This window comes from Zoogloea dura (assembly GCF_012927165.1).
GTDB lineage: Bacteria > Pseudomonadota > Gammaproteobacteria > Burkholderiales > Rhodocyclaceae > Zoogloea > Zoogloea dura.
Window position 1 is genome coordinate 56504 of record NZ_JABBGA010000018.1, and the last position, 53125, is coordinate 109628.

Below are 53125 nucleotides of genomic sequence, written 5' to 3' on the forward strand. Positions count from 1 at the left end.
ACCCCGGCCCGCGAGCACTACCAGGGGGTGCTGATCGGCAACATGGGCTACACCTCGCAGGAAGCCGCCACCGCCATCGAAACCGGCCTGCTCGACGCGGTAGCCTTCGGCGTGCCCTTCCTGGCCAATCCCGACCTGCCTGCCCGTTTCAAGGTCGGCGCCGGCCTCAACCCGCCCAACCCCGCCACCTTCTACTCCCCCGGTGCCGAGGGCTACACCGACTATCCCTTCATGCAGTGAGCGCCGCCTTGCCGCCCACTTGAAACCCGGCGGGCCACTCCCATATCGGTGGGGAGGGCGGCCACTGGCCTCCCCACCCTGTCCGACAAGGAGGAGTCCGCATGTTCTATCGATCCCTTTTCCCCCGCGACGTGCTGGCCGAGCTGGACCGCCTGCAGCGCGGCATGCAGCAGCAGGGCGACGTGTCGCCGAGCATCCGCGGAACCGGCCGCGGCGGCTACCCGGCCATGAACGTCGGCAGCACCGCCCAGTCTGTCGAGATCCATGCCTTTGCCCCGGGCCTCGACCCGGCCAGCCTCGACGTCCAGCTGGACAAGGGCGTGCTGACCATTGCCGGCGAACGCCCCGGCGTGCTGCCGCCCAAGGAGGCGCCGGCCACCGTGCATATCGACGAGCGCTTCTCCGGACGCTTCCGGCGGGTGGTGACCCTGCCCGACGACGTGGATCCCAACGCAGTCAGCGCCCGCTACACCGATGGTGTGCTGCATGTCAGCGTGCAGCGCCGGGCCGCCGCCCAGCCCCGCCGCATCAACGTGGTTTAAGGAGAGCCCGACCATGACCGACGTGAACTCCGTTCGCCCGCAGGCCCGGGCCGAAACCTCCGTACGCCCCGAGGAAGTGCTGCTGCCGCCGGTGGATGTCATCGAGGATGCGGCCGGCATCACCCTCTTTGCCGACCTCCCCGGCGTCTCCCGGGACAGGCTGGGTGTGCACATAGAGGGAGACAGCCTGACCATCGAAGGCCGGATCCTGCTGCCCGCGCCGGAAGGGCTCGAGCCCATCCACACCGAAGTCGGCCTGGCCGTCTACCGGCGGGTGTTCACCCTCTCCAAGGAGCTCGACCCGGACCGGGTCGCCGCGGAGTTCAACCAGGGCGTGCTGAAGCTGCGGATCCCCAAGGTCGAACACGCCCAGCCCCGCCGCATCGCCGTCCAGGTGGCCTGACCCAGCCTGCGCTCAAGCCCCCGCTGCGCGGCGCTCCAGGCCGCGCAGCACGGCGCGGAAGAGCTGGGCCGGCTCGACCGGCTTGGGCACGAAGTCATCCATGCCGGCGGCAAAGCAGCGGGCCCTGTCTTCGGCGAAGGCATTCGCCGTCATCGCCACGATGGGCGTGCCGGCCAGCCCGGGAATGGCGCGGATCCGGCGGGTCGCCTCCAGGCCATCCATGCGCGGCATCTGCATGTCCATCAGGATCAGGCTGTAGTCCGTCTCGGCCACCCGCTCCAGAGCCTCCACCCCGTCCCGCGCCATGTCGATGAGGAGGCCCGTCTCGGCCAGCATCTCCACCGCGATGTCACGGTTGATCTCCTCGTCCTCCACCAGCAGGATGCGCTGCCCGGCATGGCGTTCGGCCAGGCTGCGCTCGGCCTCCTCTCCGCTCATCCCGGCGGTGGGCAGTTCCGTACCGACCCCACGGACCAGCCGGGCGGTGAACCAGAAGGTGCTGCCCCGGCCGGGCTCGCTGCGCACCCCCGTCATGCCGCCCATCAGGTCGGCCAGCTTGCGGGTGATCGCCAGGCCCAGGCCGGTGCCGCCGTATTCCCGGGTGGTCGAGGTATCCGCCTGCTCGAAGGCCCGGAAGATCTGCCCCAGTTTGTCGGGCGGGATGCCGATCCCCGTGTCCTCCACCTCGAAACGCACCAGCACACTGTCGTCCCGCGACTCGACGACGCGGGTGCGCAGGGTCACCCGCCCGCCCACGGCGGTGAACTTGATGGCATTGGTCCCGAAATTCAGCAGGGCCTGCTGGATGCGGGTCGGGTCGCCGCACAGGGACGCCGGCAGCTCCGCCAGGTCGACCTGCAGCGCCAAGCCCTTGGCCAGCGCCCGGTCGTGCAGCATGCCCACCACGTTGTGCAGCAGCCCATCCACGTTGACGGCGGTCTGCTCGAGCGTCAGCTTGCCCGCCTCGATCTTCGACAGGTCGAGCACCGCGTTGATGATCTCGAGCAGGTGTTGCCCTGCGGTCTCGATCTTGTCCAGGCGCTCGCCCTGCTCGCTGCTCACCCCCGAGCGGCGCAGCAGATGGGCCGTACCGGTGATGGCGTTGAGCGGCGTGCGGATCTCGTGGCTCATGTTGGCCAGGAAGGCAGTCTTGGCCCGGCTGGCCGCCTCGGCGGCTTCCTTGGCGTGGGCCAGCTCCTCGGTGCGGGCCGCCACCTGGGTCTCGAGGAGCTGGCGGTGGGCCGCCAGCTCCTGTTCCATCAGGCGCCGGGCGGTGATGTCCTGGCCGACACCCAGCACGCCGAGCAGCTCGCCCCCGCTCCCCCGGATCGCCCGGTTGGCCCAGCGCACGAAGACCCGCCGACCATCGCGGGTGATGTTCTCGTGCTCGCAGAGCTCTCCGCTGCCCGGATCCGCCAGCAGGCCCGCCACCATCGCCGCCAGATCCCGCCCGGAGCCCGACTCCACGGGCGGGACGATGGTCCCCACCAGGTTGCGCCCGATGATCTCCGAAGCGGTGAAGCCGAAGAAGGCCTCCGCCCGCTCGTTGAAATACGTCACCGTGCCGTCGGGGGCGACGCGCAGGATCAGCGCATTGGCGTTGTCCACCAGCTCCCGGTATTCGGCCTCGCTGGCCTTCAGGGCCCGGTTGAGCGAGCGCACCTTGGCCACCACGCCCAGCGCCCCCAGCAGCGCCACCAGGGATGCGGCCAGTGCCCCGAACAGCCAGGCCGGCGTCTGCCGCGGGGCCGGGTCGTAGAGGAAGCCCTCCAGGCTGAAATGCGCGGGCAGCGCACCCTGGCCGGCGTAGACGTCGACCACATGCCGCCAGCGCCCCGGGCTCATGTAGCCGGGCTCGACGATGTCGGGGCGGGTCAGCTCGCGGATCTGCGCGGCCTCGAACAGCAGATGCGCGCGGGACTTTCCCTGGGGGTTGTATTTCTCGAGGATCAGCTCGACCAGCTCCTCGGGGTGATCCAGGGCATACACCATGCCCTTGAGGGTGGCCTGGCGGAAGGCCTCGACCGTGCGCGGCCGCAACGCCAGCGTGGTCTCGGTGGTGAACAGCATGTTGCCGAACAGATCGACCCCCGCCGAGCGGGGCGTCAGCAGCAGGAAGGCATGCTCCCGGCCACGGATCAGGAAGGGCTCGTTGGAGGCATACACCGACTTGGCCGCAATGTCGCCCCGCTCCAGGGTGGCCAGCGTCCAATCGTCCTGGTCCACCAGGCGGATGCCGTCCGGCGGCAGGCCGGAGGCCCGCAGGAAGGCCGCGACCTCGTCCCGGGTGTGCGGGTCCACCGACACAGGCTTGCCGACCAGGTCGAGCACGCTCTGCACGCCCTGGGCCCGGCTGGCCAGCAGGGCCACCGGCGAGTGCTGCATCAGGGTGGCCAGCGCCACCACCGGCGCACCGCGGGCCCGGTTCACCACCAGCGCCGAGGTGCCCACCCCGAAATCGCAACGTCCCTGGACCACCTCGCGCACCACGTCGATGCCCGGCCCGCCCTCGACGAGGCGCACATCCAGGCCGGCCTCCTGGTAGAAGCCCCGGTGCACGGCCGCATAGAAAGCCGCAAACTCGAACTGATGCTTCCAGTTGAGCTGCACACAGACCGCTTCGACCGCCTGCGCCTCCCGCCCCGGCGCAAACGCCAGGCCCAGGCAGCCCAGGCCTCCCAACAAGACTTCCCTTCGACTCGGCAACTCGATCCCCCCTGCGCACCCGGCCCCGGGCGGCAGTCTCCATCATTCTGGCCGGCACGCCGGCGTCCAAGGCGCGAGCATGCCAGATTCCCCACCGGCTGGTTCAGGCGGCGCGGCTGTCGCGGTGCCCTGGAAAGGCCACGATGGCCTCGATCAGGGCCAGCGTGAAGGCCGGCAGAGAGTCGCCGCGGCGCGTCAGCAGGTAACGTTCGCGCAGGGCCCAGGGCTCGTCCAGGGGGCGCGTCACGATCTTCATGGTATGGCTGTGGCGGCGCGCCGCCGAGGCCGGCACGATGCCTATCCCCACCCCGGCCTCGACCATCCGGCACACCGACTCGAAGTTGCTCACCTGCACCCGGATGTGCAGCTTGTGCCGGCTTTTCTGCATCAGCCCGTCCATGAAGGTGGCCAGCGTGCTGCCCTCGTGCAGGCCGATGTAGTCGTAGTCCATGGCCTCGGCAAAGCGCAGCCGCTCCCGCTGCGCCAGCGGATGGCCGGGCGGCAGGGCGAGGATCAGCTGGTCGGTGCTGAAGTGCAGCTTGTCCAGCCCGTCCACATCCACCGGGCCGGAGACGATGCCCAGGTCGGTAGTGCCGTCGAGCACACCACGGATGATCTCGCCGGTCAGGCGCTCCTGCAGGTCCACGTCCACCTGGGGATGGGCGGCCAGGAAGGTGGCCAGCACCTCAGGCAGGAATTCGGTGATCGCCGTGGTGTTGGCGAACAGGCGGATATGCCCCTGCACGCCCTCGCCGTAGCGCTGCAGGTCGCTCTTCATGTGCTCGACCTGGGCCAGGATGCTGCGCGCGTGCTGCAGCAGGGTCTGCCCGGCCGGCGTCAGGGCCACGCCCCGCGGTGCCCGGTAGAGCAGGCGCACGCCGGCCTGGGCCTCCAGCTCCTTGACCCGCGCGCTCACCGCCGGCAGCGACAGGTGGCTGCGCTCGGCGGCGCGGGTCAGGCTCTTGCTCTCGGCAATGTGGATGAACAGGCGCAGATCGCGCAGATCGATGTGCATGGCGGGCCCGCCGGGGGAGTCGGAGCGTCATGTTACAAACAACACGCCACGCCAGGTGCCGGTGATTGTCATGATCGCGACAGCGCCCCGCCGGCCCTCCCCCGCCCCGGGCCTTGCCGGACGCGGCCTGCGCCGGCTGCGGGCCGGCCAGCACGGATCTTGCATCGCAGCATCCGCCACATCCACGGAGTCAGCAGCGATGAAGTTGCAGATCGAACGGCCGTTCGTCGAGGCGCTGGTGGGCGCCCATCCCCGCCTGGGCTGGCTGCAGGAGCAGATGCGTTTCGGCAACCGGGCCGAATGCAGTTTCAATCAGCTCGAGCAGGACGAACTGCAGAGCCTGGAGCGCCTGTTCGCCAGCGGCGGGCCGGCCCTGCGCAACCGCGCCGCGCAGATCGCCACCCTGCGCAAGGCCCTCGGCGGCGAAGGGCTGCGCTTCGAGGCGGAAGACCTGGAGATGCTGGTCCCGGCGCTCGCCCGCTACCTCGCCGAGGACACCGAGCGCGGCTGGCTGTTTGCCATCGCCAGCCCCGAGCAGCCCACCGCCTGGGTCGTCACCCGGCTCGACTACACGCCGTCGTCCCAGGAGGAGACGGGCAAGGTCTTCCTCGAGCTCAAGGCCAACTCCCGCGGCAAGGTCGCCAACCAGACGCTGCGCCTGATCGCCGGCGACATTGCCGGCCGCACGCTGGGCGAGATCCTCGCCGCCAAGGGCTATGTGAAGGAAACCGCCGCCCTCGTCGCCAGCTACGACGACATGGAAGCCCGTTACTTCGACTGGCGGGCCCGCTATGGCGAGCAGTTCTCCGGCCGCGGCACCGGCCTCTACGCCGAGAACCCCACCGCCAGCCACCGGGACACCGACTGGTCGCGCAAGGACGTGGTGATCCTCTCCTCCAGCGGCGGCGAAGCCCGCCTGGTGAACGACGAAGGCATCCTGTCCGACCGGGTGCTGACCCTCGACGCCCCCGGCGAGATCCTCGGCACCTACCTGCGCAAGGCCGCCAAGGGCTCCCGCTACATCGACGAGGATGCCGCCGCCGACGCCCGCGAAGCCCTGCCCAAGGGGCACTTCACGCGCATGCCGGTGCATTTCCACATCCTCATGTTCCACCTCGACCTGCACCACTACCTGTGGGTGCACGTGGCCGACCTCCATCCCTACGAATACAAGCCAGCCCTGCGCGACAAGCTGGTGCTGCCCGAAGAGCAGACCGACCTGATCGACATCCTCACCGCCGAGATGGACCTGCTGATGGACGACATCGTGGAGGGCAAGTCCGGCGGCACCACGGTGCTGTGCGCCGGCCCCCCGGGCGTCGGCAAGACCCTCACCGCCGAAGTCTATTCGGAGATCATCCGCCGGCCGCTCTACCGGGTGCATTCCGGCCAGCTCGGCCTCAACGTGGCGGCCATGGAGACCACCCTCAAGGACGTATTGACCCGCGCCCAGCGCTGGGGCGCGGTGATGCTGATCGACGAGGCCGACGTGTACATCAAGCGCCGCGACGACAACATCACCATGAACGCGGTGGTCGGTGTCTTCCTGCGCGTGCTGGAGTACTTCAACGGCCTGCTCTTCCTCACCACCAACCGCATCGACGACATCGACGAGGCCATCGTGTCGCGCTGCATCGCCCTGATCAAGTACGCCCCGCCCGACGACGCCGGCCGCCTGCGCATCTGGCAGGTGATGGCCGAACAGTTCGGCCTGGCCCTGCCGGCCGGGCTGGCGGAGAGCCTGGTGGCGACCTTCCCCGAGGCCACCGGCCGCGACATCAAGGGCCTCGCCAAGCTGGTGGCCAAGTACTGCAAGCAGAAGCAATGCCCGGCCGACCTGGACGCCTTCAAGCGCTGCGCCACCTTCAGGGGGCTGGAGGTGGCCCACCCGGGCTGAAACGGCCCCTCGCTCACGGCACGATCGCTGTTGAATTTGCAACAAGAGCCCGAGGGCTCGGTATCCTGCACGTCCATCCGCCTCCAGAACACCTGGCAATGAGCACGCGCATGCCCCCGCTGCGGCTTAACAAGCTGCTCGACCTGTTCCATACCGGGCAATTCGGCCAGCTCGAACGCGCCGCCCGCGACCTGTCCCGCCGCCACCCCGCAGAAGCCGTGGTGTGGCAGATGCTGGGCGTGTCCTACCTGGCCCGCCAGCGGGCGCATGACGCCCTGCCCCATCTGGCCCATGCGGCACGACTGGCGCCCGATGACGCCTCGATCCGCGACAACCTCGGCCTGGTCTACGCCCGCCTGGGCGAGGTTGCCGCCGCCGAGCGCCAGTTCGAGCAGGCAACCCGGCTTGCCCCCGAGGTCGTCCCGGCCTGGGTCAACCGTTCCCAGAATGCCCTGCAGGGCGGCGATGCGGAGCAGGCTGAAGCGTACGCACGCCAGGCCCTGGCCCTGGCGCCGCGTTCGGCCGAAGCCCTGCTGAACCTGGGCAACGCCCTGGCCGAGCAAAGCCGCTGGGATGAAGCCGAGGGCAGCTACCGCAAGGCGGCGCTGTGCGCCCCGCCCGACTGGATCGAGGCCACGCTGAACCTCGGCAACCTGTTCGACCGCCAGAGCCGCTTTGCCGATGCCGTCGCCTGCCTCGACGGGCTGGCGCGCACACCGGCGGCCGACTGGCGCATCTTCAATGCCCTCGGCCGGGCCTGCTCGATGCTCGGTGACACCCGCGCCGCCCGCGACCACTACGCCCGCGCCATCCAGCTCAACCCGCAGGCCCACGCGGCCCACAGCGGCTACCTCTACCACCTGATGCACGACGCGGACGCCAGCGCCGAGGAGGTGTTTGCCGCCCATCAACGTTTTGGCGCGCAATTCGCGTCAGCATCCCGGAACCGCCCGCTCCGCCATGGCAACGACCGCGATCCCGAACGCCCGCTGCGCATCGGCTTCGTGTCCGGCGACCTGCGCCGGCACGCCGTGGCCTACTTCATGGAGCCCATGTTCGAAGCCCTGCGCCAACGCGGCCTGAGCCTCGTGGCCTATTCCAACCTGGCCCGCGAGGATGAGGTCAGCGCCCGCCTGCGCGGCCTGGTGGACGGCTGGCAGGCGGTGGCAGGCGCGGACGACGCCCGGCTGGCCGCGATGATCCGGGCCGACCGCATCGACATCCTGGTGGATCTGTCCGGCCATACCGCCGACAACCGCCTGCCCCTGTTCGCCCACCGTGCGGCCCCGGTGCAGGTCACCTGGCTGGGCTATTCCGGCACCACCGGCATGGACTGCATCGACTACCGCTTCGTCTTCCGGCTCACCGCCCCGCCCGGCCGGCTGGACGACCAGTTCACCGAGAGGCTGGTCTACCTGCCCTACGCCATGAGCTTCAAGACCGAGCAGAACGCCCCCGACGTAGCCCCCCTGCCGGCCCTGGAGCGCGGCCACCTCACCTTCGGCAGCCTCAACCGCCCCAGCAAGATCAACGCCCGCAGCGTCGCCCTGTGGGCGAGGGTGTTGCGTGCCCTGCCCACGGCCCGGTTGCTGATCGGCGCGGTGTCCGAAGCCGGCATCGGCGAGCGCCTGCTGGCCGGCTTCGACGCCGAGGGCATCGACCGCGCCCGGATCAGCCTGCACCCGCGCCTGCCCACCCGCGAGTATCTCGAACTGCACAACCGCATTGATGTGCTGCTGGACACCTTTCCTTACGCCGGCGGCACCACCTCCAACCACGCCCTGTGGATGGGCGTGCCGACCCTCACCCTGGCCGGACGCACCCTGCCCCAGCGCCTGGGCGCCGGCATCATGGGCAAGGTGGGGCTCAGCGACTGGGTGGCCGAGAATGAGGACGAGTTCGTCGCCATCGCCCAACACAAGGCGGCCGACCTCGAAGGCCTCGCCAGCCTGCGCCAGTCACTGCGCCAGCGCCTCGAAACCTCGCCCACCCTCAGCACCGCCAAGGTGGCCGACAGCATCGCCCTGGCCTTCCGCCTGATGTGGCGCAACTGGTGTGCCGGCCAGCCGCCCCAGGCCATCGAACTCCCCGCCTGAACCCGGCCCCCTTCAATCCCGCTCAAAGACCCTGCCATGGACACCACCAGCCGCGCCATTGCCGAATACGCCGTCTCGATGCAGCGGGCCCCGCTGCCCGCCGGCTCGGCCGACGCCGTGACCCGCCACCTGATCGACTCGGTCGCCTGTGCCTTCGGCGCCCTGGAGTCCCGCCCGGCGCAGGTCGCCCGCGCCATTGCCGGCACCGCCACCAGCAGTGCCGGCGCCTCCGTGTTCGGGCTGGCCCAACCCACCACGCCGGAATATGCCGCCTTCGCCAACACGGTGATGATCCGCTACCTGGACTACAACGACACCGGCAACGGCGGCCACCCCAGCGACATGATGTCGGCCGTGCTGGCCCTGGGCGAAGCCCGCGGCGCCGGCGGCAGCCAGGTGATCCGGGCCGTGCATGCCGCCTACGAAACCTATGCGGCGGTGCGCCGCGGCGGCCTCTACGGCAACCTGCTGCGCGACAAGCACGTGGACCAGATCTACGCCATTCTCGGTGCAGTGGCCGGCGCCGGCGTGATGCTGGAGCTGAGCCTGGAGCAGATGGGCCATGCCATCGCCCTGGCCCTCACCCCCAGCATCCCGATGCGCGTCACCCGCACCGGGCTCATCTCCGACTGGAAGGGCTGCGCCACCGCCCACGGCACCATGAACGCGGTGTTCGCCGCACGCCTCGCCGGGCAGGGCCTGACCGGCCCCGACCGCCCCTTCGAAGGCCTCGCCGGCTTCTACGAGATGTTCGGGCTGGCCCCCCTCGACCTCACTACCCTCGGCCAGCCCCGCAACGGGCGCTCGGCCCTGCAGAGCACCGGCCTCAAGTACTACCCCGCCGACTACAACGGCCAGGGGCCCATCGCCCTGACCCTGGCCCTGCGCAACGAAGCCCGGCTGGACGAGATCGATCAGATCGTCGTGTCGGTGCACTGGGGCGGCTGGCATGCCATCGGCGGCGGTGCCGGCGACCGTGACCAGAAATGGGACCCGCAGACCCGCGAGGTGGCCGACCACAGCATGGCCTACCTCGTTGCCGCCGCGCTGGTGGATGGCGACCTGAACGTGGACAGCTTCAGCGAGAGCCGCCTCGCCGACCCGGCCCTGCGCCCCCTGATGCAGAAGATCGTGGTGCGCGACGACCCGGAGCTGACCCGCGAACATGCCGGCGAGTTGCCGCGCTGGCCCTCCCGCGTGGAGTTCGTCCTGAAGGATGGCCGCCGCCTCGGCCGCAGCGCCGGCCCTCCCAAGGGCCACCCCCTCAACCCCATGGACGACCGGGAGCTGAAGGCCAAGTTCTGGCGCATGAGCGACCGCGTCCTGAACCGCGAACAGGGCCAGGCCTGGCTCGACACCCTGTGGGCGCTGCCCGCCCTGGCCGACATCCGCAGCCTCACCAACCTGTACCGCAGCCTCCCCGTGGCGGCCTGACATCCGGAGCACCCGATGACATCTCCTCCTGCGGCCCGCCGCCCCTGCGTGCTCTTCCTCTCCGGCGCCAGCCTGGTCGGGCAGAACGTGCTCGCCAGCCTGGACGGACGGCGCAACGGGCTGCACCTGGCGGCCATCAACAGCGTGGCGGCCGAGCCAGCCCTGTTCGACTTCGACGAAGCCTTCCTTTGCGGCAACCTGCGCGACGACCCCGACGCCTTCACCCGGCGCTTCGAGGCCATCCTGGACGCCCTCCGGCCCCACCTCGTCATCCCCTGCCGCGATGACGACGTCGCCTACCTGGCCGCCCACGCGGAGGCCCACCCCGCGCACGCCCCGCGCTTTCTGTGCGGCGCCCGCCGGCCCGCCGAAGCCATGCTCGACAAGGCCGCCAGTGCGGCCCTAGCCCAGGACCACGGCCTGCCCTTCGCCCCCACCCTGGCCACCGACACGGACGCCGACCCGTCCCGCCTCACCGCCTTTGCCGCCCACCACGGCTATCCGCTGATCGCCAAGCCGCGCCAGGGCTTCGCCTCCCGCGGAGTTTTCCTGGTCCTGAACGAAGCCCAGCTGCTACGCCTGGCCGGCCGGCCGGACTACATCCTGCAGGCCTACCTGGGCGACCCGGACGCCGTGCGCAACTACGTGGAGGCCTGCGCCCGCGACGGCGTGCCCCTGTTCCACAGCTTCGAGATGGACAAGTATTCGATCCAGGCCTTCATCGCCCCGGACGGCCAGCAGGCCGGCCTGCTCGCCACCCGCCACGCCATGCGCCAGGGCCGCAGCGAAAGAGTCGCCCACGAGAACGACCCGGCCCTGCTCGCACTCGGCCGGCGCTGCGCCAGCGCCTTTGCCGCCGAAGGCTGGCGCGGCCCCCTCAACATCCAGTGCCAGCGCAGCCCAGCCGGCGATTACGGCATCTACGAATTCAACGGCCGCTACACCGGCGCCACCAGCGCACGCCGCCTGCTGGGCTACGACGAGGTGGGCATGGGCCTGGCGCACTTCGCCGGCATCCAGCTGGACACCGCGCCGTCGCCCACCGCCTGGCCGGTCGATGTGCTGCGCCTGCCGGTCAGCCGGGCCCTCGAAACAAGCCGGATCGAGCAGCTCAAGCGCGACGGCCACTGGCGTGCGGAGGGCTGATATCAGCCTTTCGCCCTGCGCACGCGGCGCACCAGGAACAGCCCGATGCCGACCAGCGACACCGCCACCCCACCGGCAGCCCCCGTCACCACGGTCTGACGCCCCCGGGCCGCAGCAAACAGCTCGGTGGAATTGGTCAGCTCACACACGTGGCTGGTGCTCAGCCCGTCCTTCTTCTGGACAACGCGCATCGCCCACTGTGGCGCCACCGGCAGATTGGCCTCGCCATGCAGGCCGGCATGGCTGACGCGGCACACATCCGGCCAATAGGTCGCCGGATTCACGGCATAAGGCTGCAGATTGCGAAAGCCGTTGTAGCTGTGCTCGGTGCATTTGAAAGCCGGCGCGCAACCATCAAAGAACTTCTCGTACGGCGTATCGGCCCGGAACAACCCGCCAAAGCGTTCCCGCGCCGTCTTGATCGCCACCTCGCGGAACAGCTTGATTGAAGCCTCCGGTGTTTTGGCCGTGTTGTAGCTGGGATAGAAGATCGGATAACGCTCGAACGGCGTATTCGGCGAAAAACGCCCCATCACACTGCTGTAGCCCCACCAGGCCGCCGCGCAGCACAGCCCCAGCACGAACAACTGCGCCAGATTCAACCCGCCCCCGCTGCCACTGCCACTGCCCCCACCGTAATACACCGGACTCGTCGTGGTCTGCCCAAAGGTGTTGCCGGTGGAAGACGTGCCCGGATCACCAAAGCTGTAAGTCTCATTGCGCATGCCATCCGCGATGGCCTGTGCATTCGCCTGCTGCGCCTTCGCATCCCAATAGGCAATCGACCCCGTTCCCCCATTTGAAGCAATGTGATTGGCGTCGTTGCCATACTGACTGGCCTTGTCATCGAAATAGTTGTTGCTCATACGTTCTCCCTGGAGCCGGTACACATTCTGACCGAGTCCAGGTGACGGACGCATGCGGGATCGCACGGAGGGGAGAATCAGCGTATGCAGACAGAAAGGAACGCTTCGGCGAAAAGGCGTGCCGCAGAAGCAGCCAGGGGATGTTCTGAAGGAAACAGGCTGGGAATGCACCCAGCCGCGTCGGTGACGGTGAAAACACGCCACAAAGGGTCGTTCTAACGCCGGCGCAGAGAACGGGGAAGTGGCCGCAGAACCGCCCCCAACACCAGGGACACGAATGGAGAGATCAGGCACAGGCCAATACAGCCCCAAAGAAAGAGGCTACCGGTGGCCAAGGCCAGTGGAAGCAATAGAAAACCGAAAATCAACAAGTCCATATGCGGAGTGTAGTTCTAGGGCGACTGACCTACATGGACGACTGTGGCAAAGAAACAGAGACCCCATGTGGGCACGGCTGAGCATGCTGGAGGGCTTGAGGTAAGGCGCAGAATCAGGACGCGGAGGCAGTTTCGCGGGAATTGCCTGACATTGAGGCTTTCTGAGCTGCCTATCCGGCAGTGACGGCGGTATCTCCCGCCGTGGCGTTGGTGTCCTCTTTCTGAGCTGCCTATCCGGCAGTGACGGTGGATACGCCGGAGTTCGACCCGGTCACCCGTTTCTGAGCTGCCTATCCGGCAGTGACGCCGGCTCCCGTACAGCTGAACGGTGTGCTGCTTTTCTGAGCTGCCTATCCGGCAGTGACGAAGATCTACCGCCGGCTGGAGCGCGACGCCAATTTCTGAGCTGCCTATCCGGCAGTGACGAAGCCGAGCGCCTGTCCCAGGTTTTCGACTCTTTTCTGAGCTGCCTATCCGGCAGTGACGACGCTGCCCAAGTCATGGAGGCCGCATTGTCATTTCTGAGCTGCCTATCCGGCAGTGACGCGCTGAAGCGCGCTATCGGCGAGCAGATCGGTTTTCTGAGCTGCCTATCCGGCAGTGACGACTGGCGCATCCCGATGCCCACGTGATCTACCTTTCTGAGCTGCCTATCCGGCAGTGACGCATGTCCGCGTATTTGGCGGCCTCGGCATCCATTTCTGAGCTGCCTATCCGGCAGTGACGAGGCGGGCCTGCGGGCTCATGGCCTCCCCATTTTTCTGAGCTGCCTATCCGGCAGTGACGTGGCGGCTGAAGGGAATGACGTGGCGGGGGTTTTTCTGAGCTGCCTATCCGGCAGTGACGCCGCCGTCGGCCCGTGCAAGGATCACGTGGATTTTCTGAGCTGCCTATCCGGCAGTGACGCCCGACATTATCAAAGCCATGTCATTTGCCATTTTCTGAGCTGCCTATCCGGCAGTGACGGCATTTCGGCCATCGTGCTCCAAAGCATACTTTTTCTGAGCTGCCTATCCGGCAGTGACGGGTCAAGCTGATCCTCGCCGCAGCCGAACAGCTTTCTGAGCTGCCTATCCGGCAGTGACGCGAGAAGAAGCGCGGCAATGAGTACGTGTATTTTTCTGAGCTGCCTATCCGGCAGTGACGTTCGGGCTCATCCGGGGGCGAGCCCGATTTCGTTTCTGAGCTGCCTATCCGGCAGTGACGTGGTTCTTCACCCGGGCCAGCTCGGCCGGGCTTTCTGAGCTGCCTATCCGGCAGTGACGCCCGGTAATGGCCAGGTTCATCAGTTGAGACTTTTCTGAGCTGCCTATCCGGCAGTGACGCACAAGCAGGCCCGCTTTGATCAGCTTCTTGATTTCTGAGCTGCCTATCCGGCAGTGACGCTAAAGCACAGGCCCAGTGAGGCCTACTGGTTTTTCTGAGCTGCCTATCCGGCAGTGACGACCAACGGTGCGGCCCCCACCTACGACCATCTTTTCTGAGCTGCCTATCCGGCAGTGACGCAGCACGCCGCTTATGTGGGTTCCTGGATCAATTTCTGAGCTGCCTATCCGGCAGTGACGATGCTTGCTGATCTCATCACCATCGGTCTGATTTTCTGAGCTGCCTATCCGGCAGTGACGCGCTGCATGCCGGCCCGTCCGTCACCGTGTCGTTTCTGAGCTGCCTATCCGGCAGTGACGATGTCGTTGCGGGCCTGCTGGGCTTGCTGGAGTTTCTGAGCTGCCTATCCGGCAGTGACGTGGGTGACGTTTTGCGTAGCCGGGTCCGGCTTTTTCTGAGCTGCCTATCCGGCAGTGACGCGTCCTTGACGGCCTGGCTCGCCTTGCGGGACTTTCTGAGCTGCCTATCCGGCAGTGACGGTTGAGCACATACAGCCCGCGCTGCAGCTTGATTTCTGAGCTGCCTATCCGGCAGTGACGGCAGCCATGGCCGGTGGAATGTCGGGCGCCTTTTTCTGAGCTGCCTATCCGGCAGTGACGGTCAGCGATGCGGCTTGGGGCTTTGTCGTCGATTTCTGAGCTGCCTATCCGGCAGTGACGTTCGAGGAAAGTCGATCCTTTCTTGATCTGGACTTTCTGAGCTGCCTATCCGGCAGTGACGATGCCCTGGTCGGTGGAGGCGCGCATCACTGCTTTCTGAGCTGCCTATCCGGCAGTGACGGGGGGCTGGATCGCTTCGGGGAATTCCAGTTTTTTCTGAGCTGCCTATCCGGCAGTGACGTCCAGGCTCTGGAGCCCCACGAAGCCCTGCGCTTTCTGAGCTGCCTATCCGGCAGTGACGGGCGTGCGGCGCGGGAATGATTTCTACGTGTTTTTCTGAGCTGCCTATCCGGCAGTGACGTTAAAGCCGTCGCCGAACGGCCAGAGGCAGCGTTTCTGAGCTGCCTATCCGGCAGTGACGTTCTTGGCCGAGGTGCCAAAGGCAGTGGTGAATTTCTGAGCTGCCTATCCGGCAGTGACGGTCGATCCGATCTTCCGTTCCAGCGCGGTTGTTTTCTGAGCTGCCTATCCGGCAGTGACGTCCGGCACTCCCAATTTTCCGCCGGTATCGCCTTTCTGAGCTGCCTATCCGGCAGTGACGGCCCCTGCCCTCCTCCACCAGGCCCTTGACCATTTCTGAGCTGCCTATCCGGCAGTGACGGATCGGCGTGACCAGGGCGTCAATTTCCGACTTTTCTGAGCTGCCTATCCGGCAGTGACGTGGTATCCGCTGACTGAGCATCCTGTTCAGACTTTCTGAGCTGCCTATCCGGCAGTGACGTGGAGCGCTGCTTGTTGCGGCGCGGAAGGAATTTTCTGAGCTGCCTATCCGGCAGTGACGGCTCGGACTACTGGCAATCGGCTGTTGCAAAATTTCTGAGCTGCCTATCCGGCAGTGACGACGCCGCGCTGGTCAATATCGCCCGCTATCTGTTTCTGAGCTGCCTATCCGGCAGTGACGCATCGGCTTCTGTTGCGCCGTGAGCTTCTTCCTTTCTGAGCTGCCTATCCGGCAGTGACGGGCATCCCGGACAAGCAGGCGCGGTCATTCCTTTTCTGAGCTGCCTATCCGGCAGTGACGCCGCAGAGCTACACCAAGGCCCCGGACATTCCTTTCTGAGCTGCCTATCCGGCAGTGACGCCGAGATTACGGTCGAAGCAATCCTGCGCCGTTTTTCTGAGCTGCCTATCCGGCAGTGACGGACCCTGACGCGATTGATCGCGTTTCAGGCTTTTTCTGAGCTGCCTATCCGGCAGTGACGTCGAGGAAAGTCGATCCTTTCTTGATCTGGACTTTCTGAGCTGCCTATCCGGCAGTGACGAGAAACAGCCATAACTTGATCGACTTCAGCCTTTTCTGAGCTGCCTATCCGGCAGTGACGTCAATCCACTTGCCATCTTGCTTACGGCAGATTTTCTGAGCTGCCTATCCGGCAGTGACGGCCAAGGTCGAAATCCCAGACCTTCACCTCCTTTTCTGAGCTGCCTATCCGGCAGTGACGAAACACGGCCACGCCAGCGACTACACGGAAATTTTCTGAGCTGCCTATCCGGCAGTGACGAGGCGCTGCAGCTAGTGGCGGAGGGTTCGGTATTTCTGAGCTGCCTATCCGGCAGTGACGCTGCGCGGGCTTGCTCGATGTCGTTGGCCGTGTTTCTGAGCTGCCTATCCGGCAGTGACGGACACGCTGTAGGCATCCAGGCCCTTTGCACTTTTCTGAGCTGCCTATCCGGCAGTGACGTTGCTCGGGCCGCTCTTGAGCTTCTGGCGGCATTTCTGAGCTGCCTATCCGGCAGTGACGCGAAGAGCCTGAAAGCCAAGTTCGGCGATGCATTTCTGAGCTGCCTATCCGGCAGTGACGAATACTCGGTCGTCTATAAACTCATTGAATTCTTTCTGAGCTGCCTATCCGGCAGTGACGTCGTCGTGAATCCGATTCAGGCGCTCTTCTTTTTTCTGAGCTGCCTATCCGGCAGTGACGATCCGCACAAACGCATTGTTGTTGAATGTGATTTTCTGAGCTGCCTATCCGGCAGTGACGATCGAGCCACACACTCACTCCGGCCCGCTCAATTTCTGAGCTGCCTATCCGGCAGTGACGCTGGCAGCATGGACGCAAAGGACAGGCGCTTCTTTCTGAGCTGCCTATCCGGCAGTGACGGGCCCCGAATTCGTGAAGGTCATCGACATGCTTTTCTGAGCTGCCTATCCGGCAGTGACGCTACAGGGTCGGAGGTAGTCGGAGGTTCGCCATTTCTGAGCTGCCTATCCGGCAGTGACGGCGCAGCTTCGACAACTAAACCAAGAGTTTCGTTTCTGAGCTGCCTATCCGGCAGTGACGCGGACCCTTCGTCGGAAACCATAGAGGCGCTATTTCTGAGCTGCCTATCCGGCAGTGACGCTATTTTTGCGGTGGAGCAGGTGCGCCGTTGCTTTCTGAGCTGCCTATCCGGCAGTGACGTTCCGGTATCTATACTGAGTCGAAGGCTCGCATTTCTGAGCTGCCTATCCGGCAGTGACGAACGGCACTACGTTTTTCGTCCCGCTCTACCTTTTCTGAGCTGCCTATCCGGCAGTGACGACGAGGTGACGGGCCTGAATGGCTTGCAGACGTTTCTGAGCTGCCTATCCGGCAGTGACGATGCCTTCGAAGGAAACCCAACCGATACCCAATTTCTGAGCTGCCTATCCGGCAGTGACGGATCAGAAAGCTCAAATGTTCCAAAACGGAATTTTCTGAGCTGCCTATCCGGCAGTGACGACCGGGACGCGGCGACCTGGAAAATCCGGGGCTTTCTGAGCTGCCTATCCGGCAGTGACGGCCTTCCGCGCCAAGGTCCTCGCCAGCCTGCATTTCTGAGCTGCCTATCCGGCAGTGACGCCGTGCCTGTACCGCCGGGAAGTCCGCCGGATTTTCTGAGCTGCCTATCCGGCAGTGACGCTGGCGCTCGGGGCCGGCGTACATCGGTGATATTTCTGAGCTGCCTATCCGGCAGTGACGTACCAGTCCGCCCGGGCCGATCGCCGGATTGTTTTCTGAGCTGCCTATCCGGCAGTGACGTGAGGTGAGCGCACACAAGCGCGGTAGGCGGTTTTCTGAGCTGCCTATCCGGCAGTGACGATCCTTGGCTATGCCTACGCCGCAACGCCACTTTTCTGAGCTGCCTATCCGGCAGTGACGTTCAGCGGCGCTCAGCGCAAGTGGGTCGCTCTTTTCTGAGCTGCCTATCCGGCAGTGACGACCGCCCGCTTTCCCTGGCGCTGCGCCACGATTTTCTGAGCTGCCTATCCGGCAGTGACGGGCCCAGGTGGTTACCAGCACGGGTTCCGCTGTTTCTGAGCTGCCTATCCGGCAGTGACGCCTGGCTCTTCCCGTATGTGGCAGCCATCTCCTTTCTGAGCTGCCTATCCGGCAGTGACGTAGAGCCTAACAGGCTTGAGTTCCTGATTGTTAAAGAGAAACTGTACTTTCCAGCGCTTTGACCAAAAAAACGACGCCCCTGCCGAAGCCCCTGAAATCAAGGCCTCGGCGAGAGCGACGAAAAAAGGGTCAGAACCAGGGGATGGTCGTGTTTGCGCTGAGTCCGTAGCTGCTGAAGGCCCCGGCACAGGCTTGCTCCGTGATGGGCAGGTGCTCGACGAAGAGCAGGAACTGCTGGCCGGTGCTGCGGCTTGCCAGCATCAGGAAAGGCAGCTTGAGCTGCTCGGCCCGGCTGTCAGGAATCGCCTTGCGGGCTGCCTCGGGCGAAATCCCCTTCCTCGCGATCAGCCTTCGGCGCTCCCGCTCAGGGCTGCTGTGGGCCTGGACACGCCGGACAACGCGATGACGAGCGCCTGCAGGCACGGGTGTCGGGCCATCGATGGCAACGTGATCGCGCATACCGGTCAGCCAGCCCTCTGCCATGAAGCCGCGCAGATCGGCCCCCTCTCCGTGCAGGCGCAAGCGGCTCCCCAGGCTGCGAGAGCCCTCCCTGACATCTGGAAAGCTCACGCCGATGGCTCCCTCTCCATGCCCCACCAGCCCCCGGTGAAACTTGCTGAACAAGGCATTCATCAGCGTGGTGGCCGGGAATTCCGGATCGGGAAGAATACGGATCTCCAGGTAGTGGTCCATGGCTCAGCCCGCCTCGCCAAAGACCCCGCCACGGATCAGGGTGGCGATGACGAAGTGTTGTTGTTCCGTAGCCGGCACCTTGTCCTTGATGATCCAGTTGTCGAGCAGAGAGTAGAAGTCGTCACCTTTCTTGGGCTGCCGGTAGGCCTTGCCGCGGGTGGTGACGGAGCCATAGGGCTCAACCGCAATCGGGCCTAGCTCCTCCACCTCCGGATACCAGGTGTCGATTGTCCGGATGGCGTTACCGACCTTCTGGGAGTGGAGCCCGGCGATTCCATCCACTTCGTAGAGTGTCCTGCTCTTGTCACTCCGCCCCTTGTCAAGGATGAGTTCCTGTGAGGGAAAGACTTCCTGCCCCGCACCGACGCGCACGTAGGCCGTGACCTGCAGCAGCACGTGGCCTTGCCCGGCCAGCCCGTCGCCGATCAGCTTGCTCAGTTCATCGAGTGCAGCCGAGCTCTGCGAGGGCACCGCAAAATCTCGCAGCGAGAAGGACAGCGCATCGAAGGTCCAGGTACTGCGGGCTTGCCCACCGACCAGATGCGCCACCTGGACTTCCACCCTCTCGGCGCCGACACGGTTGCGCCACAGGAAGCGCGCGTTGGCGAGGTTGGAGGCATAGCGACGGGCCAGCTCACCAAAGCCGTTGCTGCCCACATAGCCGCCCACCGTCTCCATGAGCTTCTTCTGGTAATCGGCGTCGTTGCAGGCAGAAGGTTGCCCCGTGCCGGAGAGAACCCGCAGGGTGAAAACAAGCTTGAGGGTATCGGCCTGGCTGGGCAGCGCGGCCACATCGACGGTTTGCAGGTTGGGGTTCTCGATGGCGGCGTCGAGCTTGGCAGCGTCCTGATCCTTGGTCTTGAGGCGGTTGGAGATGGTGCCGCGCACGGATTTGACCTTGATCTTCACCGGCGGCCAGGCATCGCTGGCGTTCCTGCTGTCCCAGCTACCCGCAAAGAAAAGGGCGTCGGAAGGGTCGAGCTTGCGTTCGAAGGCAAGGACGGAAGCGGTCTTGAGCGTCATGATCTATTTCCTTTCAAAAGGGAATTCAGGCGTGGGGCGCAGCAGCAAAGTCGTTCCGGCAGCGGTAGAGGCCGCTCTCGACGTCGCTGTGGCCATACCAAAGCAGTTCGCGAACACCACCAAGCCGATGCGGACTGATCCACTGGCCGATGGAATAAAGGCTTTCAACAAAACGAAAATCGGTGTGTGAATCACGGGCGTTCTTCACGCTGCCAGCGGGGTGGATGCCGGATAGGGCGCCATACCCCACCGGGATGGGCACGATCCAGCCGGCCCTGGGCTCCGGTTTCCACTCCACCCCCTTGCGCTCGGAATCGGACGCTGCGGCAGGCTCCGGCCTCCAGTTGATACGGGACAGATCAAGGAGGGCATCAAGTGCCGTGGCCGTCGGCTCGATGGCGCGCAGGCTTGCAAGGCGCTGGGCGAGCAAGTCGTCGCGGCAGACCAGTGCGAAGCCAGGCAACCAGCGGCGGCGCAGGCGCCGGAACTGCTTGCCGGCTTCCGTGGAATCTTCCGCCAGGCGGATCAATTCCGCGCCTTGCTTCGCATCGGCGCCACGCGTCGGCACAATGCTGCCACCTGCCACCCGCATGCCGGCCAGCGTTTCCGCAACCGTATCGGCAAGGGTCTGGCGGGCCTCGGCTTTCTCCAGGACCGTTTCGCTGCTCACACCGAAAACGAGGGTGATATCCAGGTGGATGCGCCCCTCCTCCACGATGGCTGCGGTGCTGCCATCCCTGTCCACCGGGTTGCGGGTAAGCCGGAAGGCCTTGGTGTAACCCCCTTCGGTGACCTGCTCGTCAAAGTCGTGGCAGATCACGCCCACGCTGTTGAACGCCATTCCAGTACCGTTGGCACAGAGCTTTCGCTCCAGCGCCCACATCAGGCCAAGGAACGCGGTCATGGACGGCAGGCCGTGGGTGAGCGGGCTGGAGATGGCGTTGGCGTTCTGGATGCGCAGGTGGGGCAGCATCAGCAAACCCTGGCTCTCGGGGAGTGTCGTGCTCATGCCCCCTCCCTGGTCGGAATGTAGCGAGGCGCATCGAGACCTCCGCGCAGCTCGTGCAAGCGTTGTGCCCAGTCCTGCTGCAAGAGCAGTTCGGTCTGCCACTGACGCGCTTCGACATCGCCGAGGGGCAGCTCGGGCCCCATCTGCTTGTTGAGCCAGTTGCCAAAACGCTTCCCGATCTCCGCTGGCCAGTCCATCTTGTGCCACTTCCCGCAGAAGACAGCGTCGTCTTCCGCGTCCTCCAGAACTCGGCCGGGGTCCAGCCACAACTGTTCAGCCTCGTGAAGACGGCAGCGAGGATCATGAGTCCATCCCGCGGGGAGCATCACCTGGAAGCGCTGGGCGAAATCAACGAGGCCATCGACCAGGCTGTCGATCAGCGCATCGCGCCGATCCCGGGTTTCCATCGTTGGGGGTGGCCCCGAGAGCAAAAACTCGCGCAGTTCGCGCAGCATTTGCCAGGCGTCGTCGCTGCGCCCGAAGCGGGAGAGCACCGAATCCACATACCAGGGCGCCTGAACCTCACGGCTTTTCCAGCGCGGCGGGAGCGAGGCGAGCAGGTAGTTGCTGCCACCCCGCTCGCTGTTGAGCTGGCTGATGTTCTGCGGTTTGGTGCCACCGAACTTCTGGACTGCCAGGCTGGGATATTCGCGGCTCACACCCTCGTGATCACGGCGTTCCCACCGGGCTTTCTGCGCCGCCTTGGCGGGATCGCTGAAGCGGTCTTCATTGATCGTGCGAAATACGGCGTGGGCAAACGAGCTGGCGTAGAGGGGCGCCAGGAGATGGAAGTCCCCGTCGTTGGCTGGATCTTCCCCGGTCAACCAGTACAGCTGCTTGGCCAGGCCATGGGAAGCAGGAATCTCGCTGGCAGGCTCTGTCACGCTCCTGAACGCCGCAGCCCAGGATTGAGCCTTCCCAGGTTCGCCAGAGAGCGCGGCGAGAAGATCGGCATCATCCTGCTGCATCCACTCCAGCAAGGGCCGCTGTTCCACCGCAAGCTTGAGGAACTTGTAGACATCCAGGGCCGCGGCATTGCCCACCACGTCACCGGCAAAATCCGCACCCAGCACATGACTACCCACCTCAGGCCGGTTCGGCAAGGACTCCGGCGGGCAGTACAGATTGGTTCCCCGTGCTTCAGGGTGGATGGGCTTGAGCGAATGGGTGACGGTCTGGATCTGCGCAACGCGCCGCGCCGCATCCGCCAACCAGGCGGCGGGTGCGTACTGCTCCAGCAACTCGCTGCGCTTCGGATCATCGGCCGCGAGTTTGTCGAGCTTGGCCGACAGGCGCTCGCTCAGGAAATGTTCAATCGCCGCGCGAAACAGGGCGCGGCGGTCTTCAGAAGGCTGACTCATGATGAGCCTCCTGCGCCACCGGCCCGACTGGGCACCGGCATCCGTTTGCTAGCAGTGCGTTGCATTTCAATCCTCCTCTTGATCAAATGTGTTTGTCCAAACCTGTGTCGGTACTTGCTAAGTGATACGACGATGAAACCTTCCCTCGCCCTCCAACTGAACAGCCAAGCCATCCTGGAGGCAGCCCGGAGGTTCCGGGTCAGCAATCCGCGGGTGTTCGGCTCGGTTCTGCATGGCGCGGATAAGGACGACAGTGACCTCGACTTGCTCGTCGCCCCCTCTCCAGAAACCACGCTGTTCGACTTGGGCGGGCTGCAGGTCGAACTGGAGGCACTCCTCGGAGTACCGGTGGACGTAAGGACGCCCGGCGATCTGCCGTCACGCTTCAGGGCGCAGGTTCTGGCGGAGGCCAAGCCGTTATGACCATTGGGCGCCTTCAGCTTTGGCTGGAGCAGATGTACGAGGCAACAGCCCAATCGCTGCGTGAGCTGATGCTCCACTTGCCAGCCGTGGCAACCTCGGCCCAAACCTGGCCAGCTTCTGAATAAGCCTGGAGTTCCGCAGCCCCTCATCACCTCTCCCTCGTAAACCCCAGCACCGGGTGGAATCGCCATCCCTGTTCGCTGTCCGGCAGGCTGACCGCGCCGTAACGCTGGGCGCAGTTCAGGAGCGGCATCTCAAGGGATTCGGCCAGGGCGCCAAGGGCTTCCAGGTAGTCTGTTTCGCCCCAGGGCACGATGCGCTCCCCCATCACCTGACTATCCGGCACGCGATGGTTCTGGCTGCCCTCGATCTGCACGTACAGGGATTCCCATTTCCTCTTGCCCGGATCAATCCGGTGGAGGACGTAGTCGTCTTCGTCCTCGTTGGGCAGAAGCACCACGTCTACGCTCTTCAGGCTGTCGTCCCGAAAGGGCTGTTGCTGGGGGAGTACCGCGGTCAGCCAGACCTGCGGCGAGGTCCACTGGCTGGCGGCGTTCAGGGTGGTCTTCGGCTTCTGGCCTGAGCGCAACTGGCGGGCACTGAGCGGCACGGCGGAGGACGCCTGGGGAAGCATCTGCTGACGCATGCGGGCATGCTCCAGGTCGACCAATCGGCGGGAGGGCTCAAGCTGTTCGTCAGGCCGGGGCAGGATGCGGGGCCGTGCATCGATGACCCGTATCTCCGCGGCATCGAGCAATTCGGCGAGACGATGGGTAGAGAGGCGAAAGGGCACGTCATCCTGCTCGAAACCCGGCCGGCAGAAGGCCGCCCTGCCCGGGCTTTCCAGGTGGCGCAGATTGGAGTCGAACACCAGCAGGTTGGCGGTTTCGACCGTTCCAGGACGATGCCGACGGATGCGCCCGGCCAGCTGGATCAGCGAGCGCATGGACGAGGGCTCTACGATGGCCCAGTCGTAATCGTGATCACGACCCACCTCCGTGACGGGTGAGCCGAGGACGACGAACAACTGGTCGGGCTCCGGGCTTTGGTCCAGGCGCCCACGGATGTCGGGTAGTTCAAACACCGCGTCGGGACTGCGCCGGTTCAAGGCCGTATCGAGGCGATTTTCGATGGCCGAGCGGATCAGCAGCGGGTACTGGGAGTGATAGGCGCACAGATGAAGTCGGTGTCCTTCCGGCATGCCCGCGGCGTACAACGCGAGCGCCACGTCGAACAAGGGATCGATATTGGCCATGCGCACCAGCCCGAAGCTGACCCGTTTGCCGGTCTTGGGATCGGTGCTGTGATGCAGGCCATGCAGCTTCAAGGCGGCATCCCGCACCGTGCGGGCGAAACCGGCTCGAATGCCCGGGATGTCTGCGCCACCTGCAGGCAAGGGAATGAGCTCGCCAAGACGCCTGACAGGCGCTTTGGCAAGGCGGGCATGGCGTTTCAGCACAAAGTGCTGGTGTGCATCCAGAAAGCCCTGACTATTGGCACAGTCCTGCTGCAGTTGGTCAAACTCGTCGAACCAGGCACAACAGACAACGGGGGCTTCGCCCGGGAGTTCTCCCCGATTGCGTTGAAACCAGGCCCGGCCATCCAGATAGGCACGGAACAAGCCGTCCACCAGCGCCGGCGGCAAGGTGGCTGACGAGAGCAGTACGCGGCTACCCAGCAGGCCGGCCCAATGCACGAGCCGGGTCAGGGCCGGGAGGTCATCGATATCAAAGTCGTCGGGCTCATCCAGAACCAGGTCGCCGCTCAACAGACGCAGCATCGGCGCAATCTGCCGCCCTCCGCGCGGGCTTTCGGTGGCCGGGGTCAGGTGGTCCACCGTACATACCAGCAAGGGCGCGGCCAGCAGGGAGCGCACCTGGGGATCCCCGGACAGACGCTGCAGAATCGGGTGTTCGGCATTGCCTTCGAACAGGACGTGGCTGTCTTCCTGCAGCAGGCTCTGGGTCGACGCCGAACCGGACTTCTCTGCCAGGCGTTCGTGGAACTCGAACAACTCACGGCTGGCGGAACCACCGACCTTGATGGCCAGCTCATCGTCAGACAGGCCGAGGGCATCGCGAAAGGCGTGGCCCGTCTGCAGCGTCAGCGTGCGCAAGCCCAGCGCAAACGCACAGCGCATGCCTTTGAGCGGATCGGCCAGGGCATTCATGATGCGGGCGTTCGCCAGGGTCTTGCCGCAGCCGGTTGACGCCATGTTCACGATGAAGGCCCCTTGGCGGGTGGCACGCTCGCGCATGGCCGCAGCGGTATCTGCGGCGCGGTCCTGCCAGCGGAAGCGCTCATCCTGACTGCGTTTGCGCAGCCCCTTGTGGCGGGCCAGACGCGGCAAGTGAAGTTCGAATCCGGGAAGGGCGTGATTGATGACCCCAGCGTGTTTTGTCACCCCCAGCAGGTGCTCATCCAGGGTCTGATTCAGGGCGCCCGTATCCCGCCTTGTGTTGGCAAAGAGCGGGTAGCCCTTCTCTCCCTGCTCCCGCTCACTCCTCTCGGTCAGGCTGGAGTAATGATGGTCAGCGAGCATCAGGCTCAGTCGGGAAAGATGCATGACAAAAGGATCGCCACACCAATCGGGTTCGCGCACCCCACGCTGCAACTCAAGCAGTCGCCGGGCGATTCGACCAGCGCGCTTGCGCCATGCCGGAACGGTGACCGGCAAGCCATGCTGAAACTGCCAGTAGGCTCCCACGGCGGCACGATCCGGCGTGCCGGCAAGCTCGTTCCAGTCGGCATCCACCTGCTCCAGCAGCCTGTTCAGTTGCTCGCTGCGGAAATCCCGCACCTTGGCACCGAGCCAACGCTGCCCTCCCTTGTCATCCTCGGCGGGCATCACCGGCAAACGGTGATGGGTCAGCACCAACCAGCCGACGGCCCGGGCCAGCGGCGGCAGGACGGCGAAAGGCTTGCAGCCTCCCGCGGCAGAGTCCAGCCCGTCACGCAGCAAGCGGCCATCGGCGAGCCAGCTCTCATCATCCAGTGATGTAGGCTCGATCAAGCGCTGCAACCATTCGTCGTCACTCGACGTACCCACGAAAGCCTGGAAAAGGCGCAGCGAAACCCACTCGTGCCGGTAGAGATTGCGTGTCAGCGGCGCACCAGGCAGAAGCCGCTCCTGAAAGGCCCGGCAGGCCTTGCCCAGGTCGTGCAGCAGTGCCGCCAGGGAAGAAAGAAGATGGATACGCTGCAGACCATGCCAGTCGTTCTCGCTGTCACGGCGCAGCACGTTGCGACGGGTGGTGTTGGTGGGCACGGCGCCTTGCCCATTGAACTGGCTCGCATCACCCACGATCCACAGCAGTTCGGTGTGATCCTTGCCCCGGATCCAGTGGCAGGCCACCGCGGTGTTCTTGCGGGCCGTCTTGCGCAAGAGGCGGCGGAGCGTATCCAGGCCTTGCTGCGTAATCGGCGTCTGCCAGGTCCGCTCCCCGCGCCGTTCGGCAAACTGGTCGATGATCCGCCGGGTTTCGGTCAGGGCGTTCTTGGTGCATTGGGAGATCAGCAGGATGTTCATTACGCCTGCCTGCCGAGGTCGAGGGCGATGGCCTTGACGGTGTCGATCATGAAGTCCAGCGCTTCCGCCTGGACCAGGCTGGCGATGCAGGCCTCACGGAAGCCCTGTTCGTCGTCGCCGCGCATGGCCGAGACGAAGGCCTGCGGCAGGATCAGTGCGTCCTTCACCAGGTCGGCGATGTCGAAAACCAGCCCGCCGCGGCGTGTCTTGCCGTGCAGCACGGCCAGCCCGTGGGGCAGGCCCAGGACCCAGGCGGCCGTGGCGCCGAGACCGTAGGCCAGGTAATTGCCATGGTCGAGAAAGCGGTTGGCCGGATCGGCGCCGCTGCCGTTCTTGGCGCGGACAAAGTCGCCGTAGCCGGTGGCATCGCAGGCCAGCTTGAAGAGCTTCTTGGTGAGGCGGGCTTCTTCGGTCAGCAGCGCGGTGTTGTCCGGGGCCAGATCGATCTGGCGCAGAGAGGCATCCAGGGCGGGCTTCAGCCTGTCTGCGGGAATCACAAACCCGCCATCCGCCAGCTTGCGATTGCCTACCCAGTGTTCGGCGATGCGCGCCAGCCGGGCGCGCTGGATGGCCTTGGCCGCCTCCAGGCGCAGTGCATCGTCGAACCAGAAGCGCACCCAGTGCTGCAGGTATTCGGTCGGGCGGTATTCACTCTGCGGCGAAAACCAAGCCACTTCGATATCCATCTCGTTGGCGCTGTAGAGCGGTGTGCCACCGCCCCCGGAGAAGCCGACCATCACCCCGGCCTTGGCCAATTCCCGCATGGCGGCCTGGGTGATCGACGTACCCGTGCCCAGCAGGAGCACGGTTGTGTTGGCGATGGGAATGTTCCAGTAGAGGGACTGGCTGCCCTCGTCGGTCACATACTCGACCCGCCCGCCATTGACCAGTACGCGGCAATGGCGGAGGTAATAGATGTTGGCCCGCTTGGAATGCAGGATGGTCTTGAGGTCGGAGGGGGTGAAGGTGTCCATGGCGATGCTCCAGTTCATTTCCGGGTGAATTGTGCTGACGCGGGTAGCTCACCACGTGAGCCCCTCATCGCCGATATCAATATCTGCCGAGCATCACCCCCAACTCCTCCCCCACTACCTCGCGCAGCTCTACCGGTGCCAGCACCTCGCAGTGCCGGCCATGCTTGAGGATGTCCATCAGGAGCTCGCGATGGTCTGCATAGGGAATCTCCAGAACGTAGGCGCCGTCGTCCTGGAAGTGGCATTTCTGGTCGGGATGCCAGAATTCGCTGGCGACCCAGCGGGCGCGCTCGGGGCTGAAGCGCAGGCGGGCCCACTTGATGCCGGCGCCGGCGAAGATGCCGTAGCCGGGGCCCAGGACTGCATCGATCGTCTCCTGGGGAATGTCCTTCGCGGCAAGGTCAAGGAGTTCGACGCTGCGTATGGAATCCACCGCAAAGCTGCGCAGAGCGCCCCGGACATGGCACCACGCGTCGAGATACCAGTTCTCCCGGTAATGGACGAGACGCTGGGGTGAGATCTGCCGGTCGGACTCCTCGCCCTTGCCCCGGGCGTAATAGCGGATGGAGAGACGTTTGCGCCACAGAAGCGCGGAGCCGACCTTTTCGAAGTGGGCGAGCTTCATGCCGCGTTTGCCGATCCCGACGATCAGCACCCGGCGGCGCACCTCTTCAGAGGCGTCATCGGCCGCGCCCAGCAGCTTGTCGAGACGCCGGACCAGCGGTTCCACATGAGGCGCCAGGAGACCGCCGGGATCGAGATTGGCCAGCAGGTGCTGCATGGTGAGCAGCGCGTGGATTTCCTTGTCGGAGAACCACATGCCCGGCAACTCGGCCTGGGCGGCCTCCGGTTGTGATCGGTCGAGGATGTAGCCACCCAGCTCGCGCTTCCATTCGATCGGAACCTGGAAGCGGTCCCGGAGATACTGGATATCCCGTTTGAACGTAGCGGGTGACACTTCCAGCGCATCCAGAAACTGCTGGACGGTCACGTGGCGCTGGCGGGCAAGGAGTTGACGGATCAGGTAAAAGCGCTCGGAGCGGTCCATGGCGGGTCGGGGGTAGTCAGGACCTCAGCCTGACATGGCAAGGCATGCACCGGCTGTGAGGCAGCGCACTCCTTTGCCATGAACTGCCACGCCCTCATTCCGTGATGAGGCCATCACCCGGCCGGCATGCCGTCCGAATCCCGCCCGCTCTCGCCCTACGCATGCGTAGCAAATCCGGATGAATTCCCTTCAACACAAAAAGGATACCCATCCGGCAATTCCCGCAAGCCCCTGAATACCATGCATTAGTCCTTTTCCCCATGCCTTTGGCACGTCGTTTGCACAGAGCGCTGCGCTTTCCATACGGAGAGCGGATTGCCAGCAATAAAGAACACGGGACACCCACTAGGGGCAGATCCCGTAAACGACATATCCATGGAAGGAGGAAGAGATGGCAGGTTTGATGAAAGCCCTGGTGATGCGGGGCCTGCATGATGTGGCCGTACTGGAACGCCCGATCCCCGTACCCGGCCCGAATGACGCGGTGGTGCGGACGACCGTCGCGATGGTGTGCACCTCCGATTGCCACACCATCGAGGGTGGCCTGGGTGAGTTGAAGGACAGGGTGCTGGGCCACGAGGCGGTGGGGGTCATCCATGCGCTGGGCAGCGCGGTGGAAGGCTTCCGGGTCGGGCAGCGGGTGGCGGTCAATGCGATCACGCCCTGTTTCAAGTGCGAGAACTGCCAGCGCGGCTTCACCTCCCAGTGCAAGGTGATGCTGGGTGGCTACAAGTTCACCACCCAGAAGGACGGCAACATGGCGGAGTATTTCCACGTCAATGATGCCGAGTCCAACCTGGCCCTGATTCCCGATGGGGTGTCGGACGAGGCCGCCTGCTACACCACCGACATGATGTCCACCGGCTTCAAGGGTGCCGAGAATGCGCGCATTCCATTGGGTGGTTCGGGGGTGGTGTTCGGCATGGGGCCGGTCGGCCTGATGGCGATCGCCGGGACGCGCCTGCTCGGGGCGGGCCTGGTGATTGCGGTCGATTGCGTGCCGTCCCGCCTGGAGCTGGCCCGCTATTACGGGGCCGACGTGACCATCAACTTCAAGGAGCAGGACCCGATCGCCGAGATCATGCGCCTCACCGGCGGCCACGGGGCGGATGCGGCCATGGATGCGCTGGGCTCCCAGCCCACCTTCGAGAACTGCGTCAAGGCGACCCGTGCGGGCGGCGTGATCTCCAACATCGGCTACTTCGGCCACGGCGACTACATCAAGATCCCGCGCCTGGAGTGGGGCGTGGGGATGGGTGAGAAGACCATCACCACCCTGCTCTGCCCCGGTGGCAGCGAGCGCATGGGCCGCCTGATGCGCCTCATCGAGGCGGGCCGCGTCGACCCGACGCGCCTGACGACGCATCACTTCAAGTTCTCCGAGATCGAGAAGGCGCTGGACATGATGACCACCAAGTCCGACGGCATCATCAAGCCGGTCATCCACTTCGACTAAGCAGGTCGGGCCGGCCCGGCGCCGGCCCGCCTCCACCAGGATTCCCCCATGAATCACACCATCAATGCGCCCCTCTGCGCAGGGGCACTGCTGCTCGCCAGCTTTGCCTGCACACCGGCCGGCGCGGCCGACGGCTTCACCCTCGTCGATGGCGAGAACGGCACGCTGTCCATCTACGGCACCCTGGACGGCGGCCTGCTGAGCCGCAGCGGCGACAACGGCGCCTATGCCGCCCAGGCCGGCAGCCGCTTTGCGGGCCACAAGTCCGAGCTGACCAGCGGCATCGAGTCGGAGAGCCGGCTGGGCTTCAAGGGCAGCCGCGATCTGCGCAACGGCATCACCGCCCTCTTCCAGCTGGAGGCGGGCTTCTCCATCGACGACGGCAAATCGACCCTCAGCGATGCCCAGGGCAACAGCGTGTTCCGCCGCAAGTCCTTTGTCGGCCTGTCCGGCGGGCTCGGCACCGTGGTGCTGGGCCGGATCGATGGCGGCCGCTACAGCGTGGCGGGCAAGTACGACCCCTTCGGCAACGGCACGGTGGCCAACATGGCCTCCATCCAGGTCCACGGCACCCGCGCCGACAACGCGGTGGCCTATATTTCGCCGAGCTGGAACGGCCTGTCCTTCCTGGCTGCCTACACCACCAGCCTGGTGGGCCAGGAGAGCCCGGGCAACCGGGGCGACGGGCGCCTGTGGGCCTTCATCCCGTCCTACTCGAAGGGCGGGCTGGACCTGACCCTCGACCTGGAGCAGCTCCAGGCCAAGGGCAGCGAGGAGCACAAGCTCAACATCCTGGTCGCCGGGGCCGCCTATGACTTCGGCCCGATCAAGCTGCACGGCTATTGGGAGAGCATCAAGACCGACAACTACAAGGACATCTTCGATGGCAGCTTTGCCACCTACAGTGCCTTGTTGAACCACCGCAGCTGGATGCTCGGCCTGTCGGCGCCGCTGCTCGGCGAGCGGGCCAAGGTCCGCGCCTCCTACGTGGCCCTGGAGGACAAGACTTCACTCGATGCCAGCTGCCGCAAGTGGGGCATCGGCGGGGTGTACTACCTCTCCGGGCGCAGCACCTATGTGTATGCGGACGTGGCAAAGATCAACAACAGTGCCAACGGCATCTGTTCGATCCAGCCCAGCCCGGCACGCAGCGCGGTGGACTCGGGCGGCACCGGCTCCCCCGCCGGCGGCTATGGCACCACGGGCCTGGACTTCGGCATCAGCCACTCGTTCTGAGCCAGCAGGCAGGACGGCCCCGCCCGGACATCCGGGCGGGGCCGTCCTGGCTTCGCCCGCGGCGCTCAGGCCGAGATGATGACTTTCAGGGCCTTGCTCTTGGCCGCGCTGGCAAAGGTCTCGTAGGCATCCAGGGCCTGGTCGAGGGTGAAGCGGTGGGTGATCAGCAGGGACGGGTCGAGCTTCTGTGCCTGCACGGTCTTCAGCAGCATGCTGGTGGTGGAGGTATCCACCAGCCGGGTGGTGATGGAGATGTTGTGCGCCCACAGGGTTTCCAGGTGCAGATCCACCTTGGTGCCATGCACACCCACGTTGGCGATGGTCCCCCCCGCCGCCACGATGCTCTCGCACACGGCAAAGGTGGCCGGAATACCGACGGCTTCGATGGCCGTATCCACGCCCCGGCCTTCGGTCAGCGTCATGACCACTTCGGCGGCCCGCCCGTCGGCGCTGTTCACCACATCGGTGGCGCCAAAGCGCTGTGCCACCTCGAGGCGGTTGTCGTCCAGGTCCACCACGATGATGCGCGCCGGCGAATAGAACTGCGCCGTCAGCAGCGCCGCCAGGCCGACCGGGCCGGCCCCGACGATGGCTACGGTGCTGCCGGGCTGGACCTTGCCGTTGAGCACGCCGCATTCGAAGCCGGTGGGCAGAATGTCGCTGAGCATCACCAGCGCCTCTTCGTCCGCCCCGGCCGGAATCGGGTAGAGGCTGGTGTCGGCGTAGGGCACACGCACGTACTCGGCCTGGGTGCCATCGATCATGTGGCCCAGTTGCCAGCCGCCGGTCGTGCAGTGGGAATACATGCCCTTGCGGCAGAACTCGCACTTGCCGCAGCTGGTGATGCAGGAGATCAGGACCCGGTCGCCCGGCTTGAAGGTGGTCACGCCGGCGCCCACCGACTCGATGATGCCAACGCCCTCATGGCCCAGCACGGTGCCCGGCGCGACCGTCGGCACATCACCCTTGAGGATGTGCAGGTCGGTGCCGCAGATGGTGGTCCTGGTGATCCGGACGAGCGCATCGGTCGCGTCCTTCAACTGGGGCTTGGGCCGCTCTTCGAGCGTCTTCTTGCCCGGACCGCCGTAAACAAGTGCCTTCATGGGTACTGTCTCCTATCGTTGGATGAAATGCGCCCCCCGCCAACACGAGGGCGCCTGTCCCATAGAGCACGGGACATGCCATCCGGGAATTCGTCATCCACGACAGGCAAGCCTTTGGCCTGCAAGGAAAAACCGGAATGTGTACGCTGCCCGCCCGGCCCGCGCGCGTCCGTAATCCGAACAGACCGTCCGGATTACGGCCACACTTCGATGCCGGGCCTGACCCTGCGTTCAGCCCGACTTCTTCAGCCAGCTCAGGCGTTGCACGATCTTGTCCCGCCAGGCGCGGGCCAGGCCGGGCAGATCGGCGAGGCGCTCGAGATCGGCCACGGCGGGCCGGTGGGCCTGCCACAGCAGCTGGGCTTCCCGCAGGGTCGGGGTGTCCGCTGCGGCGTGCAGCAGGTCCAGGGTGTCGCCCGGGGACACATAGCCGGGCTGCACCACACGCCAGTACCAGCCGGTGAGCAGATGCTCGGCGATGAAGCCGGCCATGCCGTCGGCGCCAAAGCGCTCGTCGATCTTCCAGCACGGGTTGCGGGGCTGGCTGACCTGCAGCAGGGCGCTGCCGAGCTGCCACAGGTCGCCGATGCGCACATCCCCTTCGTCGAGGTCGGGCGTGGACAGGTTCTCGCCGAGGGATCCGGGCACCAGTTGCGCGGCGGCCTCCGGGAAGCGGGCGGCAAGCCGCGCGTAGTGACGCGCCGGGTAGAGATGGACGGCCTTGTCCGGGCCGCCATGGACACGCCGGTCGGCCTGCTGGTCGCCGGCGAAGCCCTCGGGGCCCAAGGCGACCGGCCGGACCACCGGCATCTTGTACATGCCGGTGGGGCGTCCGGTCTCGGGGAGCGGACGGATGCCACCGGTGAAGAGTGCGATGCTGGCCATGAACGATGATCCCTGCCCTTGCTCCACTTATTCGCCCTTGAACTCGGGCGCGCGCTTTTCCTTGAAGGCGCGGATGCCTTCGGCGTAGTCCTGGCTGTTGTACACCACCCGGCGCAGGCCCTGAATGCGTTCAAAATCCTCCGGGGACATGGTGTGGGCGCCGGCCAGGATGCGCAGCTGCTCCTTCATCACCGAGATGGACAAGGGCGCGTTGCCGGCGATGCAGCGGGCCATGGCGTAGGTGGCCTCTTCCAGCTCGGCGGCATCGACCACCTGGTTGAGGATGCCCAGGCTGCACAGGCGCTCGGCGGAGATGGGCGCGGCGGTGAACAGCATCTCCTTGGCCAGGCGCAGGTTGGCGGCGTTGAGGAAGGTGAGCAGGCCGCCCACGTTGTAGGGCACGTTGAGCTTGGCCGGCGTGGCGGCGAAGGTGGCGTCGCGGGCGGCCACGATCAGGTCGCAGGCAAACACGGTTTCGCAGGCGCCGCCCCACACGCTGCCCTCGATCATGGCGATGACCGGCGCGGGAAAGGTCTCGATCTCGCGCACCAGCTTGCGCAGGGGGTCGCGCCAGGCCAGGGGGTCGAGGCCGGCGGCGGGCAGTTCCTCGATGTCGTGACCGGACGACCAGACCTTGCAGCCCGGCCGGGCCCGCAACACCACGCAGCGTACGCCGGCGGCACGGAACGATTCGAGCGCGGCGGCAAAGGACTGGACCATCTCTTCGCACAGCGCGTTACGGCGCTGTTCGCGATCGAGGGTCAGGGTGGCGATGTGGTCGGCAACGTGGATCTGCAGCATGGTGTTCGGAGGACGACGGGTGAAGACTGGAGCCGCATTCTAGGCCTGCCGGCGCGCCTGAGGTCAGCCGCGCTTGCCGACCAGCAATACGCCCGCCACCACCAGGCTGCCGCCTAGGATCTGGTAGAGGCCGATGGACTCGTCGAGGATCAGCCAGCCAAGGAAAAGAGTGACCACCGGGCCGAGGGTGCCGATCAGGGACACCGGCCCGGCGCCCATGCGGCGGATCGCCTCCGACACCATCCACACCGGCAGCACGGTGGAGAACAAGGCCATGGCGCCGGCCAGCAGCATCACCGGGGCGGGCTGGACGAGCGCGCCGAGGGGCCGGGTCAGGGCGAAGTGCACCAGGCACAGCAGGCAGGCGGCGGTGCTGGCCCAGGCGGTGACCCGGGCGGCCCCCAGGCGGCCGACGGCCTGGCCGTTGCCCATCAGGTAGAGCGCGTAGGACACCGCGCTGCCGAACACCAGCACACCACCCAGCACCACGTCATGCATCTCGCCAGCCACGTGCAGGTCGTGGGCCACCGCCAGGGCGATGCCGGCGTAGCACAGGGCGATGGAGCCAAAGGCCCGGCGGGTGATCTTCTTGCCCAGGAACAGGGCCGACAGCACGACCACGAGGGTCGGGTAGGCAAACAGGATCAACCGCTCCAGCGCCGCCGAGATGTACTGCAGGCCGAGGAAGTCCAGGTAGCTGGCCAGGTAGTAGCCGGTGGTGCCGAGGCCCAGCATCATCAGGATGTCGCGCCGGCTCAGGGGGTCGGGCTTGCGGGTACGCTGGTCGTGCCAGCCCAGGGCCAGGAAGAAGGGCAGCGAAAAGCCCATGCGCAAGGCCAGCAGGGTCACGGCGTCCACCCCGTAGGGGTAGGCGAGCTTGATCAGGATGGCCTTGAAGGAAAAGCCCACTGCACCGAGAACGGCGAAGAGGAGCCCCAGGCGGTGGCCGGCAGGATTCATGGAGGCAGATGGTGCAGCGCAGGAAACAGGCCTCCATTAAGCCACCGGCAGGCGGCTCGCGGTATTCGTAAGTTCCGAGGAGGGGCTGCAGGAATGCTGAAGGGTGCGGCTGGCTTCGCAAATCAAAGCTCGTGACGCGCCGAACCTGGCGACACTTTGACACCACACTTGACAAAAGCGGCGACAAAATGCCACCATTCTCGAACTCACTGACTCACTCGAACTCACTGACTCACTCGAACTCACTGACTCACTCGAACTCACTTTATATCCTCTAGGACTTTTCTTATGTCGAACACGAAGGTACGCGCAACAGCCTCCGACGCCCGGGGCCGTATTACTGCCCGAGTACCTCAAGCTCTTGTAGAAACACTCGACCTAGCCGCAAGGATGGTCGGTGCCACAGTCAGTCAGTTCGTCGCGCAGGCAGCACTGGAGAAAGCGGAGAAAATCATCGAGAACGAGCGCGTCATCAGGATGTCCGCAGAAGCTGCTACCTGGTTTTTCGACCTCATCGACAATCCCCCGCCTCCCTCATCTACGCTGACGAACGCAATGAAGCGTTACAACGCTAGAAAGGTAAGTAGTGAAGGTTCAAATTCAACGTTTGAGTTCGGAGCATGACCGGACGCGTTTCGATTGCGGTGATCTCATCCTCAATCGCTGGCTGGCACAGCAGTCGCTCCAACAGCAAGTAAAGAATCTGTCGAGAAGTTTTGTACTCGTTGATCTAGAAGCACATGCCACGATCATCGGCTATTACACATTGACGCTGAGCGAGGTAGCAGGCTCTAGCTATCCTTCGCGCAAATCTCCACCCAATCGCCTTCCGGTAATCCGTTTGGCCAGACTTGCTGTAAGCGAAGCGCACCAAAGTCAGGGCATGGGTGAATTGCTTCTGATGGATGCAGTACAGCGCGCGCAAGAGATTTCCCGCAACGGGGGAGGGGTAGCGTTGGCAGTCGATGCAAAACACGACCAAGCTGCAGCGTTTTACCAGCGCTACGGCTTCACCCCGGCGCCAGATATCCCGCTGCTGCTCTTCCTGATCCTCGGCAATCACCTCGGCACCGGCGCCTGAAAACAAGGACGCTCGGTATCTCTGGCCGGGAAGTCACTCCCGGCCATCTTTTTGCCTCAAGACGCGCGCACTGCACAACCCCACAAACCCCGCAGCACGATCGAAGCCGGATGCAGGGCTGGCAGCAAACAGGCTCAGTGCGTCAGGAAGTCCAGCACCATGCGGTTGAACTTGTCGGCGTGCTCCCACTGGGCCCAGTGGCCGCAGCGGTTGAAGATGTGCAGCTCGGCGTTGGGCATGCCCCACAGCAGGCGCAGGCCGGTGTCCATGGGCACGAAGCGGTCGTCGCGGCCCCAGATAACGAGGGTCTGGGCGCTGACCTCACCCAGGCGCGGGCCCTGGTCGGGGAACTGCTTGGGATTGGCGGCCAGGCTCTTGACGAAGTTCTCCATGTGGTCGCGGCGGGCCAGCATGTTGTCCAGGCGGGCCTGGAAGAGGTCTTCGGTGAGGCTGCTGCTGTCGAACACGAAGACGGCCATCATCTTCTTGAGGTTCTCGATGGTCGGCTCGCGGTACAGGCCCTGCAGCAGCTTGATGCCTTCGGTGGGCATGGGCACGAACTGGCTGGGGCCGCCGGTGCCGCCGCCCATCAGGATCAGCTTGCCGACGCGGCTCGGGTTGGACAGGGCAAAGGCCACGGTGCTGTGGGCGCCCATGGAGTTGCCGATGATGTGCACCTTGTCGAGGCCAAGGCTATCCAGCAAGCCCTTGAGGCAGCGGGCGTTGAGGTCGGAGCGGGAGCCGGTGCACACCACCGGGTCGCTCTTGCCCCAGCCCAGGCAGTCCATCAGGATCACCCGGTAGCCGGCGCTGACGAGCGGCTCGATGTTGCGGTTGAAGTTGGCCCAGCCGGTGGCGCCGGGGCCCGAGCCGTGGAGCATGACCACGGTCTCGGTGCCTTCACCGATGTCGTTGTAGTGGATCTGGGCGTCCAGCTCGGCGTCCTGGATGCGGATGAAGCGGCTGGTGGCGGCTTCGGTGATGAGGGGGGTGCTCATGGGGATGTCCTTTCGTTCTTGTGGATGAGGCGAAGCGTGGCGTCAGCCCTGCTCAGTCCTTGTAGGGGCCCTGGCCCAGCCCGATGGGGGCCGGGGCGGCGGCCACCAGCTTCGAGAAGAGGGCGGCGAATTCGTCGCCGGGGGCGGTGCCGAGGTTGTTGCCGTCGGCAGTCAGTTCGGCGTCGATCTCGGCCCAGTCCTCGGCGGTGAAGTGCTTGCGCAGCAGGGGCAGGATCTCCCGCTCCTCGAGGATCATGTGGTTGCGGTAGAACTCGGCATAGGTGTCGAAGGCGGCGGCCAGCGCCGACACGTCGGCCGGGTTCTTCTCGTAGGCGTCGAGGGCGCTCTCCAGCAGCTGGATCCGCTCGGCGGTGCCGGCGTGCTGGCGGAACAGCTTGTCGAGCAGCTCCTTGCCTTCATCGGTGCGGGCCTGCAGGCGCCCGAAGAGCAGGCGGTCTTCCTTCGGGTGGTGGCGCTGTTCGGGGTAAGCGTCCAGGTAGTTCACCATGGCCCGCAGCAGCTTGAGGTCGGGTTGCAGGTGGCCTGCGCCGATTTCCTTGAGCATGAAGCGGACCGCGTGCAGGATCGCGGCCAGGGATTGGTGTTCGTCCGCCAGGACTTGCAGTGCGCGCATTGGGGGTTTCTCCGTGTGGGGCTCAGCTGGCCAGCATTTCCTGGTGCTTGCTGGCCAGGCCCAGGTAGCTTTCGATGACGCGGGGGTCGTTGCGCAGCTCGCTGGCCTCACCCTGCATCTTGACCGCGCCGTTTTCCAGCACGTAGGCGTAGTCGGCCACCTGCAGGGCGGCGCGGGCGTTCTGCTCGACCAGCAGAATCGACACGCCGCGGCGGCGCAGCTCGGCGATGATGCGGAAGATCTCCCGCACGATCAGCGGCGCCAGGCCCAGGCTCGGTTCGTCCAGCATCAGCAGCTTGGGCTTGGCCATCAGGGCCCGGCCCACCGCCAGCATCTGCCGCTCGCCGCCCGACAGGGTGCCGGCGGCCTGGGCGCGACGCTCCTTGAGGCGCGGGAAGAGGGTGAACACCTCCTCCATCGTCTCCAGGTGGTCCTTGTGCCCGCTGCGGTGACGCTGGAAGGCGCCCAGCAGCAGGTTGTCCTCGATGCTCATGGTGCCGAACAGCTCGCGCTTCTCGGGCACCAGGTTCATGCCGCGCACCACCATGCGCTCCACTTCCGGGATCTGCTCGATGCTGCCGTCGAAGGCCACCTGGCCGGACGACGGGAGCAGGCCCATGATGGCCGACAGGGTGGTGGTCTTGCCGGCGCCGTTGGGGCCGATCACGGTGACGATCTGGCCCTCGCCGACGGCGATGCTGACCTTGCTGACCGCCTCGACCTTACCGTAGGCCACCGACAGGTCCTTCACTTCGAGTACGTTGCCAGCCATCTCACACCCCTCCCAGATAGGCTTCGAGCACCGCCGGGTCCTTCTGGACGTCTTCCGGCAGGCCCTCGGCGATCTTCTCGCCGAATTCCATGACGACCACCCGGTCCACCAGGCTCATCACGAAGTCCATGTCGTGCTCGACGATGAGCACCGCCATGCCTTCGGCACGCAGGCGCCTGAGCAGTTCGGACAAGGCCTGCTTCTCCTTCAGGCGCAGGCCGGCGGCGGGCTCGTCGAGCAGCAGCAGGCAGGGGTCGGAGCACAGGGCGCGGGCGATCTCAAGGATGCGCTGCTGGCCCAGGGCCAGGCTGCCGGCCTCGGTGTGCATGAACTCGCCGAGACCGACGCGCTCCACCTGGATCGCCGCTTCGCGCAGCAGGCGGGCTTCCTCCGCCCGGTCGAGGCGCCAGGCGGCCGGCAGCACGCTGCGGCTGCCGCGCAGGTGGGCGCCGATGGCCACGTTCTCGAGCACACTCATCTTCGGCAGCAGGCGCACGTGCTGGAAGGTGCGGCTCATGCCCAGCCCGGCGATCTCCCGCGAGCTGTGGCCGGCCACCGACTTGCCGCGGAACAGCACCTCGCCGGAAGTCGGCGTATCGACGCCGGAGAGCTGGTTGAACATGGTGCTCTTGCCGGCGCCGTTGGGGCCGATCAGGGCCAGGATCTCGCCGGCCTCGACGTGCAGGCTCATGGCGTTGTTGGCCACCAGGCCGCCGAACTTGCGGGTCACCTCGCGGGCTTCGAGGATCACCTCGCCATGGGGCGGCTGGGGCTTCTTCGGCAGGGGCTCGGCGGAGGCGTCAATCTGCTTGAGCTCGACCCGCACCGGCACCAGGCGGGCCAGCAGCGGCCACAGGCCTTCACGGGCGCGGTGCAGCACGATCATCATCATCAGGCCGAAGACGATCACCTCGTAGTTGCCGGCCGAGCCGAAGAGCTTGGGCAGCACATCCTGCAGCCACTGCTTGAGCACGGTGATCACCCCGGCACCGACCAGTGCACCCCACACCTGCCCCGCACCACCGACCACCGCCATGAAGAGGTACTCGATGCCGATGTGCAGGCCGAAGGGCGTCGGATTGACGAAGCGCTGCAGGTGAGCGTACAGCCAGCCTGCCGCGCAGGCCTGCAAGGCCGCCAGCAGGAAGATCACCATGCGCGCCCGGGAGGTATCCACGCCCATCGCCTCGGCCATCACGATGCCGCCCTTGAGGGCGCGGATCGCCCGGCCTTCGCGGGAGTCCAGCAGGTTGCGGGTGGTGAACACGGCCACCAGCACGAACAGCCAGACCAGGTAGTAGTAGTCGCGGTTGCTGATCAGGTCATGACCGAACAGGCTGATCGGCGGCAGGTTGGACAGGCCGGAGTGGCCGCCCAGGAACTCCATGTTGCCGAACAGGAAGTACAGGCTGATGCCCCAGGCCATGGTGCCCAGGGGCAGGTAGTGGCCGGACAGCTTGAGGGTCACCGAACCCAGCACGATGGCCACCGTGGCGGTGAGCAGCAGGCCGAGCAGCAGCGCCGCCCACGGGCTGGCGCCGGTGAAGCCCAGCCAGGCCGGCAGCTCCGGCGTGGTGGTGAGCCAGGCGGTGGTGTAGGCCCCGAGGCCGACGAAGGCCGCCTGGCCGAAGCTGGTCAGGCCTCCCACGCCGGTGAGCAGCACCAGGCCCAGGGCCACCAGGGACGACAGGCCCACGTAGTTGAGCAGGGTCACGTAGAAGTCCGGCAGCACCAGGGGCGCCAGCACCAGCAGGACCAGGAACACCGCCAGCACGTGGCGCGAAGCCAGGAAGCTGCCGCTGCGGCCACTTTCAAGGGTACGGGTGTTCATTCTTCCTCCTCCACGTGGTGGGAATTGAGGGACCGCAGCATCAGGACCGGGATGATCAGGGTGAACACCAGCACGTCCTTGAAGGCGCTCGCCCAGAAGGACGAGAAGGACTCCAGCAGGCCCACCAGCACCGCGCCGCCGGCGGCCAGCGGATAGCTGGCGAGGCCGCCGATGATGGCCGCGACAAAGCCCTTCAGGCCGATCAGGAAGCCGCTGTCGTAGTACACCGTGGTCAGGGGCGCCACCAGCAGGCCCGACAGAGCGCCGATCAGGGCCGCGAAGAAGAAGGTCTGGCGGCCGGCCAGGGCCGGGGAGATGCCCATCAGGCGGGCGCCGTTGCGGTTGATCGCGGTGGCCATCAGGGCCTTGCCGCCGAGGGTCCGGCCGAAGTACAGGTACAGGCCGACGATCAGCGCGACCGACGCCACCAGCACCACCAGGGTGTGGCCGCTGAGGGTCAGCGTGCCCACCGCCAGCTGCGCTTCACTGAACGGCAGGGTGCGCGAACCTTCCGGCCCGAAGATCAGCAGGCCGACGCCCACCATCAGCAGGTGGAGGGCCACCGAGACGATCAGCAGCACCAGCACCGGGGCCTCGGCCACGGGCTGGAAGGCCACGCGGTAGATCATCGGACCCAGCGGCACGACGATGGCCAGCACCGCCAGCACACGCACCAGCTGGGGCAGCTCGGACAGGGGCATGAAGTACAGGATGGCCGCCACGGCGACCGGGTAGACCAGGTTCCACAGGGCCGACTGGCCCAGCCGGCGGCGCGCCGAGGCGCCGCCGAACAGATCGGCGGCAAAGGTGATGACCCCCGCCCCCAGCAGCAGCCAGACGGTGCCCGGGTAGTGGCCCGCCTCGAGGGCGGCCATGGTCAGGGCCCCCCAGGCGAGGAATTCGCCCTGGGGAATGAAGATGATGCGGGTGACCGCGAAGACGAGCACCAGGGCCAGCGCCAGCAAGGCGTAGATGGCTCCGTTGGTGACGCCGTCCTGCGCGAGCAGGGCAAAGATATCGGCATCCATGATGGACTCCTGCGGCAGGCGCGAGGCCCCTCAAGGGGCCCCGGCCACCGGAAAGGTGAGTGGTATGGGGGGCAGGATCGAGCCGGCTGCAGGCTCCGCGGGCTTACTCGAAGCGGGCGCTGACCGTGCCGAGCCCCTCGATGGCCACGTCGAAGCTCTCGTCCTGGCCGACCGCCACCATCGGGCCGAGGGCGCCGGTGAGAACGATGTCGCCGGCCTGCAGCGGGCGGCCGTAGCGCACCATCACGTCGGCCAGCCACACCGCCGCGTTGAGCGGGCTGCCCAGGCAGGCGCGGCCGTTGCCGCGGGACACCACCTCGCCACCACGGCGCATTTCCATGGCGCAGGCGGTCAGGTCCACGTCCTTCAGCAGGCGGGGTTGGCCGCCCAGCACGAAGAGGCCGCTGGACGCATTGTCGGCGACGGTGTCGACGAAGCGGATGTTCCAGTTCTCGATGCGGCTGTCGACGATCTCGATCGCTGGCAGCACGTATTCGGTGGCGCGGATCAGGTCAGCGTAGGTGTGGCGCTCGAAATTGAGGTCGCGGCCGATGACCAGGGCCACCTCGGCTTCCACCTTGGCCTGGATCAGGCGTCCGCGGGCCACCGGCTCGCCGTCGCCGACGCCCATGTCGGCGAAGAGCATGCCGAAGTCGGGCTGATCGACACCGAGCTGGGCCTGCACGGCCTTGGAGGTGAGGCCGATCTTGCGGCCGACGAGGCGCCGCCCCTCGGCCAGCCAGGAGCGGGTGTTGGCTTCCTGGACGGCATAGGCGCCATCCTGGTCACAACGTTCGAGACGCTCCCGCAGGGGGGCGACGGGCTGGACCTGGGCAGCCGCCTGCTTGAGCAGGGCGGCCGCCGCTTCAGTACCGAGAAGGGCGGCGTTGGTCATTTACTTCACCAGTTTCCAGTGGTTGTTCTCGACCTTGATCAGCACGATGGCGCTGGGATCGTAGCCGGCGTGGTCAGCCGCGTTGAGGCTGTAGACGCCGTTGGTGCCGACCAGCTTGGTGGTCTTTTCGATGCCTTCACGCACGGCGTTGCGGAACTCGACGGTGCCGGCCTTGGTTTTGGCCTTCTGGGCGGCGAGGATGCCGTTCTGCAGCAGCAACCAGGCATCCCACGAGGCGCCGGCGAAGGTGGAGCGGGAATCCGGGCCGTTCTTGGCCTCGAGTTCCTTCACGAAGGCCATGCTGGTCTTCTTGGTGGGGTGGCTGTCGGGCAGCTGCTCGGCCACCAGCACCGGACCGACCGGGATCAGGGCGCCTTCCACGGCCTTGCCGCCGACCCGCAGGAACTCCTTGCTGGTGACGCCGTGGGATTGGTAGATGTTGCCCTTGAAGCCACGCTCGCGCAGGGTGATCTGGGGCATCGCGGCGGGGGTGCCGGAGGCACCGACGAAGACCACGTCCGGCTTGGCGGAGAGGATCTTCAGGACCTGGGCCTGCACACTCGGGTCGGCGCGGCCGTAGCGCTCGGTGGCGACGATCTTGAGCTTGCCTTCGGTGGCCTTGGTGAGGGACTTCAGCAGCAGCTCGCCCCACGAATCGGAGAAGCCGATGAAGCCGACGGTCTTGGCGCCGTGCTCGACCATGTCGGCCACCAGGCGGTTCACCATCAGGTCGGCGGAGGGCTCGCTGCGGAACACATAGCCGCGCTTGTCACCGGTCACGTCGAGCGGGGCGACGGAGATCATCGGGGTCTTTTCGGTGTTGGCCACATCGGCCATGGCCATCGCGGTGCTGATCAGGTTGGGGCCGAGGATGGCGTCCACCTTGTCTTCGGAGATCAGCTTGCGCACGTTCTTGACGGCGTTGGTGGGGTCGGTGCCGTCATCAAGGATGATGAAGTTCACCTTCTCGCCGCCCACGGTGGTGGGGAGCAGGGCCACGGCCTTCTTGGTCTCGGCGCCGAGGGCGGCGGCCGGGCCGGTCAGGGAGGCGACGACGCCCACGTTGATGTCGGCCAGGACGGGGGTGGCGGCCAGGGCGGCGACGGACAGGGCGATCAGCTTCTTCAGGTACATGGAGTGTCTCCTCGGTTGGATCTTTGTAGTAAGGGTCGATGCGCCGATCAGACGGCAACACCGGTCAGCGCGGCAAAACCGGCGATCCACTCGGGGATCGCCTTGTAATAGCGGGCCTCGGCCCGGTAGTGGCCACCGGTCGCGGCGTTCATGGCGGCGTTGGCGGCCACCCAGGTCTTCACTTCGTGGGCGGAGGCGCCGGCGGCTTCGGTGATGGCGGCATTGCCGTAGGCATCGAGCGCGGTCCAGTCCTGGCGGACCAGGTTGTCCATGAAGGCCTCGTCCCAGGCGGGGTTGAGGGGATGCAGCGGGCTGGTGCCGGCGGCAAACGACGTGGCGGCGGCGATGGTGCGCTGCTGCCGGGCGTCGCGCGCCTCGGGGCCGGGGTTACGGCCGGCGATCAGGCGCTCGGCCACCTCGGCGGTGGCGGTGGCCATCTGCGGCACCGGCGGGTTGTGGGACAGGCCGCCGGAGCCGAGGATCAGGGTGCGCTTGCCCAGGCCGCGGATGAATTCACCCACCGCCTCGCCCAGCTGGCGGGCACGCCGGAAGCTGACCAGCGGCGGCGCCACGCTGTTGATGAAGATCGGGATCACCGGGTAGCGGTCGAGACTGCCGGTGAGCTCCTCGATGGGCTGGGCGAAGCCGTGGTCCACCAGCATGCGGTAGGAGATGGCCAGGTCGATGTCGGCCGCCACCACGTGCTCGGCACAGGCCTCGGCAATCTCCCGCGGCACCGGCAGCGGACCGGCGGAGGTCATGTAGTCGCCCACCGAGGTGGCGGCGGTGCCGATGCAGAACTGGGGCATCGTATCCAGGAAGAAGCCGTTGTAGTGGTCCGGCGCAAACAGGACGATGAGCTCCGGATCAAAGGCCTCGACCTCGGCGCGCTGGGCGGCGACCATGCGGGCCACCTCCTCGACCACCTCCGGCTGCGGGTCCACGTAGCCTTTCAGCGGGGTGTGGGAGAGGCACTGCAGCAGCACGGCGCTCATGCCGCCTCCACCTTGAGGCCCATCCTGGCGGCCACCGCGTCGAGGAGTTCGTTGATCTCCACCGGGAAGGCGATGCCGGCCACGAAGCGGTCGGGGCGCAGCACCACGATGGAGCCCGGATGCTCGCCGAACCAGTCCTTGAGGCGCATCTGTTCGTCGCCGACGACCTCGGTGGCGTCGCTCATGTCCACCTTGCGGTGCATCTGCACCACCGGCTTGGCGGTGATGATGCGGGCGCCCATGGCGGCCAGGATGGCCTTGCTGCGGGCGTTGAGCCAATAGTTCGGGTCGGCCCCCCAAGCCAGCAGGGCAAAGCCGCTGCCGATCACGTCGTCGAGCAGCTTGACCTCGCCGTCCAGGGTGCGCACCCGCGGCTGGATGAACAGGCGGCCGACCGGCGATGCCTTGCGCGCCACCTTCTCGTGCACCACCAGGCCTTCGCTGTAGAAGGGCATGGGCTTGTAGCGCATTTCGCTGAAGTAGCGCTTGAAGGCGGGGATCTGGTTGAGCAGCCAGGTGCTCACGTCGCGCACGGCAGCCTTGAAGACGTTGCGCGGATAGAAGATGCGGCCGGCCGCGACGGACAGGTCGATCATCGCCTTGGCGTGGGGCGGACGCTCGATGTTGTAGGTTTCGAGCAGGGTGTCGGAGGCCTTGCCCTTGACCACCCAGGCGAGCTTCCAGGCCAGGTTGGTGGCGTCGCGCATGCCCGTGTTGTAACCCTGGCCCTGCCACACCGGCATGATGTGGGCAGCATCGCCGGCCAGCATCACGCGGCCCACCTTCCAGCGGTCGGCGATGCGGGCGTTGTGGGTGTAGACACGCTTGCGGATGAAGTCGAGCTTGCTGATGTCGGTGCCGGCGGGCAGCACCTTGGAGAGCAGTTCAGCCATGCGCGCGGGCGCGGTGATCTGCTCCTCGGTTTCGCCTTCCCAGACCATGAACTCGAAACGGCGCACGCCGTCGGGCAGGGCCACCGACACATAGGGGCGCTTGGGATCGGAGTGCATGTAGATGTAGGGCACGCCGAGGGGGTCGTTGCGGATGTCCACCACCAGCCACTGGGAGGTGTCGGTGAAGCCGCCGAAGCCGACACCCAGCTGGGTGCGCACCACGCTGCGGCCACCATCTGCGCCCACCAGGTAGCGACAGCGCAGGGTCGTCGGCGCACCGGCCTTGATGACCTTGAGGGTGACGCCCTCGCCGTCCTGCTCGTACGACTCGAGCTCGGTGGACATGGACACAGCGGCATTCGGGAAGCGCTCGAGGCCTGCCAGCAGCTCGCGGTCCACTGCCGGCTGGTTGAAGGCATTGCGGCGGGACCAGCCGAACTCGTCGGTGCGCGGCTCGATCGAGGCATAGACCCGGCCCTTGGCATTGACGAAGCGCATCCAGTGGAAAGGGGTCAGGTGCTGCAGCACCTGCTCGGTCAGGCCGATGCCCTGCACGGTGCGCAGGGACTCGTCATCCATGCCGACCGCCCGGGGGTAATCGATGAGGGTGTCGCCGCGCTCGAGGAGCAGCACGCTGACCCCGTGCAGCCCGAGGGTATTGGCGATGGTGAGGCCGACCGGGCCGGCGCCGACGACGATCACATCTGCGTCGAAACGCATTTTGTCGTTCATGAATGTCTCCTGTTGGGTCCCGGGCCGCGTGGGGAATTCGCGGGGGGGCGGGCGAAGGGCCGGCGCCGGGAATTACGTTATGAGAAACTTGTTATTGAATGGATTCTAGGGTTGTGCCGGCGCACGGCAAAAAATAAAATCGAAACGTCCACCAGATGCACAACATTGATTTAAATCAATAAAATGCCCCGTCAAAATACCAGGGCCGACTACGCCACCGTTCGCGGCCTGACCCGCGGTCTGGACCTCCTGCGGGCACTGAACGTGCAGGAAGGTGGACGTGCCAGCCTCGGCCAGCTGGCCGAGGCCACCGGCCTGCACCGCACCACGGTGCGCCGTCTGCTTGAGACGCTGATGGCGGAAGGTTTTGTGCGGCGCAGCGATTCGGATGACAGCTATTGCCTGGCCCTGCGTGTGCGCTCCCTGGCGGAGGGTTTCCGGGACGACAACTGGATCTCCTCCATCGTCGCCCCGGCCCTGTCCGAGCTGCTGCAGGCAGTGGTGTGGCCGTCAGACCTGGCCACCCCCCAGGGCGCCCACCTGGTCATCCGCGAGTCGACCCACCGCTTCAGCCCATTGTCATTTCATCGCGCCATGGTGGGGCAGACCATGCCCATGCTGCTGACCGCCTCCGGCAGGGCCTACCTGGCCTATTGCCCGGATGACGAGCGGGAGGAGATCCTGCAGCTGGCCCGCGCCGGAGAGGACGATCAGGCCCGCCTCGCGGCGGACGAACGCTTTGTGGTGAATGTGCTGGAACGCACCCGGGAGAAGGGATTCGGCAGCAACGACGGGGAATGGACGTCGCAGCGCAAGGTGGGCGCCATCGCCCTGCCGATCATGTTGCAGGGGCGCCCCCTGGGATCGGTCAACATCGTGTACCTGAACCGCATGGTGACCCCGCGGGAAGCCGACCGGCGCTTCCTGCCCGCCCTGCAGCGGGCGGTCGGGCGCATCGAGGAGAAGCTGGAGGAACAGCAGGGCCAGCGCTGAGGCATGAAAAATACCCCCACGCTCCCCGCTGCGCGGCTCGCTGCCCCCCGAGGGGGCGCTTTTCATCTTGGGACGGCCCTGCGATGAAAAAAGCGCCCTGAAGCGGGCGCCTTGATCCTGCCAGGGGACGGCGGCAGGCCGTCCCGAGCACCATGTTCAGTGCTGGTGCTTGTGATCCATCATCGGTGCGGCGGCGGTCAGATCACGCACTTCGGCCTTCACCTCCACCGTCTCGACCTTTTTGTCCTTGCCCTCCACCTTCAGGGTGATCGGCACCACGTCGCCCTTGGCGAGCGGCTTCTTCAGGTCGATCAGCATCACGTGGTAGCTGCCGGGCTTGAGCTCGACGGTCTGGCCGGGTTTCACGTCGAGACGCGACAACGCGCGCATCTTCATGACGGTGCTCTCCATCACCATCTCGTGCAGCTCAACGACGCCGGCGGCCGGGCTGGCCACGCCGACCAGGGTGACGCCGCCCTTGCTGCTGAGCTGCATGAAGGCACCGGTGGCCTTTTGCGCAGGCACCGTGCCGCGCACCCAGGGATCCTTGATGTCCAGGTCGGCGGCCAGGGCCGGGATGGACAGCAGACAGGCCAGCAGCAGGCCGGCGGACTTGCTCATTGCGCTCACGGGGGGCTCCTTTCGATCGATGGCCCGCAGCTTACTCCAGCCGACCCTCAGCGGCGCTTTGTCCTGCGCGCAGTGCGACCATCGGTCGCACACCCGTGTGGCGCAACCCATGCTTACAAAGCACCGCGCAACTCGCCAGGGCGGCGGCCGGTCCAAGTGCCCGTCAGCCCGCCACTCCCGGAGCCCGCGCCATGTTCAAGAAGCTGTCCGCCCTGTATGCCCTGGTCCGCAAGGACGCCGCCATCTTGTGGTTCGCCCTGCGCCATCCGGCACGCCCGGCCTGGCTGCGGCCGGCGCTGGCGGTGCTGGCCCTCTACGTACTGTCGCCGGTGGATCTGGTGCCGGACGTGCTGCCCGTGTTCGGCCTGATCGACGATCTGGTGCTGGTGCCGCTGGCCATGGCCTGGCTGGTGCGCCTGCTGCCCGAATCCCTGCGCCGCAGCCAGGCCGAAGCGGCCCGCACGGTGGACGCGGCGGCGGTCAGGACCAGGTGACCGTGGACGCCAGCAGGTAGCCGGCGCCGTACACGGTCTTGATCAGCTTGGCGTGCTGGGGGTTTTCCTCGAAGCGCCGGCGCAGGCGCGAGATGCGCAGGTCGATGCTGCGGTCCAGCGCCGACACGTCGCGCCCGCCGAGCAGCTGCTCGCGGGTCAGGATGTGGTTGGGGTGGGCCAGCAGCACGCTGAGGAGCTGGGCCTCGGCGGTGCTCAGGGTTTCCTGCTGGCCGGCGGGGTTGATCAGGGTGTTGCTGCCCGGCTCGAAGCGCCAGCCGGCAAACTCGGCGACCCGCTGGGCAGGGTCGGCCGGCATCACCACCTGGCCCGGGTAGCGGCGCAGGATGCTGCGCACCCGGGCGATCAGCTCCCGCGGCTCGAAGGGTTTCACCACGTAGTCGTCGGCGCCCATTTCCAGGCCCATGACCCGGTCGTAGGTGTCGCTGCGCCCGGTGACAACCAGCAGGCCGCAGGTGTGCTTGCCGCGCAGCTGCTGCAGCACCGCCATGCCGTCCATGTCGGGCAGGCCGAGGTCGAGCACGACGAGGTCGGGCACCCGGTGGCGCAGACCGTGGAAAAAGGCCTCGGCGGTGCGGAAGAGCTCGGCCCGGTAGCCGAACTTCTCGAGGGTGTCGGCGATCAGGCGGGCAATCGCCGCTTCGTCTTCCACCACGTAGATGAGTTCGGGAGTTCGCGTCGTTGTAGACATGGCAGCCGGAGCTTCGCTCAAGCGCCCAGCGGACGCAAGGCCGCCAGCAGTTTGGCGCGGGAGAAGGGCTTGGCCAGCAGGGGCAGGTTCACGTCAGCGTCCAGCCCCGACTGGGATTCGGCGAAGCCACTCATCAGCACCATCGGCAGGTCTGGCCGGAAGCGCCGCACGAAGCGCGCCAGGGCCCGCCCGTCCATCACCCCCGGCATCACCACGTCGGAGATGACCAGGGCAATGGCGGGGATGTTCTCGACCATGTCGGCGGCCTCGGCGCCATTCTCGGCCTCCACCACGGCACAGCCGAGCTCGGACAGCTGCATGCGCACCACCGTGCGCACGTCGGCATCGTCCTCGGCCAGCAGCACCAGCTTGCCGGCCAGGTCGGTGTCGCGCAGCTCGCGGCCCTCGGGCATCACGTTGTCCGGCTGCTCTTCCTCGATCCGCGGCAGCAGCAGGGCCACCGTGGTGCCGCGCGCCTGGCGGCTGCGGATACGCACGCCACCGCCCGACTGCTTGGTGAAGCCATACACCATGGACATGCCGAGGCCGCTGCCCATGCCGAACTGCTTGGTGGTGAAGAAGGGCTCGAAGACCCGCGCCATGGTGCTGCCATCCATGCCCATGCCGTTGTCGCTGACGGCGATCTGCACGTAATCGCCGGGCGGCATCTCCAGGTCGGCGGCGGCATGCGGACCGAGCTGCTCAAGGGACGACTCGATGCGCAGCTCGCCACCATTGGGCATCGCGTCGCGGGCATTGAGGGCCAGGTTGAGCAGGGCGTTCTCGAGCTGGTGGGCGTCCACCATGGCCACCAGGCAGGGCTCCCGGCTGGCCGTGCTGACGGCGATGGTGCTCGGCAGGCTGCGTCGGATCAGTTTGGACATGCCGAGGATCAGCTCATTGACCTCCACCGGCCTGGGCTCCAGCGGCTGGCGGCGGGCGAAACCGAGCAGCCGGCGGATCAGCTCGGCGCCCCGGTTGGCGGCCTGCATGGCGGGCTCGACGAAGTTCTCGGTGAGGGGGTCGTCGGGGTGGTTCTCCTTGAGGGCCACCAGGTTGCCGATCACCACCGTGAGCATGTTGTTGAAGTCGTGGGCGAGGCCGCCGGTGAGCTGGCCGATGGCCTCCATCTTCTGGGCCTGGGCCAGGGCGGCCTGGGTGTGGCGCTGCTCGGTGACGTCCACCGAGTGCACGTAGCAGCCGTGCACCTCACCGTCCGGGCCGATGTCAGGCACCAGCGTGCTGCAGGCACGGGCCGGCGCACCGTCGCGGCCGGTGAGGGTGTATTCGTACGACACCTGTTCGCCGGCCAGCGCCCGCGACACAAAGGGCGAGACGATGGCGAACACCTCCTGCCCGGTCACCTCGCAGATCTGCTTACCCTCGATTTCGTGGGCCGACCAGCCGAACCACTGGGCATAGCCCTTGTTCGCGTAGCGGTAAGTCCAGCTCCGGTCGAAGTAGGCGACCGCCGCCGGGATGGCATCGGTGATCTCGCGCAGGCGCTGCTCGCTACGCCGCAGGGCTTCGGTACGGGAGCGGATGTGCGCCTCCAGCTCGGCCTGGTGGCTGGCGATCTGCTCCTGGGTGCGACGCTGTTCGGTGATGTCGGTATAGACGGTGATGAAGCCCTGATGCGGCAGCGGAAAGCCGCGGATCGACAAGACCTGCCCGTTGGGCCGGACGCGCTCGGTGACGTGGGGCTGGAAGCTCCTCGCCCGGGCCACCCTTTCGGCCACCTGCACATCCGGATCGCCGGGGCCATAGTCGCCACGCTCGGCGTTGAAGCGGATGAACTCCTCGAAGGACATGCCCTCCCGGGCCAGCGAGGGCGGGAAATCCAGCAGGCGCAGGAAGGCGCCGTTCCACGCCACCATGCGCAGCTCGGCATCGAAAACCGTCACGCCCTGGTCGAGCAGATCCAGCCCCGCCCCCAGCATCTCCCGGTAGCGCCGGTCGAAGGACGGGGTCGCCTCCCCTGCCAGCGGGCTTGCCTGCCGATCCGGCCCATCCTGTCCGTGCTGCCCATCCTGTCCGTGCTGCCCGCTCATCGTCACGTCCTGCCCTCCGTTTGCCGGAGATTCTAGCCAGCTGCCGGCCCCGGCAAGGCCCCCGACAACATTCAGTACATTTTCACGAAAGTTCCGACAAGTTTGTCTGCGAATCTTCTCCCCGATCCCCGGTGGTGCGCTCGCACTGCCAAAGGGGAAGGCCCAAGAGCCACCGCCTCACCCAAGTCGTGGCGTTCAAACCAGGAGGAGAAGATAAGTGTCGAATTCCCCGTACGACCACGGGCTGGACAAGTGCGCTGCCAATCATGTGCCCCTGTCCCCCCTGTCCTTTCTCGAGCGCAGCGCCCAGGTCTACCCGGATCGCCTGTCGGTGATCCACGGCACGCGCCGCTTCACCTGGAGTGAAACCTACGCCCGCTGCCGCCGCCTGGCCAGCGCCCTGGCGCGCAAGGGCATTGGCCGTGGCGACACCGTGGCGGTGATGCTGCCGAATGTGCCAGCGATGGTCGAGGCCCACTTCGGCGTGCCGATGACCGGTGCCGTGCTGAACACCCTCAACACCCGCCTGGACCCGGAAGCCATCGCCTTCATGCTGGCCCACGGCGAGGCCAAAGTCCTCATCACCGACCCGGAATTCGCCACCACCATCCGGGCCGCCCTGGAACTGCTGGAAGGCCCCAAGCCGCTGGTGATCGATGCGCTGGACGCCGAATACCCGGACAGCACCCGCCTCGGCGACATCGAATACGAAGACTTCCTGGCCGACGCCGATCCGGAATTCAAGTGGTCTCTGCCCGCCGACGAGTGGGACGCCATCGCCCTCAACTACACCTCGGGCACCACCGGCAACCCCAAGGGTGTGGTCTTCCACCACCGCGGCGCCTACCTCAACTCGGCCTCCAACATCATCAGCTGGGGCATGCCGCAGCACGCGGTGTACCTCTGGACCCTGCCCCTCTTCCACTGTAATGGCTGGTGCTTCGCGTGGACCCTGGCGGCCAACGCCGGCGTCAATGTGTGCCTGCGCAAGGTGGACGTGGCACTGATCTACGAGCTGATGCGCAGCCACAAGGTGACCCACTTCTGCGGCGCCCCGATCGTGCACGGCATGCTCATCAACGCCCCCGAAGGCCTGCGCGCCGGCATCGAGCACAAGGTGTCGGCCCTCATCGCCGGCGCCGCGCCCCCCGCCGCGATCATCGAGGGCATGGAGCGGATCGGCTTCGACATCACCCATGTGTATGGCCTGACCGAGACCTACGGCCCCGCCTCGGTGTGCGCCAAGCACCCCGAGTGGGATGCCCTGCCCATCGCCAGCCGCGCCGAGCGCAACGGCCGCCAGGGCGTGCGCTACCACATGCAGGAAGCCATCACCGTGCTCGACCCGCAGACCATGGAGCCGGTGCCCGCCGACGGCGAAACCCTGGGCGAGATCATGTTCCGCGGCAACCTGGTGATGAAGGGCTACCTCAAGAACGAGAAGGCCACCAAGGAGGCCTTTGCCGGCGGCTGGTTCCAGACCGGCGACCTGGCCGTGCTGCACCCGGACGGCTACGTGAAGATCAAGGACCGCTCCAAGGACGTGATCATTTCCGGCGGCGAGAACATCTCGTCCCTGGAAGTGGAGGACGTCCTCTACCGCCACCCCGCCGTGCTCACCGCCGCCGTGGTCGCCAGGCCCGATGAAAAGTGGGGCGAAGTCCCCGCCGCCTACATCGAGGTGAAGGAAGACGCCAGGGTCACGGCCGACGACATCATCGCCCACTGCCGCGAGCACCTGGCCCGCTTCAAGGTGCCCAAGCACGTGGAGTTCTGTGTGCTGCCCAAGACGTCCACCGGAAAGATCCAGAAGTTCGTACTGCGCCAGCAGGCCAAGTCTGCCTCGGCAATCGAATAAACCCACAGGAGACAAGATCAAATGAAGATCCTCGTACCCGTCAAACGGGTCATTGATTACAACGTCAAGGTCCGCGTCAAGGCCGACCAGAGCGGCGTCGAGCTGGCCAATGTGAAGATGGCCATGAACCCCTTCGACGAGATCGCCGTCGAGGAGGCCGTGCGCCTGAAGGAAGCTGGCACCGCCACCGAGGTGGTGGCCGTCTCCGCCGGCGTGGCCCAGTGCCAGGAGACCCTGCGCACCGCCATGGCCATCGGTGCCGACCGGGGCATCCTGGTCGAGAGCACGGCCGAGCTGCAGCCCCTGGCCGTGGCCAAGCTGCTCAAGGCCATCGTGGACAAGGAGCAGCCCCGCCTGGTGATCCTCGGCAAGCAGGCCATCGACGATGACTCCAACCAGACCGGCCAGATGCTCGCCGCCCTGCTCGGCTGGCCCCAGGCCACCTTCGCCTCCAAGGTCGAGGTGGGCGCCGAGCGGGTCCAGGTGACCCGCGAGATCGACGGTGGGCTGGAAACCCTCTCCCTCCCCCTGCCCGCCGTCATCACCACCGACCTGCGCCTCAACGAGCCGCGCTACGCGACCCTGCCCAACATCATGAAGGCCAAGAAGAAGCCCCTCGATACGGTGCAGCCCATCGACCTGGGTGTGGACGTGGCCCCGCGCCTGACCACCCTCAAGGTGGTCGAGCCGGCCGCCCGCGGCGCCGGCATCAAGGTGGCCGACGTGGCCCAACTCATCGACAAGCTCAAGAACGAAGCCAAGGTGAT

Annotated in this window: 42 protein-coding genes and 1 CRISPR repeat array (1 of these 43 only partly in view); of the genes, 16 read left to right on the plus strand and 26 right to left on the minus strand. The window is 66.1% G+C overall.

The genetic code is table 11. The features are described 5' to 3' along the window. The 3 genes from HHL15_RS18670 to HHL15_RS18680 all read left to right on the plus strand — a co-directional run. Window positions 1–240, plus strand: partial view of an alkene reductase gene (locus tag HHL15_RS18670; RefSeq protein WP_169147316.1) — the final stretch only. The gene continues 828 nt to the left of window position 1, outside the view; 240 of the gene's 1068 nt are visible here — the last part of the coding sequence; the start codon falls outside the window, past its left edge; it ends in the stop codon at window positions 238–240. 101 nt (window positions 241–341) lie between these two features. Next, complete coding sequence (locus HHL15_RS18675) at window positions 342–782, plus strand: Hsp20/alpha crystallin family protein (protein WP_169147317.1); 441 nt, start codon at window positions 342–344, stop codon at window positions 780–782. A 13-nt stretch (window positions 783–795) separates the two neighbouring features. Continuing rightward, window positions 796–1185 (plus strand): Hsp20/alpha crystallin family protein, encoded by a 390-nt coding sequence (locus HHL15_RS18680; protein ID WP_169147318.1) that lies wholly within the window; start codon window positions 796–798, stop codon window positions 1183–1185. Window positions 1186–1197: 12 nt separating this feature from the next. Here the strand turns inward: HHL15_RS18680 and HHL15_RS18685 are convergent, their stop codons facing one another. Both HHL15_RS18685 and HHL15_RS18690 read right to left on the minus strand, forming a co-directional pair. Continuing rightward, the gene (locus HHL15_RS18685) at window positions 1198–3870 is read right to left on the minus strand and encodes an ABC transporter substrate-binding protein (protein ID WP_169147319.1); all 2673 of its coding nucleotides are present in this window, start codon (window positions 3868–3870) and stop codon (window positions 1198–1200) included. Between the two features lie 124 nt (window positions 3871–3994). Beyond that, a complete protein-coding gene (locus HHL15_RS18690) occupies window positions 3995–4906 on the minus strand; it encodes a LysR family transcriptional regulator (protein WP_169147320.1) in 912 nt (303 codons plus the stop codon). A 199-nt stretch (window positions 4907–5105) separates the two neighbouring features. On the opposite strand from HHL15_RS18690, the gene HHL15_RS18695 reads away from it, so the two are divergent. The 4 genes from HHL15_RS18695 to HHL15_RS18710 all read left to right on the plus strand — a co-directional run bounded on the left by HHL15_RS18695 (window position 5106) and on the right by HHL15_RS18710 (window position 11479). Continuing rightward, on the plus strand, window positions 5106–6803 hold the full coding sequence (locus HHL15_RS18695) for an AAA family ATPase (protein ID WP_169147321.1): 1698 nt from the start codon (window positions 5106–5108) through the stop codon (window positions 6801–6803). Between the two features lie 98 nt (window positions 6804–6901). After that, the gene (locus tag HHL15_RS18700) at window positions 6902–8899 is read left to right on the plus strand and encodes an O-linked N-acetylglucosamine transferase, SPINDLY family protein (RefSeq protein WP_169147322.1); all 1998 of its coding nucleotides are present in this window, start codon (window positions 6902–6904) and stop codon (window positions 8897–8899) included. 36 nt (window positions 8900–8935) lie between these two features. Next, window positions 8936–10333, plus strand: coding sequence for an MmgE/PrpD family protein (locus tag HHL15_RS18705; RefSeq protein ID WP_169147323.1), 1398 nt, complete (start codon window positions 8936–8938; stop codon window positions 10331–10333). A gap of 15 nt (window positions 10334–10348) precedes the next feature. Continuing rightward, on the plus strand, window positions 10349–11479 hold the full coding sequence (locus tag HHL15_RS18710) for an ATP-grasp domain-containing protein (RefSeq protein ID WP_169147324.1): 1131 nt from the start codon (window positions 10349–10351) through the stop codon (window positions 11477–11479). Window positions 11480–11481: 2 nt separating this feature from the next. Here HHL15_RS18710 and HHL15_RS18715 read toward each other — a convergent pair whose 3' ends face one another. The 5 genes from HHL15_RS18715 to csy1 all read right to left on the minus strand — a co-directional run bounded on the left by HHL15_RS18715 (window position 11482) and on the right by csy1 (window position 22215). After that, window positions 11482–12345 (minus strand): hypothetical protein, encoded by an 864-nt coding sequence (locus HHL15_RS18715; RefSeq protein WP_169147325.1) that lies wholly within the window; start codon window positions 12343–12345, stop codon window positions 11482–11484. A gap of 535 nt (window positions 12346–12880) precedes the next feature. Beyond that, a CRISPR array of direct repeats spans window positions 12881–18129; the repeat unit is 28 nt; unit sequence TTTCTGAGCTGCCTATCCGGCAGTGACG. Between the two features lie 129 nt (window positions 18130–18258). Next, window positions 18259–18822, minus strand: coding sequence for a type I-F CRISPR-associated endoribonuclease Cas6/Csy4 (gene cas6f / locus HHL15_RS18720; protein WP_169147326.1), 564 nt, complete (start codon window positions 18820–18822; stop codon window positions 18259–18261). 3 nt (window positions 18823–18825) lie between these two features. Next, window positions 18826–19845 carry a type I-F CRISPR-associated protein Csy3 gene (csy3, locus tag HHL15_RS18725; protein WP_169147327.1) on the minus strand — a complete coding sequence of 340 codons (1020 nt, stop codon included), beginning with the start codon at window positions 19843–19845 and terminating at the stop codon, window positions 18826–18828. A 25-nt stretch (window positions 19846–19870) separates the two neighbouring features. Further along, on the minus strand, window positions 19871–20854 hold the full coding sequence (gene csy2 / locus HHL15_RS18730) for a type I-F CRISPR-associated protein Csy2 (protein ID WP_169147328.1): 984 nt from the start codon (window positions 20852–20854) through the stop codon (window positions 19871–19873). Next, the gene (gene csy1 / locus HHL15_RS18735; RefSeq protein ID WP_169147329.1) at window positions 20851–22215 is read right to left on the minus strand and encodes a type I-F CRISPR-associated protein Csy1; all 1365 of its coding nucleotides are present in this window, start codon (window positions 22213–22215) and stop codon (window positions 20851–20853) included. The genes csy2 and csy1 overlap by 4 nt, the downstream gene beginning before the upstream one ends. 132 nt (window positions 22216–22347) lie before the next feature. Here csy1 and HHL15_RS18740 point away from each other — a divergent pair, with 132 nt between their 5' ends. After that, on the plus strand, window positions 22348–22638 hold the full coding sequence (locus tag HHL15_RS18740) for a nucleotidyltransferase family protein (RefSeq protein ID WP_169147330.1): 291 nt from the start codon (window positions 22348–22350) through the stop codon (window positions 22636–22638). Window positions 22639–22786: 148 nt separating this feature from the next. On the opposite strand, the gene cas3f is transcribed toward HHL15_RS18740, so the two are convergent. The 3 genes from cas3f to HHL15_RS18755 all read right to left on the minus strand — a co-directional run bounded on the left by cas3f (window position 22787) and on the right by HHL15_RS18755 (window position 28189). Then, window positions 22787–26167: a type I-F CRISPR-associated helicase Cas3f gene (cas3f, locus tag HHL15_RS18745; RefSeq protein ID WP_169147331.1), complete on the minus strand. Its 3381-nt coding sequence runs from the start codon at window positions 26165–26167 to the stop codon at window positions 22787–22789. After that, on the minus strand, window positions 26167–27141 hold the full coding sequence (cas1f, locus tag HHL15_RS18750) for a type I-F CRISPR-associated endonuclease Cas1f (protein ID WP_169147332.1): 975 nt from the start codon (window positions 27139–27141) through the stop codon (window positions 26167–26169). The genes cas3f and cas1f overlap by 1 nt, the downstream gene beginning before the upstream one ends. Before the next feature lie 76 nt (window positions 27142–27217). Beyond that, entirely contained in the window at window positions 27218–28189 is a 972-nt protein-coding gene (locus HHL15_RS18755) for a helix-turn-helix transcriptional regulator (RefSeq protein ID WP_169147333.1), read from the minus strand. Window positions 28190–28580: 391 nt separating this feature from the next. On the opposite strand from HHL15_RS18755, the gene HHL15_RS18760 reads away from it, so the two are divergent. Together HHL15_RS18760 and HHL15_RS18765 are read left to right on the plus strand one after the other, a co-directional pair. Further along, the gene (locus HHL15_RS18760) at window positions 28581–29645 is read left to right on the plus strand and encodes an NAD(P)-dependent alcohol dehydrogenase (RefSeq protein WP_206198851.1); all 1065 of its coding nucleotides are present in this window, start codon (window positions 28581–28583) and stop codon (window positions 29643–29645) included. A gap of 48 nt (window positions 29646–29693) precedes the next feature. Next, complete coding sequence (locus tag HHL15_RS18765; RefSeq protein ID WP_169147334.1) at window positions 29694–30881, plus strand: porin; 1188 nt, start codon at window positions 29694–29696, stop codon at window positions 30879–30881. Between the two features lie 65 nt (window positions 30882–30946). Here HHL15_RS18765 and HHL15_RS18770 read toward each other — a convergent pair whose 3' ends face one another. The 4 genes from HHL15_RS18770 to HHL15_RS18785 form a co-directional block, all read right to left on the minus strand. Further along, a complete protein-coding gene (locus tag HHL15_RS18770; RefSeq protein WP_169147335.1) occupies window positions 30947–31984 on the minus strand; it encodes a zinc-dependent alcohol dehydrogenase family protein in 1038 nt (345 codons plus the stop codon). A 231-nt stretch (window positions 31985–32215) separates the two neighbouring features. Then, window positions 32216–32869 carry an MOSC domain-containing protein gene (locus tag HHL15_RS18775; protein ID WP_169147336.1) on the minus strand — a complete coding sequence of 218 codons (654 nt, stop codon included), beginning with the start codon at window positions 32867–32869 and terminating at the stop codon, window positions 32216–32218. A gap of 27 nt (window positions 32870–32896) precedes the next feature. Continuing rightward, complete coding sequence (gene scpB, locus HHL15_RS18780; RefSeq protein ID WP_169147337.1) at window positions 32897–33670, minus strand: methylmalonyl-CoA decarboxylase; 774 nt, start codon at window positions 33668–33670, stop codon at window positions 32897–32899. Between the two features lie 63 nt (window positions 33671–33733). Continuing rightward, on the minus strand, window positions 33734–34630 hold the full coding sequence (locus HHL15_RS18785) for a DMT family transporter (protein ID WP_169147338.1): 897 nt from the start codon (window positions 34628–34630) through the stop codon (window positions 33734–33736). A 288-nt stretch (window positions 34631–34918) separates the two neighbouring features. On the opposite strand from HHL15_RS18785, the gene HHL15_RS18790 reads away from it, so the two are divergent. Together HHL15_RS18790 and HHL15_RS26595 are read left to right on the plus strand one after the other, a co-directional pair. Continuing rightward, a complete protein-coding gene (locus HHL15_RS18790) occupies window positions 34919–35254 on the plus strand; it encodes a type II toxin-antitoxin system TacA family antitoxin (protein WP_169147339.1) in 336 nt (111 codons plus the stop codon). Next, entirely contained in the window at window positions 35217–35711 is a 495-nt protein-coding gene (locus HHL15_RS26595) for a GNAT family N-acetyltransferase (RefSeq protein ID WP_169147340.1), read from the plus strand. Before HHL15_RS18790 ends, HHL15_RS26595 begins: the two co-directional genes overlap by 38 nt. Before the next feature lie 134 nt (window positions 35712–35845). Here the strand turns inward: HHL15_RS26595 and HHL15_RS18800 are convergent, their stop codons facing one another. From HHL15_RS18800 to HHL15_RS18840, 9 genes are all read right to left on the minus strand, one after another. Continuing rightward, window positions 35846–36709, minus strand: a complete 864-nt coding sequence (locus HHL15_RS18800; protein WP_169147341.1) for an alpha/beta fold hydrolase — start codon at window positions 36707–36709, stop codon at window positions 35846–35848. Window positions 36710–36761: 52 nt separating this feature from the next. Beyond that, window positions 36762–37343, minus strand: coding sequence for a hemerythrin domain-containing protein (locus HHL15_RS18805; RefSeq protein WP_169147342.1), 582 nt, complete (start codon window positions 37341–37343; stop codon window positions 36762–36764). Window positions 37344–37365: 22 nt separating this feature from the next. After that, the gene (locus HHL15_RS18810) at window positions 37366–38115 is read right to left on the minus strand and encodes an ABC transporter ATP-binding protein (RefSeq protein WP_169147343.1); all 750 of its coding nucleotides are present in this window, start codon (window positions 38113–38115) and stop codon (window positions 37366–37368) included. 1 nt (window position 38116) lies between these two features. Then, on the minus strand, window positions 38117–39946 hold the full coding sequence (locus tag HHL15_RS18815) for a branched-chain amino acid ABC transporter ATP-binding protein/permease (RefSeq protein WP_169147344.1): 1830 nt from the start codon (window positions 39944–39946) through the stop codon (window positions 38117–38119). Beyond that, window positions 39943–40974, minus strand: a complete 1032-nt coding sequence (locus tag HHL15_RS18820) for a branched-chain amino acid ABC transporter permease (RefSeq protein WP_169147345.1) — start codon at window positions 40972–40974, stop codon at window positions 39943–39945. Before HHL15_RS18820 ends, HHL15_RS18815 begins: the two co-directional genes overlap by 4 nt. Before the next feature lie 103 nt (window positions 40975–41077). Then, a complete protein-coding gene (locus tag HHL15_RS18825; protein ID WP_169147346.1) occupies window positions 41078–41869 on the minus strand; it encodes a 2-keto-4-pentenoate hydratase in 792 nt (263 codons plus the stop codon). Beyond that, a complete protein-coding gene (locus tag HHL15_RS18830) occupies window positions 41870–43003 on the minus strand; it encodes an ABC transporter substrate-binding protein (protein ID WP_169147347.1) in 1134 nt (377 codons plus the stop codon). It lies immediately after the preceding gene. A gap of 47 nt (window positions 43004–43050) precedes the next feature. Beyond that, window positions 43051–43998 (minus strand): 3-carboxyethylcatechol 2,3-dioxygenase, encoded by a 948-nt coding sequence (locus HHL15_RS18835; protein ID WP_169147348.1) that lies wholly within the window; start codon window positions 43996–43998, stop codon window positions 43051–43053. Then, a complete protein-coding gene (locus HHL15_RS18840; protein WP_169147349.1) occupies window positions 43995–45623 on the minus strand; it encodes a bifunctional 3-(3-hydroxy-phenyl)propionate/3-hydroxycinnamic acid hydroxylase in 1629 nt (542 codons plus the stop codon). Before HHL15_RS18840 ends, HHL15_RS18835 begins: the two co-directional genes overlap by 4 nt. 183 nt (window positions 45624–45806) lie before the next feature. Here HHL15_RS18840 and HHL15_RS18845 point away from each other — a divergent pair, with 183 nt between their 5' ends. Continuing rightward, window positions 45807–46616, plus strand: a complete 810-nt coding sequence (locus HHL15_RS18845; RefSeq protein ID WP_169147350.1) for a DNA-binding transcriptional regulator — start codon at window positions 45807–45809, stop codon at window positions 46614–46616. Window positions 46617–46772: 156 nt separating this feature from the next. On the opposite strand, the gene HHL15_RS18850 is transcribed toward HHL15_RS18845, so the two are convergent. Then, window positions 46773–47237, minus strand: a complete 465-nt coding sequence (locus HHL15_RS18850; protein WP_169147361.1) for a copper chaperone PCu(A)C — start codon at window positions 47235–47237, stop codon at window positions 46773–46775. Window positions 47238–47437: 200 nt separating this feature from the next. Between HHL15_RS18850 and HHL15_RS18855 the strand changes: the two genes are divergently transcribed. After that, entirely contained in the window at window positions 47438–47740 is a 303-nt protein-coding gene (locus tag HHL15_RS18855) for a YkvA family protein (protein ID WP_169147351.1), read from the plus strand. On the opposite strand, the gene HHL15_RS18860 is transcribed toward HHL15_RS18855, so the two are convergent. Both HHL15_RS18860 and HHL15_RS18865 read right to left on the minus strand, forming a co-directional pair. Then, on the minus strand, window positions 47727–48449 hold the full coding sequence (locus tag HHL15_RS18860; protein ID WP_169147352.1) for a response regulator transcription factor: 723 nt from the start codon (window positions 48447–48449) through the stop codon (window positions 47727–47729). The two genes, HHL15_RS18855 and HHL15_RS18860, sit on opposite strands and share 14 nt — an antisense overlap. A 17-nt stretch (window positions 48450–48466) precedes the next feature. Beyond that, window positions 48467–50500 (minus strand): PAS-domain containing protein, encoded by a 2034-nt coding sequence (locus HHL15_RS18865; RefSeq protein ID WP_235943495.1) that lies wholly within the window; start codon window positions 50498–50500, stop codon window positions 48467–48469. A gap of 217 nt (window positions 50501–50717) precedes the next feature. Between HHL15_RS18865 and HHL15_RS18870 the strand changes: the two genes are divergently transcribed. Both HHL15_RS18870 and HHL15_RS18875 read left to right on the plus strand, forming a co-directional pair. Next, the gene (locus HHL15_RS18870; RefSeq protein ID WP_169147353.1) at window positions 50718–52358 is read left to right on the plus strand and encodes an acyl-CoA synthetase; all 1641 of its coding nucleotides are present in this window, start codon (window positions 50718–50720) and stop codon (window positions 52356–52358) included. 21 nt (window positions 52359–52379) lie between these two features. Continuing rightward, window positions 52380–53125, plus strand: a 746-nt coding sequence (locus tag HHL15_RS18875) for an electron transfer flavoprotein subunit beta/FixA family protein (protein ID WP_169147354.1), incomplete at its 3' end; no start/stop codon positions are given.

Excerpts from the sequence above, each read along its gene's own strand:
- HHL15_RS18820 (WP_169147345.1), bottom strand. The coding sequence starts at position 40,974 with ATGGATGCCGATATCTTTGCCCTGCTCGCGCAGGACGGCGTCACCAAC.
- HHL15_RS18675 (WP_169147317.1), top strand. The coding sequence starts at position 342 with ATGTTCTATCGATCCCTTTTCCCCCGCGACGTGCTGGCCGAGCTGGAC.
- csy1 (WP_169147329.1), bottom strand. The coding sequence starts at position 22,215 with ATGAGTCAGCCTTCTGAAGACCGCCGCGCCCTGTTTCGCGCGGCGATT.
- HHL15_RS18705 (WP_169147323.1), top strand. The coding sequence starts at position 8,936 with ATGGACACCACCAGCCGCGCCATTGCCGAATACGCCGTCTCGATGCAG.
- HHL15_RS18810 (WP_169147343.1), bottom strand. The coding sequence starts at position 38,115 with ATGGCTGGCAACGTACTCGAAGTGAAGGACCTGTCGGTGGCCTACGGT.
- cas1f (WP_169147332.1), bottom strand. The coding sequence starts at position 27,141 with ATGGACACCTTCACCCCCTCCGACCTCAAGACCATCCTGCATTCCAAG.
- cas6f (WP_169147326.1), bottom strand. The coding sequence starts at position 18,822 with ATGGACCACTACCTGGAGATCCGTATTCTTCCCGATCCGGAATTCCCG.
- csy2 (WP_169147328.1), bottom strand. The coding sequence starts at position 20,854 with ATGAGCACGACACTCCCCGAGAGCCAGGGTTTGCTGATGCTGCCCCAC.
- HHL15_RS18790 (WP_169147339.1), top strand. The coding sequence starts at position 34,919 with ATGTCGAACACGAAGGTACGCGCAACAGCCTCCGACGCCCGGGGCCGT.
- csy3 (WP_169147327.1), bottom strand. The coding sequence starts at position 19,845 with ATGACGCTCAAGACCGCTTCCGTCCTTGCCTTCGAACGCAAGCTCGAC.
- HHL15_RS18775 (WP_169147336.1), bottom strand. The coding sequence starts at position 32,869 with ATGGCCAGCATCGCACTCTTCACCGGTGGCATCCGTCCGCTCCCCGAG.
- HHL15_RS18855 (WP_169147351.1), top strand. The coding sequence starts at position 47,438 with ATGTTCAAGAAGCTGTCCGCCCTGTATGCCCTGGTCCGCAAGGACGCC.
- HHL15_RS18700 (WP_169147322.1), top strand. The coding sequence starts at position 6,902 with ATGAGCACGCGCATGCCCCCGCTGCGGCTTAACAAGCTGCTCGACCTG.
- HHL15_RS18860 (WP_169147352.1), bottom strand. The coding sequence starts at position 48,449 with ATGTCTACAACGACGCGAACTCCCGAACTCATCTACGTGGTGGAAGAC.
- HHL15_RS18835 (WP_169147348.1), bottom strand. The coding sequence starts at position 43,998 with ATGAGCGCCGTGCTGCTGCAGTGCCTCTCCCACACCCCGCTGAAAGGC.
- scpB (WP_169147337.1), bottom strand. The coding sequence starts at position 33,670 with ATGCTGCAGATCCACGTTGCCGACCACATCGCCACCCTGACCCTCGAT.
- HHL15_RS18840 (WP_169147349.1), bottom strand. The coding sequence starts at position 45,623 with ATGAACGACAAAATGCGTTTCGACGCAGATGTGATCGTCGTCGGCGCC.
- HHL15_RS18710 (WP_169147324.1), top strand. The coding sequence starts at position 10,349 with ATGACATCTCCTCCTGCGGCCCGCCGCCCCTGCGTGCTCTTCCTCTCC.
- cas3f (WP_169147331.1), bottom strand. The coding sequence starts at position 26,167 with ATGAACATCCTGCTGATCTCCCAATGCACCAAGAACGCCCTGACCGAA.
- HHL15_RS18680 (WP_169147318.1), top strand. The coding sequence starts at position 796 with ATGACCGACGTGAACTCCGTTCGCCCGCAGGCCCGGGCCGAAACCTCC.
- HHL15_RS18690 (WP_169147320.1), bottom strand. The coding sequence starts at position 4,906 with ATGCACATCGATCTGCGCGATCTGCGCCTGTTCATCCACATTGCCGAG.
- HHL15_RS18760 (WP_206198851.1), top strand. The coding sequence starts at position 28,581 with ATGGCAGGTTTGATGAAAGCCCTGGTGATGCGGGGCCTGCATGATGTG.
- HHL15_RS18765 (WP_169147334.1), top strand. The coding sequence starts at position 29,694 with ATGAATCACACCATCAATGCGCCCCTCTGCGCAGGGGCACTGCTGCTC.
- HHL15_RS18845 (WP_169147350.1), top strand. The coding sequence starts at position 45,807 with ATGCCCCGTCAAAATACCAGGGCCGACTACGCCACCGTTCGCGGCCTG.
- HHL15_RS18825 (WP_169147346.1), bottom strand. The coding sequence starts at position 41,869 with ATGACCAACGCCGCCCTTCTCGGTACTGAAGCGGCGGCCGCCCTGCTC.
- HHL15_RS18830 (WP_169147347.1), bottom strand. The coding sequence starts at position 43,003 with ATGTACCTGAAGAAGCTGATCGCCCTGTCCGTCGCCGCCCTGGCCGCC.
- HHL15_RS18800 (WP_169147341.1), bottom strand. The coding sequence starts at position 36,709 with ATGAGCACCCCCCTCATCACCGAAGCCGCCACCAGCCGCTTCATCCGC.
- HHL15_RS18715 (WP_169147325.1), bottom strand. The coding sequence starts at position 12,345 with ATGAGCAACAACTATTTCGATGACAAGGCCAGTCAGTATGGCAACGAC.
- HHL15_RS18865 (WP_235943495.1), bottom strand. The coding sequence starts at position 50,500 with ATGAGCGGGCAGCACGGACAGGATGGGCAGCACGGACAGGATGGGCCG.
- HHL15_RS18850 (WP_169147361.1), bottom strand. The coding sequence starts at position 47,237 with ATGAGCAAGTCCGCCGGCCTGCTGCTGGCCTGTCTGCTGTCCATCCCG.
- HHL15_RS18695 (WP_169147321.1), top strand. The coding sequence starts at position 5,106 with ATGAAGTTGCAGATCGAACGGCCGTTCGTCGAGGCGCTGGTGGGCGCC.
- HHL15_RS18785 (WP_169147338.1), bottom strand. The coding sequence starts at position 34,630 with ATGAATCCTGCCGGCCACCGCCTGGGGCTCCTCTTCGCCGTTCTCGGT.
- HHL15_RS18740 (WP_169147330.1), top strand. The coding sequence starts at position 22,348 with ATGAAACCTTCCCTCGCCCTCCAACTGAACAGCCAAGCCATCCTGGAG.
- HHL15_RS18815 (WP_169147344.1), bottom strand. The coding sequence starts at position 39,946 with ATGAACACCCGTACCCTTGAAAGTGGCCGCAGCGGCAGCTTCCTGGCT.
- HHL15_RS18770 (WP_169147335.1), bottom strand. The coding sequence starts at position 31,984 with ATGAAGGCACTTGTTTACGGCGGTCCGGGCAAGAAGACGCTCGAAGAG.
- HHL15_RS18805 (WP_169147342.1), bottom strand. The coding sequence starts at position 37,343 with ATGCGCGCACTGCAAGTCCTGGCGGACGAACACCAATCCCTGGCCGCG.
- HHL15_RS18755 (WP_169147333.1), bottom strand. The coding sequence starts at position 28,189 with ATGGACCGCTCCGAGCGCTTTTACCTGATCCGTCAACTCCTTGCCCGC.